This window comes from Streptomyces sp. NBC_01508 (assembly GCF_045040315.1).
GTDB lineage: Bacteria > Actinomycetota > Actinomycetes > Streptomycetales > Streptomycetaceae > Streptomyces.
This window is the reverse complement of the sequence record NZ_CP109419.1, coordinates 4347458-4403677: the sequence shown is the minus strand read 5'-3', so window position 1 is coordinate 4403677 and position 56220 is coordinate 4347458. Positions and strand designations below refer to the sequence as shown.

The 56220-nt window shown below is 68.8% G+C and carries 53 protein-coding genes, 3 tRNA genes and 4 pseudogenes (2 of these 60 only partly in view); 36 read left to right on the top strand and 24 right to left on the bottom strand.

The window, feature by feature from the left end:
* Positions 1 to 641, top strand: the 3' portion of a protein-coding gene (locus tag OG700_RS20400) for an IS110 family transposase (RefSeq protein ID WP_405610842.1). Its footprint begins 562 nt before the window's first position; the window shows 641 of its 1203 coding nt (coding positions 563-1203); its start codon lies off the left edge, out of view; its stop codon occupies positions 639 to 641.
* Between the two features lie 26 nt (positions 642 to 667).
* Here OG700_RS20400 and OG700_RS20395 read toward each other — a convergent pair whose 3' ends face one another.
* A complete protein-coding gene (locus OG700_RS20395; protein ID WP_405615599.1) occupies positions 668 to 1108 on the bottom strand; it encodes an ArsI/CadI family heavy metal resistance metalloenzyme in 441 nt (146 codons plus the stop codon).
* A gap of 78 nt (positions 1109 to 1186) precedes the next feature.
* On the opposite strand from OG700_RS20395, the gene OG700_RS20390 reads away from it, so the two are divergent.
* The 3 genes from OG700_RS20390 to OG700_RS20380 are packed head-to-tail and all read left to right on the top strand — an operon-like array spanning position 1187 to position 3070.
* A complete protein-coding gene (locus OG700_RS20390) occupies positions 1187 to 1564 on the top strand; it encodes an ArsR/SmtB family transcription factor (protein WP_405615597.1) in 378 nt (125 codons plus the stop codon).
* The gene (arsB, locus tag OG700_RS20385; RefSeq protein WP_405615595.1) at positions 1561 to 2652 is read left to right on the top strand and encodes an ACR3 family arsenite efflux transporter; all 1092 of its coding nucleotides are present in this window, start codon (positions 1561 to 1563) and stop codon (positions 2650 to 2652) included. Before OG700_RS20390 ends, arsB begins: the two co-directional genes overlap by 4 nt.
* The gene (locus OG700_RS20380; RefSeq protein WP_405615593.1) at positions 2645 to 3070 is read left to right on the top strand and encodes an arsenate reductase ArsC; all 426 of its coding nucleotides are present in this window, start codon (positions 2645 to 2647) and stop codon (positions 3068 to 3070) included. The genes arsB and OG700_RS20380 overlap by 8 nt, the downstream gene beginning before the upstream one ends.
* Before the next feature lie 691 nt (positions 3071 to 3761).
* On the opposite strand, the gene OG700_RS20375 is transcribed toward OG700_RS20380, so the two are convergent.
* Positions 3762 to 4490: a GntR family transcriptional regulator gene (locus OG700_RS20375; protein WP_405615591.1), complete on the bottom strand. Its 729-nt coding sequence runs from the start codon at positions 4488 to 4490 to the stop codon at positions 3762 to 3764.
* A 159-nt stretch (positions 4491 to 4649) separates the two neighbouring features.
* On the opposite strand from OG700_RS20375, the gene OG700_RS20370 reads away from it, so the two are divergent.
* The 5 genes from OG700_RS20370 to xerC are packed head-to-tail and all read left to right on the top strand — an operon-like array spanning position 4650 to position 8251.
* The gene (locus OG700_RS20370; protein WP_405615589.1) at positions 4650 to 5195 is read left to right on the top strand and encodes a hypothetical protein; all 546 of its coding nucleotides are present in this window, start codon (positions 4650 to 4652) and stop codon (positions 5193 to 5195) included.
* Entirely contained in the window at positions 5192 to 5404 is a 213-nt protein-coding gene (locus OG700_RS20365) for a hypothetical protein (protein WP_405615588.1), read from the top strand. Before OG700_RS20370 ends, OG700_RS20365 begins: the two co-directional genes overlap by 4 nt.
* Positions 5401 to 6825 (top strand): replication initiator protein RepSA, encoded by a 1425-nt coding sequence (gene repSA / locus OG700_RS20360; RefSeq protein ID WP_405615585.1) that lies wholly within the window; start codon positions 5401 to 5403, stop codon positions 6823 to 6825. The genes OG700_RS20365 and repSA overlap by 4 nt, the downstream gene beginning before the upstream one ends.
* Complete coding sequence (locus tag OG700_RS20355) at positions 6822 to 7028, top strand: excisionase family DNA-binding protein (protein WP_405615583.1); 207 nt, start codon at positions 6822 to 6824, stop codon at positions 7026 to 7028. The genes repSA and OG700_RS20355 overlap by 4 nt, the downstream gene beginning before the upstream one ends.
* Positions 7025 to 8251 (top strand): tyrosine recombinase XerC, encoded by a 1227-nt coding sequence (gene xerC / locus OG700_RS20350; RefSeq protein ID WP_405615581.1) that lies wholly within the window; start codon positions 7025 to 7027, stop codon positions 8249 to 8251. The genes OG700_RS20355 and xerC overlap by 4 nt, the downstream gene beginning before the upstream one ends.
* 88 nt (positions 8252 to 8339) lie before the next feature.
* Here xerC and OG700_RS20345 read toward each other — a convergent pair.
* Both OG700_RS20345 and OG700_RS20340 read right to left on the bottom strand, forming a co-directional pair.
* Positions 8340 to 8412 (bottom strand) — tRNA-Arg (locus OG700_RS20345).
* A 188-nt stretch (positions 8413 to 8600) separates the two neighbouring features.
* Positions 8601 to 8691 (bottom strand) — tRNA-Ser (locus OG700_RS20340).
* Between the two features lie 216 nt (positions 8692 to 8907).
* Here OG700_RS20340 and OG700_RS20335 point away from each other — a divergent pair.
* Positions 8908 to 9378, top strand: coding sequence for an SSI family serine proteinase inhibitor (locus OG700_RS20335; protein WP_405615579.1), 471 nt, complete (start codon positions 8908 to 8910; stop codon positions 9376 to 9378).
* Between the two features lie 181 nt (positions 9379 to 9559).
* Entirely contained in the window at positions 9560 to 13495 is a 3936-nt protein-coding gene (locus OG700_RS20330) for a PAS domain-containing protein (protein WP_405615577.1), read from the top strand.
* Between the two features lie 213 nt (positions 13496 to 13708).
* Here OG700_RS20330 and OG700_RS20325 read toward each other — a convergent pair whose 3' ends face one another.
* The 3 genes from OG700_RS20325 to OG700_RS20315 all read right to left on the bottom strand — a co-directional run bounded on the left by OG700_RS20325 (position 13709) and on the right by OG700_RS20315 (position 16971).
* On the bottom strand, positions 13709 to 15373 hold the full coding sequence (locus OG700_RS20325) for a long-chain fatty acid--CoA ligase (RefSeq protein ID WP_405615575.1): 1665 nt from the start codon (positions 15371 to 15373) through the stop codon (positions 13709 to 13711).
* Positions 15374 to 15550: 177 nt separating this feature from the next.
* Positions 15551 to 16189: a SigE family RNA polymerase sigma factor gene (locus tag OG700_RS20320; RefSeq protein WP_405615573.1), complete on the bottom strand. Its 639-nt coding sequence runs from the start codon at positions 16187 to 16189 to the stop codon at positions 15551 to 15553.
* 476 nt (positions 16190 to 16665) lie between these two features.
* Positions 16666 to 16971, bottom strand: coding sequence for a hypothetical protein (locus OG700_RS20315; RefSeq protein WP_354605740.1), 306 nt, complete (start codon positions 16969 to 16971; stop codon positions 16666 to 16668).
* A gap of 330 nt (positions 16972 to 17301) precedes the next feature.
* On the opposite strand from OG700_RS20315, the gene OG700_RS20310 reads away from it, so the two are divergent.
* Positions 17302 to 18267, top strand: a complete 966-nt coding sequence (locus OG700_RS20310; RefSeq protein WP_405615571.1) for a bifunctional DNA primase/polymerase — start codon at positions 17302 to 17304, stop codon at positions 18265 to 18267.
* A 224-nt stretch (positions 18268 to 18491) separates the two neighbouring features.
* Here the strand turns inward: OG700_RS20310 and OG700_RS20305 are convergent, their stop codons facing one another.
* On the bottom strand, positions 18492 to 18926 hold the full coding sequence (locus tag OG700_RS20305; protein WP_405615569.1) for an Imm21 family immunity protein: 435 nt from the start codon (positions 18924 to 18926) through the stop codon (positions 18492 to 18494).
* 175 nt (positions 18927 to 19101) lie between these two features.
* Here OG700_RS20305 and OG700_RS20300 point away from each other — a divergent pair, with 175 nt between their 5' ends.
* Together OG700_RS20300 and OG700_RS20295 are read left to right on the top strand one after the other, a co-directional pair.
* A complete protein-coding gene (locus OG700_RS20300) occupies positions 19102 to 20547 on the top strand; it encodes an MFS transporter (RefSeq protein WP_405615567.1) in 1446 nt (481 codons plus the stop codon).
* A 237-nt stretch (positions 20548 to 20784) separates the two neighbouring features.
* Positions 20785 to 21393: a DUF421 domain-containing protein gene (locus OG700_RS20295; RefSeq protein ID WP_405615565.1), complete on the top strand. Its 609-nt coding sequence runs from the start codon at positions 20785 to 20787 to the stop codon at positions 21391 to 21393.
* Between the two features lie 64 nt (positions 21394 to 21457).
* Here OG700_RS20295 and OG700_RS20290 read toward each other — a convergent pair whose 3' ends face one another.
* The gene (locus OG700_RS20290; RefSeq protein ID WP_405615563.1) at positions 21458 to 21823 is read right to left on the bottom strand and encodes a MerR family transcriptional regulator; all 366 of its coding nucleotides are present in this window, start codon (positions 21821 to 21823) and stop codon (positions 21458 to 21460) included.
* Positions 21824 to 21894: 71 nt separating this feature from the next.
* Between OG700_RS20290 and OG700_RS20285 the strand changes: the two genes are divergently transcribed.
* Positions 21895 to 22620 (top strand): SDR family oxidoreductase, encoded by a 726-nt coding sequence (locus OG700_RS20285; protein ID WP_405615561.1) that lies wholly within the window; start codon positions 21895 to 21897, stop codon positions 22618 to 22620.
* Positions 22621 to 22711: 91 nt separating this feature from the next.
* Here OG700_RS20285 and OG700_RS20280 read toward each other — a convergent pair whose 3' ends face one another.
* Positions 22712 to 23662: a helix-turn-helix domain-containing protein gene (locus OG700_RS20280; RefSeq protein ID WP_405615559.1), complete on the bottom strand. Its 951-nt coding sequence runs from the start codon at positions 23660 to 23662 to the stop codon at positions 22712 to 22714.
* A gap of 141 nt (positions 23663 to 23803) precedes the next feature.
* On the opposite strand from OG700_RS20280, the gene OG700_RS20275 reads away from it, so the two are divergent.
* Complete coding sequence (locus tag OG700_RS20275) at positions 23804 to 24721, top strand: MBL fold metallo-hydrolase (RefSeq protein ID WP_405615557.1); 918 nt, start codon at positions 23804 to 23806, stop codon at positions 24719 to 24721.
* Positions 24722 to 24813: 92 nt separating this feature from the next.
* Positions 24814 to 26253: a carboxylesterase/lipase family protein gene (locus OG700_RS20270; protein ID WP_405615554.1), complete on the top strand. Its 1440-nt coding sequence runs from the start codon at positions 24814 to 24816 to the stop codon at positions 26251 to 26253.
* A 120-nt stretch (positions 26254 to 26373) separates the two neighbouring features.
* Here the strand turns inward: OG700_RS20270 and OG700_RS20265 are convergent.
* Positions 26374 to 26769, bottom strand: a pseudogene (locus OG700_RS20265) (cation transporter); the annotation flags it as partial.
* A gap of 92 nt (positions 26770 to 26861) precedes the next feature.
* Between OG700_RS20265 and OG700_RS20260 the strand changes: the two are divergent.
* Positions 26862 to 26975, top strand: a pseudogene (locus tag OG700_RS20260) (BlaI/MecI/CopY family transcriptional regulator); the annotation flags it as partial.
* A gap of 180 nt (positions 26976 to 27155) precedes the next feature.
* Here OG700_RS20260 and OG700_RS20255 read toward each other — a convergent pair.
* Positions 27156 to 27404 (bottom strand): annotated as a pseudogene (locus OG700_RS20255) (UTRA domain-containing protein); the annotation flags it as partial.
* Between the two features lie 46 nt (positions 27405 to 27450).
* Here OG700_RS20255 and OG700_RS20250 point away from each other — a divergent pair.
* Positions 27451 to 27915, top strand: a complete 465-nt coding sequence (locus tag OG700_RS20250; protein ID WP_405615551.1) for an NUDIX hydrolase — start codon at positions 27451 to 27453, stop codon at positions 27913 to 27915.
* Between the two features lie 630 nt (positions 27916 to 28545).
* The gene (locus tag OG700_RS20245; RefSeq protein WP_405615549.1) at positions 28546 to 29931 is read left to right on the top strand and encodes a hypothetical protein; all 1386 of its coding nucleotides are present in this window, start codon (positions 28546 to 28548) and stop codon (positions 29929 to 29931) included.
* A gap of 57 nt (positions 29932 to 29988) precedes the next feature.
* On the opposite strand, the gene OG700_RS20240 is transcribed toward OG700_RS20245, so the two are convergent.
* The 4 genes from OG700_RS20240 to OG700_RS20225 form a co-directional block, all read right to left on the bottom strand.
* Entirely contained in the window at positions 29989 to 31665 is a 1677-nt protein-coding gene (locus OG700_RS20240; protein WP_405615547.1) for a DNA methyltransferase, read from the bottom strand.
* 338 nt (positions 31666 to 32003) lie between these two features.
* A complete protein-coding gene (locus OG700_RS20235) occupies positions 32004 to 32813 on the bottom strand; it encodes a GntR family transcriptional regulator (protein ID WP_405615545.1) in 810 nt (269 codons plus the stop codon).
* Positions 32810 to 33028 (bottom strand): hypothetical protein, encoded by a 219-nt coding sequence (locus OG700_RS20230; protein WP_405615543.1) that lies wholly within the window; start codon positions 33026 to 33028, stop codon positions 32810 to 32812. Before OG700_RS20230 ends, OG700_RS20235 begins: the two co-directional genes overlap by 4 nt.
* Positions 33029 to 33551: 523 nt before the next feature.
* A complete protein-coding gene (locus OG700_RS20225) occupies positions 33552 to 33830 on the bottom strand; it encodes a hypothetical protein (RefSeq protein WP_405615541.1) in 279 nt (92 codons plus the stop codon).
* A 78-nt stretch (positions 33831 to 33908) separates the two neighbouring features.
* Between OG700_RS20225 and OG700_RS20220 the strand changes: the two genes are divergently transcribed.
* Complete coding sequence (locus OG700_RS20220) at positions 33909 to 34664, top strand: GntR family transcriptional regulator (RefSeq protein WP_405615539.1); 756 nt, start codon at positions 33909 to 33911, stop codon at positions 34662 to 34664.
* 161 nt (positions 34665 to 34825) lie between these two features.
* On the opposite strand, the gene OG700_RS20215 is transcribed toward OG700_RS20220, so the two are convergent.
* A tRNA-Ser gene (locus OG700_RS20215) sits at positions 34826 to 34912 on the bottom strand.
* 213 nt (positions 34913 to 35125) lie between these two features.
* Here OG700_RS20215 and OG700_RS20210 point away from each other — a divergent pair.
* Both OG700_RS20210 and OG700_RS20205 read left to right on the top strand, forming a co-directional pair.
* A complete protein-coding gene (locus tag OG700_RS20210) occupies positions 35126 to 35782 on the top strand; it encodes a hypothetical protein (RefSeq protein ID WP_405615537.1) in 657 nt (218 codons plus the stop codon).
* 57 nt (positions 35783 to 35839) lie between these two features.
* Positions 35840 to 36496: an FkbM family methyltransferase gene (locus OG700_RS20205; protein ID WP_405615535.1), complete on the top strand. Its 657-nt coding sequence runs from the start codon at positions 35840 to 35842 to the stop codon at positions 36494 to 36496.
* Here the strand turns inward: OG700_RS20205 and OG700_RS20200 are convergent.
* Positions 36396 to 37067: a hypothetical protein gene (locus OG700_RS20200; protein ID WP_405615532.1), complete on the bottom strand. Its 672-nt coding sequence runs from the start codon at positions 37065 to 37067 to the stop codon at positions 36396 to 36398. The genes OG700_RS20205 and OG700_RS20200 overlap by 101 nt on opposite strands.
* Positions 37068 to 37364: 297 nt before the next feature.
* Between OG700_RS20200 and OG700_RS20195 the strand changes: the two genes are divergently transcribed.
* A complete protein-coding gene (locus tag OG700_RS20195; protein ID WP_405615530.1) occupies positions 37365 to 37565 on the top strand; it encodes a DUF1918 domain-containing protein in 201 nt (66 codons plus the stop codon).
* A 33-nt stretch (positions 37566 to 37598) separates the two neighbouring features.
* Here the strand turns inward: OG700_RS20195 and OG700_RS20190 are convergent.
* A pseudogene (locus OG700_RS20190) lies at positions 37599 to 37932 on the bottom strand (glycosyltransferase family 2 protein); the annotation flags it as partial.
* Positions 37933 to 38597: 665 nt separating this feature from the next.
* Complete coding sequence (locus tag OG700_RS20185) at positions 38598 to 38951, bottom strand: DUF4333 domain-containing protein (protein ID WP_405615528.1); 354 nt, start codon at positions 38949 to 38951, stop codon at positions 38598 to 38600.
* Between the two features lie 653 nt (positions 38952 to 39604).
* Between OG700_RS20185 and OG700_RS20180 the strand changes: the two genes are divergently transcribed.
* Both OG700_RS20180 and OG700_RS20175 read left to right on the top strand, forming a co-directional pair.
* Positions 39605 to 41335, top strand: coding sequence for a hydrogenase maturation protein (locus OG700_RS20180; protein WP_405615526.1), 1731 nt, complete (start codon positions 39605 to 39607; stop codon positions 41333 to 41335).
* 263 nt (positions 41336 to 41598) lie between these two features.
* The gene (locus OG700_RS20175) at positions 41599 to 42225 is read left to right on the top strand and encodes a dihydrofolate reductase family protein (RefSeq protein ID WP_405615523.1); all 627 of its coding nucleotides are present in this window, start codon (positions 41599 to 41601) and stop codon (positions 42223 to 42225) included.
* A 224-nt stretch (positions 42226 to 42449) separates the two neighbouring features.
* Here the strand turns inward: OG700_RS20175 and OG700_RS20170 are convergent, their stop codons facing one another.
* A complete protein-coding gene (locus OG700_RS20170; protein WP_405615521.1) occupies positions 42450 to 43949 on the bottom strand; it encodes a S1C family serine protease in 1500 nt (499 codons plus the stop codon).
* Between the two features lie 268 nt (positions 43950 to 44217).
* Between OG700_RS20170 and OG700_RS20165 the strand changes: the two genes are divergently transcribed.
* The 3 genes from OG700_RS20165 to OG700_RS20155 all read left to right on the top strand — a co-directional run bounded on the left by OG700_RS20165 (position 44218) and on the right by OG700_RS20155 (position 46956).
* Entirely contained in the window at positions 44218 to 45036 is an 819-nt protein-coding gene (locus OG700_RS20165; protein ID WP_405615519.1) for a glycerophosphodiester phosphodiesterase, read from the top strand.
* A gap of 75 nt (positions 45037 to 45111) precedes the next feature.
* Positions 45112 to 45720 (top strand): ATP-binding protein, encoded by a 609-nt coding sequence (locus OG700_RS20160; RefSeq protein WP_405615517.1) that lies wholly within the window; start codon positions 45112 to 45114, stop codon positions 45718 to 45720.
* A gap of 255 nt (positions 45721 to 45975) precedes the next feature.
* Complete coding sequence (locus OG700_RS20155; protein WP_405615515.1) at positions 45976 to 46956, top strand: DUF5926 family protein; 981 nt, start codon at positions 45976 to 45978, stop codon at positions 46954 to 46956.
* Positions 46957 to 47227: 271 nt separating this feature from the next.
* Here the strand turns inward: OG700_RS20155 and OG700_RS20150 are convergent, their stop codons facing one another.
* Both OG700_RS20150 and OG700_RS20145 read right to left on the bottom strand, forming a co-directional pair.
* Positions 47228 to 47758 carry a hypothetical protein gene (locus tag OG700_RS20150; RefSeq protein ID WP_405615513.1) on the bottom strand — a complete coding sequence of 177 codons (531 nt, stop codon included), beginning with the start codon at positions 47756 to 47758 and terminating at the stop codon, positions 47228 to 47230.
* A gap of 231 nt (positions 47759 to 47989) precedes the next feature.
* Positions 47990 to 48673: a bifunctional DNA primase/polymerase gene (locus OG700_RS20145; RefSeq protein ID WP_405615510.1), complete on the bottom strand. Its 684-nt coding sequence runs from the start codon at positions 48671 to 48673 to the stop codon at positions 47990 to 47992.
* Positions 48674 to 49120: 447 nt separating this feature from the next.
* Here OG700_RS20145 and OG700_RS20140 point away from each other — a divergent pair, with 447 nt between their 5' ends.
* Both OG700_RS20140 and OG700_RS20135 read left to right on the top strand, forming a co-directional pair.
* A complete protein-coding gene (locus tag OG700_RS20140; RefSeq protein ID WP_405615507.1) occupies positions 49121 to 50677 on the top strand; it encodes a PP2C family protein-serine/threonine phosphatase in 1557 nt (518 codons plus the stop codon).
* 155 nt (positions 50678 to 50832) lie between these two features.
* The gene (locus OG700_RS20135) at positions 50833 to 52353 is read left to right on the top strand and encodes an aminopeptidase P family protein (protein ID WP_405615505.1); all 1521 of its coding nucleotides are present in this window, start codon (positions 50833 to 50835) and stop codon (positions 52351 to 52353) included.
* A gap of 130 nt (positions 52354 to 52483) precedes the next feature.
* Here OG700_RS20135 and OG700_RS20130 read toward each other — a convergent pair whose 3' ends face one another.
* Positions 52484 to 52969 (bottom strand): ATP-binding protein, encoded by a 486-nt coding sequence (locus tag OG700_RS20130; protein WP_405615503.1) that lies wholly within the window; start codon positions 52967 to 52969, stop codon positions 52484 to 52486.
* 192 nt (positions 52970 to 53161) lie between these two features.
* Between OG700_RS20130 and OG700_RS20125 the strand changes: the two genes are divergently transcribed.
* The 5 genes from OG700_RS20125 to OG700_RS20105 all read left to right on the top strand — a co-directional run.
* Positions 53162 to 54028 (top strand): hypothetical protein, encoded by an 867-nt coding sequence (locus tag OG700_RS20125; RefSeq protein ID WP_405615501.1) that lies wholly within the window; start codon positions 53162 to 53164, stop codon positions 54026 to 54028.
* A gap of 107 nt (positions 54029 to 54135) precedes the next feature.
* Positions 54136 to 54996: a YcnI family protein gene (locus OG700_RS20120; RefSeq protein WP_405615499.1), complete on the top strand. Its 861-nt coding sequence runs from the start codon at positions 54136 to 54138 to the stop codon at positions 54994 to 54996.
* Between the two features lie 67 nt (positions 54997 to 55063).
* Positions 55064 to 55723 carry an SCO family protein gene (locus tag OG700_RS20115; RefSeq protein WP_405615497.1) on the top strand — a complete coding sequence of 220 codons (660 nt, stop codon included), beginning with the start codon at positions 55064 to 55066 and terminating at the stop codon, positions 55721 to 55723.
* Positions 55720 to 56175, top strand: a complete 456-nt coding sequence (locus tag OG700_RS20110) for a copper chaperone PCu(A)C (protein ID WP_405615495.1) — start codon at positions 55720 to 55722, stop codon at positions 56173 to 56175. The genes OG700_RS20115 and OG700_RS20110 overlap by 4 nt, the downstream gene beginning before the upstream one ends.
* A gap of 13 nt (positions 56176 to 56188) precedes the next feature.
* Positions 56189 to 56220: the beginning of a copper resistance CopC/CopD family protein gene (locus OG700_RS20105; protein ID WP_405615493.1), read on the top strand. The gene runs 1951 nt beyond the window's last position; the window shows 32 of its 1983 coding nt (coding positions 1-32); the start codon lies at positions 56189 to 56191; its stop codon lies beyond the right edge, outside the window.

Here is a 56220-nt window from a genome sequence, read left to right as displayed (position 1 = left end):
TCGGGTCACCGGCCCAGATCCGCAAGGCAGGCCGACGCCGGCTGGTCACGCTGCTGAGGCCGAAGGCACCGCGCATGGCCGAGCGACTGGCCGAGGACATATTCACCGCGCTGGACGAGCAGACCGTGGTGGTGCCCGGCACCGAGGCAGCCGCACTGATCGTCCCGAGCCTGGCCGCCTCCCTCACCGCCGTCCTCGACCAGCGCAAGCTCCTGGCCGGGCGGATCGAGGAACTGCTGGAGGCCCACCCTCTTTCCAAGGTCCTGATCTCGATGCCGGGAGTCGGGATCAGGACCGGAGCAAGGATCCTCATCGAAGTCGGCGACGGCAGCAGTTTCCCCTCCGCCGCCCACCTCGCCGCCTACGCCGGGCTCGCCCCGGCGACCCGCAACTCCGGCTCGTCGATCCGAGGCGAACAGCCCTCCCGGAGAGGGAACAAACAGCTCAAACGAGCCTTCTTCCTCTCCGCGTTCGCCGCCCTCGGCGACCCGGCCTCCCGGGCCTACTACGACAAGAAGATCGCCCAGGGCAAGCACCACACCCAGGCACTGCTCTGCCTCGCCCGACGCCGGGCCGACGTCCTCTTCGCCATGCTCCGCGACGGCACCTTCTACGAACCCCAGCCCGCCCGATCAGCTTGACCAAACCCATAGGGGCACCCCCCCGCTCACTCGCCGGTACAGCACGCGTCACCGCCGGCGTCACCGCCAGGGCCGGGGTCGGCGCTTCTGCCGAGGGTGTCGGCGTCGGCCTTGACGACGTAGACCTCCCACGGCTCCCTGCCTGGGCCGTGCACCCACACCTTGTCCTGGAGGGCGTAGCAGCACGAGGTGTCGTTCTCCTCGAACGTGGCCAGGCCCGCGTCCCGGAGCCGTGCCGTCGCCGCCGCCACCTGCTCGGTGGACCCGACCTCCACCCCGAGGTGGTCGAGGCGGGTTTCCTGGCCGGCCTCGCCCTGGATCAGGACGAGCTTGAGCGGCGGCTCGGTGATGGCGAAGTTGGCGTATCCCTCGCGTCGCTTGACCGGTTCGGTGCCGAACAGCTTCGAGTAGAAGGTGACCGACGCTTCAAGGTCGCTGACGCGCAGGGCGAGTTGGGCACGGGACATGGCGGTGCTCCGATCGACTGTATTGATGTTCGTCGATTCAAGGTTGCATCTTGGATCGATGAACGTCAACATAGAAGCATGTCGAAACAAGAGCGCGTGGTGCTCGGCCGAGCCGACGAGACGGACACCTGCTGCCCCGGACTGCTGACCGCTCCCCTCGACGGGGAACAGGCCCTGGAACTGGCGAAGGTGTTCAAGGCGCTGGGCGACCCCGTACGCCTGCGCCTGCTCTCGATGATCGCCTCGCGCGCCGGCGGCGAGATCTGCGTCTGCGACCTGACCCCCGCCTTCGACCTGTCGCAGCCGACGATCTCGCATCACCTCAAGCTGCTCCGGCAGGCCGGCCTCATCGACTGCGAGCGGCGCGGGACTTGGGTCTACTACTCGCTGCTGCCCGAGATGACCGACCGTCTCGCGGGCATCCTGACGCGCCCGTCCGTCGACGCGACCTCATGAGCGCCGCACCCGAGCGGGCGGTCACCGGCCGCCTGTCGTTCCTCGACCGCTACCTCGCCGTGTGGATTCTCGCCGCGATGGCGCTCGGTCTCGGACTCGGCCGCGTCGTGCCCGGCCTCGGGGACGCGCTCGCCGGGGTCACCGTGACCGGCGTATCGCTGCCGATCGCACTGGGCCTGCTCGTGATGATGTACCCGGTCCTCGCGAAGGTGCGTTACGACCGCCTCGACACCGTCACCCGCGACCGCCGCCTACTGTCGCTCTCGCTGGTGCTGAACTGGCTCGTCGGGCCGGCGCTCATGTTCGCGCTGGCGTGGCTCTTCCTGCCGGACCTCCCCGAGTACCGCACGGGCCTGATCATCGTGGGGTTGGCGCGCTGCATCGCCATGGTCATCATCTGGAACGACCTGGCCCGGGGTGACCGTGAGGCCGCCGCCGTCCTGGTGGCCCTGAACTCGGTGTTCCAGGTGATCGCGTTCTCGGCCCTCGGCTGGTTCTACCTGTCCGTGCTGCCCGGATGGCTCGGGCTTGAGCAGGCCGGACTCGACGTATCCGTATGGGAGATCGCCCGAAGCGTGCTGATCTTCCTCGGAATCCCGCTCGTCGCGGGCTACCTCACGCGCCGTATCGGCGAGAAGACCAAGGGCCGGGCCTGGTACGAGGCGAAACTGATCCCGCGCATCGGCCCGTTCGCCCTGTACGGACTGCTGTTCACCGTCGTCGTACTCTTCGCCCTCCAGGGCGGCGCCATCACCTCCCGACCGCTCGACGTCGTCCGCATCGCACTGCCGCTGCTGGTGTACTTCACCCTCATGTGGGCGGGCTCCATGGCGCTGGGACGCGCGGTCGGACTCGACCACCCGAAGGCCACCACCCTCGCGTTCACCGCCGCGGGCAACAACTTCGAACTCGCCATCGCCGTCACCATCGCCACCTTCGGCGCCACATCCGGGCAGGCCCTCGCCGGCGTGGTCGGACCACTGATCGAGGTCCCGGTCCTGATCGGCCTCGTCCACGTCGCGCTCCACGCCCGCCGCTTCTTCCCTTCCCCCAAACCCACCACCGAGAAAGCCCCCACCCATGCCTGACAACACCACCCGGCCGCCCTCCGTCCTCTTCGTCTGCGTCCACAACGCCGGCCGCTCCCAGATGGCCGCCGCCTTCCTCACCCACCTCGCGGCGGACCGCGTCCGGGTACGCTCCGCCGGATCCACCCCGGCCACCACGGTGAACCCGTCCGTCGTCGCGGCGATGGCCGAGGTGGGCATCGACGTCTCGACCGAGATACCGAAGGTGCTCACCACCGAGGCCGTGCGGGCATCCGACATCGTGATCACGATGGGCTGCGGCGACACCTGCCCCGCCTTCCCCGGCAAGCGCTACCTCGACTGGCAGTTGCCCGACCCCGCGGGACAGGGAATCGACGCCATCCGCCCCATCCGCGACGAGATCGAACAACGAATCCGCCGCCTGATCGACGAGATCGCCCCTGCGCAGGAGGCTTGAGCGGGAAGAGGCGCGGCAGCGTGGCGCGCCGGAACCGTTGCCGTCAATCACTGCCGTGAAGGCATTCGGGGCACACGCCAGAGGCCCCATCGATTCCTCGATGGGGCCTCTGGCCTGCGGTGCACTCGGCAGGATTCGAACCTGCAACCTTCTGATCCGTAGCTCTAGCCAGATCGGTCAACGACGTCCATACAGGCTGCTGCTGGGGTTCTGAGGGGCGCCGTGGGATGTGGTCGGTTGCTGTGGTTGCTGTACTTCGCTGCTGTACATCCCCCTCCCCTCCCCCATCTCTACCCCCACCACATCATCGCTGCGGGAGCTCCCGGACGGCTCAAGGTTGGTGGAGCGGCTTTGGGCGGGAGCTGCCATGGGGCGAGAGATCGGGGCCCGTACGCTTGCCGCGAATCGGGCAGTCCTTGGACCTGCCCGCAATAGCCCGATGGGGGTCCCGATCTTAGAGGCTCGCCCCATGGTGGCTGCCTAAAGCCGTGGAGCCGACCGCCCCGGAAGCCGTGCCGTACGTTTTCCTTCACTGGTGCTCGCTCTAGCCGCGCGACCGGCGTAGCCGGGGGGAGCGGGCCGGAGGCAGGAGCGTCCCCCGGCGGGCAGCCGGGGAGCGCGCGGCGAGCGGAGCGAGGCGCCTTGATGAGGTAGAGAAATCCGTAACGGCCCCCTCGGTTCGGGGCAGCTCTCATCCCGTCGATTCTTGCCAGAAGCCAGGCGTGTAGACGTCCTCCCAAAGCTCGATGGGTCCATCCTCGTCGTAAAACGTGGTGTGCAGGACGAGAACAGGCACGGCCGCATGAGCGGGAGTAGGCACTTCCAGGGCTTCAAGTTCGTAGTCCGCAGCGAGACGTGCGGTTCGTCGTTCAGGGGAGCGAGTGACCTCTTTGCCGGTTCGCTCCGTGTAGGTCTCCTGCCAGAACGGCCACAGGGGGCCACTTTGGGTAATCTCTGGCACATCCCGCAGCACGCGCTGATGGATGAACGACAGCCCCACGGCGTACGGCACATCGTTGCGCCGGAGGGTTCGTCGGCGAATGACGATCTCCTCATACGGCTCGATACGCAGTTGCTCGATGACGTCGTTGTCGTCGGTCCCTCGGATCATCGCCATGTGATCGGTGGACGCCTCCTCAGGTGCGAAGGGGCTACCGGTGGCGTTGAGGCGATCTAGCCTCGAAGCGCCAGCTACAGCCGTGCGGGGGCGCGCAGCAACGACCGTGCCCACTCCGGGTTTGGCGTAGGTGAGCCCCTCGGCCTTGAGCTGCTTGAAGGCGCGATTCGCGGTGGTGACGGTAACGCCGTATCGCGTCTGGATCTCTGTGAGCGAGGGGATCTTGTCTCCGGGATTGAGCATGCCGTTCTGCATCTGTTTCCGCAGATCAGCGGCGATTTCCGTGTACCCGATCTTCGCCATAGCGCTCTGGCCTCCCTCCGGGGTTGAGGTTTCCTAGTAGAGTACCTTGTGTAGTGCTACACATAGTGCTCTACTTGAGCTACCGAGACAAGCGGGAGCGGCGTCCCTACCGCCAAGCAGATACGCCGCTCCCTTGATCCCATAGAGGGAGCTTCCATCATGCCTGCAACGCTCGTTGCTCCGCACGCTGCGCCTGAGGTTTCGGCCGCGTCGCTGGTGTCGGTAGAGAACCTGTCGAACGGTGAGCGCATGGTCGCGCTCTACGCCTCCGACATGCCCGACCGCTTCCGCTACCAGCGCGGGGACACGGCCAAGCTCGTCGCCTGGGTCGTCCAGGGTGCTGCCCGTCTGGGCCTGGATGAGCTGTACCGGTCGGCCGCGTACGCACACAGCTACCGGCTGCTGTGGCTGACGAAGATGGCCACGGAAGAGCAGACCCGCGCGCACACCGACCGGTTCGCGAACGCCCGACGCCTGGACCGTGCGGAGTCCGCCGCCGCGACTCTGCTGTGCGGGCCGGACCGTATCGACGTCGCCCCGTCTGCTGTCGTCCGCAGCCGTCGGTCGATGGTCGAAGGGGCCTGCTACTGCGAGGGCGCCGGTTGGCTCCCCTACGACATGGGCGACGGCACCTACGCGCTGACGGCGTGCCCCGGCCACAACCCGGACGGCACCATGCCGACGCCTTCGGCGGTGATCTCGTGACGTACTTCCCCGACCCTCTGCACGCGCACGAAGCGGCCGACGAGGAGCGCTCGGAGCGGATCGCCGTATGGCTGGACCGCCACGACATCCGCCCGTACACGGCCTTTTACACCGTGGTGGATGACGCGCTGTACGCCGAAGACGACGCCAAGCTCCGGGGCCTCTACCCGCCCCTCGGGCACGGCTACCCGAGGGAGGACTACGCGTGAGCCTCCTCCCTGTCGCCCCGGCTGAGGTGGCCCCCGTGGCTGCCTCGGTCGGCCTTGACCCCCTGACCCTCGCCGACCTGTTGCGGGTGGCGAACGCACCCGGATTCGACCGGTGGCAGGAACAGGTACGCCGCACCGGTGGCTGCTCCGATCCGATCCGGTTGCAGGGCATAACCACCACCCGTGATGCCCGCACCGGCCAGGTCCTCTACTCCTACTCGACCGAGGGCGAGCCCGGCGGATCGTTGCGGGTGGCGTGCGGCAACCGGCGTGCCTCGCGCTGCCCCTCCTGCGCCTGGATGTACGCCGGGGACACCTTCCACCTGATCCGCGCCGGGCTGACCGGTGACCCGCGTAAGGGCACCCCGGTGACGGTGCGGGCGCATCCGAAGGTGTTCGCGACGCTCACGGCCCCGTCGTTCGGCCCGGTCCACAACCAGCCCGCCAACGGCCGGTGCCGGTGCGGGAGCTCCCACGCGGACGATGCCCCCGAGCTGGGCACTGCGCTGAACCCCTCGACGTACGACTACGCGGGGACGGTGCTGTGGAACAACCATGCCGGAGACCTGTGGCGGCGCTTCACCATCTACCTCTCGCGTGAGCTGGCCGCCCGCGCGGGCCTCACACAGGCGGCCCTCAGAGAGGTCTGCCGGGTGTCGTTCGGGAAGGTGGCTGAGTTCCAGAAGCGCGGCGCGGTCCACTTCCACGCCATCGTCCGCCTCGACGGACCCGAAGGCCCGGACGACGTCCCCCCGCCGTGGGCCAGCGTCGACCTGCTGACGGGTGCGATCCAGGCCGCTGCCGCCCGTGTCTCGGTCCCGGTCCCGCCGGCCGATTCGGAGCCTGCCCGCGAACTGCGCTGGGGGACTCAGGTCGACGTGCGCCCCATCGGCACCGACGACGGACAGGAGCTGACGGAAGAGGCCGTGGCCGCGTACGTGGCGAAGTACGCCACCAAGGCAGCGGAGACCACAGGCACGGTGGACCGCAGGATCGGAGAACTCTCCGAACTCGACAAGCCGACCCAACTCCCCACGCACGCACGGAAGTTGATCGAATCCTGCTACCGCCTGGACGAGGCGTACCCGGATCGCAAGCTCTGGCAGTGGGCCCACATGCTCGGCTTCCGGGGCCACTTCTCCACCAAGTCCCGCCGCTACTCCACCACGTTGGGCGCCCTGCGCCAGGTGCGGGCCGACTACCGCGCCCGCCAGGAACGCCAGACACGGGGCCTGCCCGACCCTGACGACGCTCCGGAGGGCTCCATGTTGGTCCTGGCCCACTGGACCTACGCCGGACACGGCCACACCCCCGGTGAGTCCTGGCTCGCCGCCAACATCCACCGCGACATCCGACAGGGCCGCGACACCGCCCGCGAAGCACTGCAAGACCAACTCGACTGGGAGGAAGACGCAGCGTGACCACCACTGTGATCCAACCGAAGTGGCACACCACGGCGGAAGTCGCGGCCATGCTCGGCTTCGGCCTGTCCAAGACCAAGATGCTCGTGCTCACCGGAGAGATCCGCTCCGTGAAGGTCGGGCGCAACCGTCGCATCCTTCCGGCCTGGGTCGATGAGTACATCCAGCGCGTCACCGCCGACGTTGAAGGGCTGGCGGTATGAGCGGCAAGCGAAGCAACGGCGAAGGCTCCATCTACCCCTACAAGAACAGCTACGCGGCCTACGTCTGGGTGACCAAACCGGACGGCAAGCGCGCCCGGAAGTACGTCTACGGCAAGACCCGCGACGAGGTGCACGACAAGTGGATCAAGCTCCACACGGAAGCCAAGAAAGGACCGGTGGCCACGCGGCACCGCACGCTCGTGGCCTTCCTGACGTACTGGCTCGACTCGATCGTGAAGCCCAACCTGGCCCCGTTGTCGTACGTCTCCTACGAGGGATACGTACGGCTCTACATCGCTCCCCACCTTGGCACCAAGCGGCTGGACAAGCTCACCGTGCGGGACGTGCGCGAGTGGCTGACCAGGCTGGCGACCATCTGCCAGTGCTGCGCCCAGGGCAAGGACACCAACAGGGCGCCCGGCCGTCGGAAGTGCTGCGCGGTCGGGGAGTGCTGCGAGTCGTATCCGTCCCGACGGGTGATCCAGGGCTCTCGCGACGCGCTTCGTGCTGCCCTCACCCACGCGGTGAGCGAAGAGGAGATCGGCAAGAACGTCGCGTCCCTCGTCAAGGTGCCCAAGCCGCGTCGTCGCCGGATCAGGCCGTGGTCTGTGGCCGATGCCGGCCGTTTCCTCACGGACGCGGCGGCCCGTAATGACCACCTCCTGGCGGCCTGGGTGCTGGTGCTGACCCTCGGGCTTCGCCGTGGCGAGGTGCTGGGCCTGACGTGGAAGTCCATCGACTTCGAGACGGGGGAGCTGTACGTAGATCACCAGATCCAGCGTGCCGGGCGCCAGATCCTCCACCGTGAGACCAAGACCGAGGAATCAGACGACTTCCTGCCGCTGCCCGAACTCTGTCTGAAAGCCCTTCGGATGCGCCGCGCACAGCAGACCAGCGACCGGAAGGCTGCTGGTGAACTCTGGCAGGACACGCACGGCCTGGTCTTCACCACGAAGTACGGAACTCCGATCGAGCCAGGGAACCTGACGCGCATGTTCGCGCTGCGGGCTCGTCGGGCCAGCCTCCGTGTCATCCCGCTGCGGAACACTCGGCACACGTGCAGCTCGCTCCTGGTCGCGCTCAAGGTGCACCCGAAGATCGCTCAACGCATCCTCCGGCACTCACAGATCGCTATGACGATGGAGGTCTACGCCGAGGCGAGCGAGGAAGAAGTGCGCGCCGCGATCGGCAAGCTGTCGGACGCCATGGGTAGTACCGGCTGACTGCGACCGATACGGTTGCTGTACTTCGCTGCTGTACAGCATGACAAAGCCCCCTCCGGAATCATCCTGAGGGGGCTTTGACCTGCGGTGCACTCGGCAGGATTCGAACCTGCAACCTTCTGATCCGTAGTCAGATGCTCTATCCGTTAAGCTACGAGTGCTTGGCTTGCTGGGCCTTTCGGGCGGCCCGTCCGCGTTGCGAGAACAACATTACATGACCTTCGGCGTCACGTGAAATCCATTAGCCGGACCGGGTCTGAGCTGCGGAAACGCCCCGAAATAGTGGTCCGCGGCGGCCTGGAACGGCCGAAGCCCCGGCCGGGTGGGCGGGGCTTCGGTGATCGTTGCGCGGAGGCGGAGGGATTTGAACCCTCGATGGGATTTAAGTCCCAAACCGCATTAGCAGTGCGGCGCCATAGACCGGACTAGGCGACGCCTCCAGCACACCCGCGCGAGCGCGGATGGTGCGTGTCAGATGATGGCACAGCCGAGCGCGGTGTCACCAATCGCCGCCTACGGTACTAGGCGGGAACCCCGCAGGGCAAAGCGCTTCTTCGCGCCCCGGGTCGGTGCGCAACGACTGGGGCTCACGCGCGTTAGTGATGGCGGGCGCGCACCGTCGGGCCCCTCGGAATCGTCTGCCGTCAGGAGCTCCCATGTCGCGTCGCTTCTCCCTCACCGCCACCGCCGCCTTCGCCGCCTCGCTCGCCGCCGTGGCCGCCCTCGCTCCCACCGCCGTCGCGGGGCCTCTCGATCTGGCGCCGCTGCCGCTGCCGCCGCTGCTCCAGGAGCAGGAGCAGGACCGGCTCACCGTGACCGTCGTGGACACCAACATCACCCGCGCCGACGGCACGTACGAGCTGAAGTGCGGGCCCGCCGGCGGTACGCACCCCGAGGCCAGGTCCGCGTGTGCGCGGCTGGACGAGATCGCCGGTGAGGGGAAGAACCCGTTCACGCCCGTGCCCAAGGGGCAGATGTGCACCATGCAGATGGGCGGGCCCGCCACCGCCCGGGTCACCGGGACGTGGCAGGGGCGGAGCGTCGACGCGACGTTCAGCCGTAAGAACGGCTGCGAGATCTCCCGCTGGCAGAACCTCGTGCCCGTGCTCCCCGCCGCCAGGGGCTGACCATCGCTGCGGGGTCCGTCGGTACGGGGTGTGCACACAACCTTGGTGAGAGCTCCCCCTCATCCGCCGTCCCGCCCCGCGCCCAGCCCTTAGACTCCCTCCAGTGACAGGCTGAGACTCAGAGGGGCAAGATGGGACCGGCCGTCCGCAAGGTGCAGTGGTTCAGGGAGGAAGCGTCGTCGTGAGCAGCAGGCCATCCCGAGGCGCTGCTCGCCTCGCGGCGATACTTGACGCACTTCCCGACGGTCTGGTGCTCGTCAACAGCAACGGCACCGTCGTCAACGCCAACACCATCGCCCTCGAAACCTTCGAAACCCCTGGTACGGCCCTGGTCGGGCGCGGTCTGCTCGATCTCCTGCCGGAGTTCGACCCGCACCTGATCCCCGGTTCGATGCGCCGGCCGGAGGCCAGTGACGAGCGGGGCCGTACGAAGCCGACCCGGATGATCGCGCGGCGTACGGACGGCAGCGAGTTCCCCGTCGAGGTGACCAGCGCCAATCTGGAGGACGGCCAGCAGGCCTACGACCTGCACAACTACACCGGCGACGAGCTGTTGATGCTCGTCGTCCGCGATCTCTCCGGGACCGTCGACACCGAGGCGGAGCTGGCGCGTTCGCAGCGGCAGACCGAGATGATCCTGCGGGCCGCCGCCGAGGGCGTGGTCGGTACGGACACGGAGGGCCGGGTCGTACTCGTCAATCCCGCCGCCGCGCAGATCCTCGGTTTCCGGGCCACCGATCTGGGCGGCCGGGAGCTGCACCCGCTGATCCTGCACTCGCGTGGTGACGGTGAGCCGTTCCCGTACGAGGACTCGCCCCTCGCCGACACCCTCAGGTCGGGCCGTAAGCACCGGGTGCGCGGGCAGGTGCTGTGGGCGAAGAACGGCAAGCAGGTGCCGGTCGACCTGACCACCGCGCCGGTACGGGACGGGGAGCAACTCGTCGGCGCGGTGATGACGTTCACCGACCGCCGTCCGTACGAGGAACTGGTCGAGGCGCACACCACCGAGGCCACCGAGACCGCCGAGCGGCACGCGGCGGAGCTGGCGGAGACGAACGAGCGCCATACGGCGGAACTCGCCGCCGCCGTCGAGCGGCACACCGCCGAACTCGCGGATCGCAGCGACCGGTACGCCGCCGAGATCGAGGAGTTGGCGGAGCGGTACGACAACACGGCGCGCCGGCATCACCAGTTGGCCGCCGTGCTGGGCGGCGCGCTGCGCGGCCCGCTGGAGGAGCTGCGCGGGGAGCTGACGACGCTCGCCGCCGACCCGGCGGGGCAGCTGTGGCCCGAGGCCAACCAGATGCTGCACCATCTGTCGGCCGGCTACGCCCGGATGACGACGCTGGTGGACAACGTCCTGGGCTACCAGCGGCTGGACGAGGGCCTGGAGCAGCTGACCAAGGTGAAGGTGCTGCTCGACGGGGTCGTGGCGGCCGGTGTCGAGGGCGCGGTCGAGCTGATCGGCCCCGGCCGGGCGCAGTTCGCCGTGCACGCGCCGCCGATCGAGGCGGAGGTCGACCCGGTACGGCTGGCGACGGCGCTCGCGCATCTCACCGCGGATGTGGCGGGGGTCGACTCGACGGGCCGGACGCGGACGGCACCGGACGGCGATTACGTCGACTCGACGATCGTGGTGGCGGCGGCGCAGCGCGGGGATGTCGTACGGATCGAGGTGCGCGGGCCGTTCGCCGGGGGCGATCCGGTGCACGAGCCGATCGTGCGGGGGATCGTACGGGCGCACGGCGGGGTGTTGCAGACGCACGAGATGCCGGGCATGGGCGGCAGCGCGTACGTACTCGAAGTGCCGTTGGGGGAGGGGTCGGGTACGTTCCACCCGGCCGCGCCCGAGGAGGGCCGGGCTCCGGAGGCGTCGGAAGGGGCGGCCCCCGGGCCGGGGTCGACAGGTGGAGGGCGACCGGGCGGCGGGCGGCGGCGGGCGCGGCGGGCGTCCACGGACGCGTTCCTCGGGGCTGCGGGCGAGGAGCCCGGCGAGCCCACGGGGCGGCGCAGGGCTCGTACGGAATCGGCCCCCGAGTCGGAGGCGCAGCCAGGCACACAGCAGGAACTCGTCCCCGCTCAGGACTCGGGCGGGAGCGAGAGCACCGGTGGCGGCGGCGGTGGCGGTGGTACGGGCCGCAGGCGCGGCCGGCCGAGCCCGGCGGAGAACGAGGCCGGGGTCGTACCCGGCGCCGAACTCGCGGTGTCGGCCCCTCCCGTGACCCCTGCGGCTTCCGGGGCTTCCGGGGCTTCCGAGGGGTCGGTCGTGACGGCCGCCGAGGGATCGCACCCGACCGGGCGCCCGGCCCTCGGCCAGGCCGTGCCGCCGCAGGGCGTACCGCAAGGGGCGCAGCAGGATGCCGCGGCAGCGGCCACGGGGCGCCGTGCCCGGCGCGGCGACGGCCAGAACGCCCTCCCGGCCCTGACCTCCGGCCCGTCACCCGTACCGCAACAGGCAACGCAACAGGCAGCGCAACAGGGAACCCAGCAGCCGGTCATCCGCCGGCCCCGGCGTGCGCTGGCGCCCGCCCAGCAGCGGCCCGCGCCCGCGCCCGCACCGGTGCCCGCCGACGACGCCGCGCCTGCCCGCGCGCAGTTCGCGCTCCCGCCGGCCGACGCCGACCGCGCGCCCGACGCGTCGTTGCCCGGGCGGCACGACTCCGCGCGGTCGGACGCGCGTGCGGACCACACGCCGCTGAAGCCGCACCCCGTCACGCCGCCGAGCGACCGGCCCGACGCGCCCGCGCCCGAACCCGTCGACGAGGACGCCAGGGCCGCGGTCCCCAACAGCTGGGCGCTGGCCATGCCCACCACCTCGGGCGTCGGCGTGATGCCCGGCCAGCAGCCCTCGTGGCCCGTCCCCGGAGCCGTACCGGCACCGGCACCCGTACCCGTACCGGCGGCCGAACACACGCACACGGACGACGACACCGGCACCGACACCGACGGCACGAACAACGGCAACAGCACCCCCGCCCAGCCGTTGCCCCCCGCCCAGCCCCTGCCCGAGGAAGAGCCGATGACGGCGGACTCCACGCAGGGACGGGCGTTCAGCGTCCGTACACTCGGCCAGGGCGTGCCCTTCGCGCAGCAGATCACCAAGCAGCAGAACCAGACCCTCGGCGCCGGCCGCCGCCGCAGGCTGTCCGCCCCTCAGGAACCCCAAGCGCCCCAGGAACCGCAGGAACAGCACGAGTCCCAGGAACCGCACGGCTCCGGCCCCTCCCACGGCGGCCAGGGCGGCCCCCTCGGCCACGGCCCCCACTCCGAGGGCCGCGCCTACGCCATAGGAGCCCCGGACGAGGGCGCCGAAGGCCCCCAGCCGCTGGACGGCCCCGGCGGCGCGGTCGAGGTCGCGAACCGCCCCCAGCCCCGGCCCGTCGACGACGAGTTGCCCCCCGAGCCGCTGGACAACCCGCGCCGGCTGCTGGTCTGGCCCGCCCCCGACGTCTCCACCCAGCAGGCCCTGAGCGACCGCGGCTACCGCCCGGTGATCGTGCACTCCCGCGAGGAGGTCGACGCGCAGATCGCCGCCTTCCCCGCGGCGCTGTTCGTGGACCCGCTGACCGGCCCGATCACCCGGACCGCGCTCCAGTCGCTGCGCCAGGCCGCCGTCGCGGCCGAGGTCCCGGTGCTGGTGACGGCCGGGCTCGGGCAGGCGACGCGCGAGGCGGCGTACGGCGCCGACCCCGCCGTACTGCTCAAGGCGCTGGCGCCGCGCGACAGCGAACAGCACCCGTCGCGCGTGCTGTTGATCGAGGAGAGCGAGGAGATCGCGCTCGCGCTGACGGCGACGCTGGAACGCCGCGGTATGCAGGTGGCGCGCGCCGGGACGGACAGCGACGCGGTCACGCTCGCGGGCCAGATGCGGCCGAATCTGGTGGTCATGGACCTGATGCAGGTACGGCGCAGGCGCGCGGGCATCATCGACTGGCTGCGCGCGAACGGCCAGTTGAACCGTACGCCGCTGGTCGTCTACACCTCCACCGGTATCGACCGCGCCGAACTGCCGCAGCTCACCGCCGGGGAGACCGTGCTCTTCCTCGCCGAGCGGTCCACGAGTGAGGACGTGCAGTCGCGGATCGTGGACCTGCTCGCGAAGATCGGCACCAACTGACCTGCGGAGAGGATTAGTTGGTCAGTCGGTGCCGACCTAGGGCGTGTTGCGAAAGTCCCGCCTGGCCGACGACGCCTGGCACGCGCACTCGCCGCGTTGTCGGAATCATCCAAGTACGTCCAGTACGAGAACGATCCTCCGCCTTGCGACCGCACGCACCAGACGCCGTCGGCCCCGCCCTTCGGGCGGACGGCGCTACTTTCGCAACACGCCCTAGAGCCGGGTGACGTCCAGCTCGCCGTCCGCGTAGCGCTTGCGGATCACCTTCTTGTCGAACTTGCCGACGCTCGTCTTCGGCACCGACTCCACCACCGACCAGCGCTCCGGCAGCTGCCACTTGGCGATCTTCCCGGCGAGGAAGGCCCTCAGCGACTCGTAGTCGGCACTCGCGCCTTCCTTCAACACCACCGTGGCGAGCGGCCGTTCACCCCACTTGTCGTCGGGCACGGCGACCACCGCCGCCTCGGCGACGTCCGGATGCGCCATGAGCGCGTTCTCCAGTTCCACACTGGAGATCCACTCACCGCCGGACTTGATGACGTCCTTCGCGCGGTCGGTGAGGGTGAGATAGCCGTCCGGGCTGATGACGCCGACGTCGCCCGTCTTGAGCCAGCCGTCCTCGCTGAACCTGTCCGCGGGCTTGAGCGGTTCGGCGTCGGCGCCGCCGTAGTACGAGGCGGCGATCCAGGGCCCGCGTACCTCCAGCTCACCGGCCGCCGCGTTGTCCCACGGCAGTGTGTCGCCACCGGGGCCGGTCAGCCGCGCCTCGACGCCGACGGGGAAGCGGCCCTGCGTGACGCGGTACGGCCACTCCTCCTCGGCGGTGAGACCGGCGGGCGGGTTGGACGTCGTGCCGATCGGCGAGGTCTCCGTCATGCCCCAGGCGTGGCAGAGCCGTACGCCGAGCTTGTCGTACGCCGCCATCAGCGCGGGCGGGCAGGCCGAGCCGCCGATCGTGACACGGGTCATGGAGGACAGATCGCGCGGCTCCGCGGTGACCTCGGCGAGGAGTCCCTGCCAGATCGTCGGCACGGCGGCGGCGTGCGTGGGCCGCTCGCGCTCGATCATGTCGGCCAGGGGCGCGGGCTGGAGGAAGCGGTCGGGCATCAGCATGCTCACGCCGGTCATGAAGGTGGCGTGCGGCAGGCCCCAGGCGTTCACATGGAACTGCGGTACGACGACGAGGGTCGTGTCCTTGTCGGTCAGCCCCATCGACTCGGCCGTGTTGACCTGCATGGAGTGCAGATAGATCGAACGGTGCGAGTAGACGACGCCCATGGGGTCGCCGGTGGTGCCGGAGGTGTAACACATGGCGGCTGCGGCGCGTTCGTCCAGCTCGGGCCAGTCGTACGTGACGGGGCGCCCGGCGATCAGGTCCTCGTACTCGTGCACCTGTACGCGGCCGTCGGTGCCGGCGGCGGCCTCGGCGAGCGGACCCCGGTCACCGGGACCGGAGACGACGACGTGTTCGACGGTCGACAGGTGGGGGAGGAGCGGCGCGAGGAGCGGCAGCAGTGAGCCGTTCGCGAGGACGACACGGTCGGCGGCGTGGGTGACGATCCAGACCAACTGCTCAGGCGGCAGGCGCAGGTTGAGCGTGTGGAGGACGGCCCCCATGGAGGGGATCGCGAAGTACGCCTCGACGTGCTCGGAGTTGTTCCACATGAAAGTGGCGACGCGCTCGTCGCGCGTGACCCCGAGTTCGTCGCGCAGGGCGTTGGCGAGCTGTGCCGCGCGTGCGCCGATCTCCGCGAAACTGCGTCGGTGCGGCTCACTCTCCCCGGTCCAGGTGGTGACCTGCGAGTTCGCGTGGATGGTCATCCCGTGGCGCAGGATGCGGGTCACTGTCAGCGGTACGTCCTGCATGGTGCTCAGCACGGCGTCCTCCCGGTGGGCGCTGGCGCTACGCGACAGAGGCGCGGCGTGGCAGAAAGGGTTTTGCGGAGATTCTGCTCACATACCAAGTGGTATGTCACTACCCGGGAGTAGAAATCACGGCTCGATGTCAGCGGCTGGGTGTGAGCGGCTGGCTGTCAGCGGATCAGTGGGCAGGCGTCAGCGGACAGGCATCAGCTCCGGGTCCTCGCGGAGCTTGCCGAGCGCACGTGACACCGCGCTCTTCACCGTGCCGACGGAGACCCCGAGCACCTCGGCGGTCTGCACCTCGCTCAGATCCTCGTAGTAGCGGAGCACGACCATCGCGCGCTGCCGGTCGGGCAGCTTCATCACCGCGCGCCACATCGCGTCGTGGAGCACCTGCTTCTCGGCGGGGTCGGGGGCGGGCAGGCCGGCCGGCTCGGGCAGCTCCTCGCAGGCGAACTCGTCCACCTTGCGCTTGCGCCACTGCGAGGTACGGGTGTTGAGGAGAGCCCGGCGGACGTATCCGTCGAGGGCCCGGTGGTCCTCGATCCGGTCCCAGGCGACGTACGTCTTGGTGAGAGCGGTCTGGAGAAGATCCTCGGCGTCGCTCGGATTCGCGGTGAGCGAGCGCGCGGTACGCAGCAGCACGGGCCCCCGCGCCCGTACGTACGACGAGAAGGACTTGTAAGGCACATGCGGGTGCGACGGCTGATGCGGTCGCGCCGGCGGGGGCGGGTGCGCGGGCGGGGGCGGGTGCGCGGGTGGATGCGAGTTCGGGTGGTACGGCGGATACGAGACGGCCTTGGAGGCGGTCGCGCAGACAGGCGTGGTCATGGCTTCCACGCTAGGAGCGGGGTCCTCCCGGGGGATCGGCCCCAGGTCCCGAAGCCGCGTCCGCCTCAGGGAGTACGACGGGCGCCGACTACACCTCCTGAAGGTGGAGGGGCGGTGGACGCTCGTCAGGGTCGGCCCCGGAGGCGGGAGACCGCTGTGGATCTTCGATCCCTCGTCGCGCACCGGGTGTCGGGCCCGGTGGGGACGGAATCCGCAGGTGGGAGCGGTGCGGGCCGCGCACGCGAGGGCGGGGGTGTCGGAGCCGTACACCTTGATGGGGAGGGCGGCGCAGTGCGGCGGGGTACAACCGTGGACGGGCGTGCGCGGGTACGGCGGGTACGGACGCAGGTACATACGCGGGCGCGTACGCGGGGACGGACGCGGGTACATACGAGGACGGTCCGCGCGACGACACCGAAGTGCCGTCGCGCGGACCGTCGCTCACCCCTCAGTCAGGTCCCCCGCCGGGCCGCGTCTCACCAGAGATTGACGAAGTTCACCGCGACGTTCTCGTTGGACTGGTCGATCACCGTGAAGCCGGAGCCGTTCACATTGGCGGTGTTGTTCTGGTTCGACGCGCCGGCGCCGGTCGCCACCTGCTGGGTGGTCGTCGAGTTACCGGAGTTGTCGTCGCCCACACCGCTGCCCACGATCGTGGCCACGCTGGCGTTCGATCCGTCGTCCGCGAAGTCGTCGGCGGACGCCGAGCCGGTGAAGAGCGCCGCGGCGAGGGGCAGGGCGGCGACGGCGGCGAAGACGCGGGCGGTACGGAAGCTTGCCATGTCAGTTCCTCCAGGAACGAGATCTTCTGAACGAGAAGTACGGCTTGTGTCCGGGCAGTTGGCCGACCGCCCCGACGTTGTGCTCGACGTCGCTGGAGCAACAATTGCCCACCGAATCCCTGGCGAACCAGCCTTCAGCGGGATGTTCCCTCGCAAGCGTGAGGACATGTCGATAAACCCCCTTCATGACATCAACCGGCCAGTTCGGTCGGTATACGCCCGTACGGACCGCGTCACGACCCAGCCCCCACAAGGGGTGAAGCGTTTCGGCACACTTTCGGCCAATCTTTCCCACTCCCGTTCTTCGAACAACAGTGCGAACATAGAGCCATGGCCACCACCGCCCAGCACACGACCACCCTGGCCCTCGCCCACGCCCTCTCCGCCGCCGAGAGCGGGTTCCCCGTCATCCCGCTGTCCCCCGGCAAGCTCCCCGCCCTGCGCTCACCACACCGGAACGAGCCCGGCGGGGACGTCCACCCCTGCCGGGGAGAGTGCGGCCTCCCCGGCCACGGCGTGCACGACGCCACGACCGACCCCGCCGCCGTACGGGCACTGTTCGCCGCCGCGCCCTGGGCGACGGGTTACGGCATCGCCTGCGGACGGGCACCGCACCAGCTGATCGGCATCGACCTGGACGTGACTCCGACGACGGCGGGGGCCACGGGGTCGGCGACGGAGGCGGGGGCGACGGGCGTCTCGACGGCGGCGGCGAGCACCGCGACGGACCCCACCCCGGATTCGGTGGTCGCGCTCCAACAGCTCGCCTTCCAGCACCTGTTCACGCTGCCGGAGACCGTGGTCGTGCTCACCCCGAGCGGCGGCCGGCACATCTGGCTGTCGGGTCCGGCCGGGGTCACCGTCCCCAACTCGGCGGGGCGCCTGGCGCCCGGCATCGACGTACGGGGCGCGGGCGGCTATCTCGTCGGCCCCGGCTCCGTCACCGCCCGTGGCGCGTACCGCCTCGCCCCCGGCTCGGCCGGACTCACCCCGGCGGCCTGCCCGCGCGCACTGCTGCGCCTGCTCACGCCCCCCGAGCGCGGTCGCCACGCCGGGCCGGGCGGGCACCGGGGCCGTCCGGCGCAGGGCCACGGCCTCGTCCAGTTCGTGCTCGCCGCGCACGCGGGGCAGCGCAACACCCGGCTGTTCTGGGCGGCCTGCCGGGCGTACGAGCACGGCTTCGGCGACTCCCTCGCACCGACGCTGGTCGACGCCGCCGTACGCACGGGCCTCACCGAACGCGAGGCACGCGCGACGATCGCCTCGGCGGCACGCCTGACGGCGGGGCCGGCGTGAAGGAGGGGGCGGCGTGAAGGAGGGGGCGGCGTGAAGGAGGGGCGTTCACCGGCCCCGTACCGGCGAACGCCCCTCCCGTTACCGCTGCCCCGGCGTCTACCGCACGCCGATGCTCAACGTCGCCTTCTTGTTCGCCTTGTTGGTGTCGTACACGGGCTCGATGTCGTAGTTCGACGTGGCCTTGACCTCGCCGGACATGTCGGCACGCCGGTTCGCGTTGATCTTCAGTACGTAGGCGAACGCCTCTTGGGCGCCGGCGCCTTCACGGCGGACCGCCGCACCGACCGGCCCGCAGACTGACGCCCGGTGCCACGGTGCCACGGCGCACCGTGGGGCGGCTCAACCGCGGCGGCGACGGCCGGCCTCTCCACCATGAACGACGCGTTCTCGGACGGGCTGATGACCGGCGACGGCACGCGGTATCGCCCCTGGGGGACATCCACCCGGATCACATCGGCTCCGCCGGCCTCGTCACCACGCGTCGCGGAGTCCAGCAGAACGTAGCGACCGCCGAGGGTGATGTCGAAGACGTCCTGCCAGGCATCGGACGCCACGCCCCGCTCCACCGCGCCCGCCAGCCTGGTGTCGTCGTCGGCCGCGTGCCATCGGATGAAGGTCGTCGTGCGGTCGAGATACGTGACCGCACGACGGCTCCCCACCCGAGGGTGAGCACCTCGCCGTGACCAGGCAGAGCGACCCGGCCGGCGTACTCGATCCCCACCGCATCCGCCTCGGTGCCGTCCCAGTGAGGGTGGACCGCTTGGCGTGAAATACCCCGGGGGGGTATGTTGTTCTTCCGATCGGAGATACCCCCCTCCCGTATAGGAGCGCATCATGTCATCGCCCACCGCCACAGCCGATCCACGCCGCTGGACAGCGCTCACACTGATAGCCCTCGCCCAGTTCATGGTGATCATGGACACCTCGATCATCGGAGTGGCGCTCCCCAAGATGCAGAGTGACCTGGGCTTCTCCCAGGAGAACCTGTCGTGGGTCTTCAACGCCTACGTCGTCGCCTTCGGCGGACTCCTGCTCCTCGGCGGACGCCTCTCCGACCTCTTCGGTGCCAAGCGGCTCTTCACCGCCGGCTGGGTCGTCCTCGCCGCCGGTTCCCTCACCGCCGGCCTGGCGGGCGAGGTCTGGGTCGAACTCACCGGCCGCGCGCTCCAGGGCGTCGGCGCGGCGCTGATCGCCCCGTCCGCCCTGACCCTGCTGATGATGCTCTTCGGCGGCAACCCGAAGGAGCTGACGAAGGCGCTGGCCCTGTACGGCGCCGCGGCCCCCGCGGGTGGCACCGCCGGCGTCTTCCTGGGCGGCGTCATCACCGAATACACCAGCTGGCCCTGGGTGTTCTACATCAACATCCCCATCGCGGTGGTCGTCCTGGCCCTCACCCCGCGCGTCATGCCGTCCGTCGCCGCGCGCCGCGGCTCGATCGACCTCGCGGGCGCCGTCACCGTCACGGCGGGTCTCGCCGTCGCCGTCTACGCCATCGTCCGCGCCCCGGAGACCGGTTGGGCCTCGGCCGAGACCTGGCTCGTACTCGCCGCGGGTGCCGCACTGATCGGCGCGTTCATCGCGATCCAGGCCAAGCGCCGGGAGCCGCTGATGCGCCTCGCCATCTGGCGCGCCCCCAACCTCGCGGGCGCCAACATCGCCCAACTCCTCATGGCCGGCGCGTGGATCCCCATGTGGTTCTTCCTGAACCTCTACCTCCAGCAGGTCCTGGGCCTGGGCGCGTTCGCCTCCGGATCCGCGCTGCTGCCCATGACGGTCGCCACCATGATCATGATGATCGTGCTGGCACCCCGGCTGATCGGCCGCTTCGGCCCCAAGCCGCTGATCGTGACGGGCCTGTTCGGCCTGGCCGCCGGCATGGTCTGGCTGTCCTTCGCCCGCCCCGACGGCAACTTCTGGGTCGACGTACTGCCCGCCTCGCTGCTCGCCGCCGCCGGCATGTCGCTGGCGTTCATACCCTCCCTGGGCACCGCGCTGTCGAGCGCCCGCCCCGAGGAAGGCGGCCTCGCCTCCGGCATCGTCAACACCAGCTACCAGGTGGGCTCGGCGCTCGGGCTCGCCGCGATGACCGCCGTCGCCGCCGCGTACGGGGCGAAGGAACTCGGCAACCCCGTCGCCCTGACGGACGGCTTCTCGGCGGCCTTCGTGGGCGCCGCCGCCATCGCCGCCGCCGGCGCGGTCATCGCGTGGCTCACCCTGCGCACCAACCCCGCCCCGGCGGACACCGATCAGACCAACTCTCCTGTCGGAAAGGCCGTCTGACGTCCCGCCAGTTAGCTGCCCCCTCCCCCGGGACGCCGCCGGACACGGACCCAGGTCCCGTCCGGCGGCTCACCACGTACGCGCCACCATTACCACTCGGGGACCGCCGCCGTTGGGTATGCGTGTCAGGCCACCGGGTGCCGAGCCATCGCGGGATGCCGGCACACGAGCCCCAGGCTCACACCCGTCCCGTACGCACGTCCTTCCGAGGAGTTCCCGCCCGTGTGGCATGACTTGATGACCGTTCAGACTCCGATCGTGGAGAAGATCGTCCGTACGGTCGCCGTCTACGCCATGATCGTGGTTCTGTTCCGACTGTCCGGGAAACGCGGTCTCGCGGGTGTGAACACCTTCGACGTCGTGGTGATCTTTCTGCTGTCGAACGTCGTACAGAACGCGGTCATCGGCCCGGACAACAGCTTCCTCGGCGGCGCGATCGGAGCCCTCACGCTGGTGGTCGTCAACGCCGCGCTGACCCGGTGGCTGGCCCGCGACCCACGGGCCGCGAGGCTGCTCGAAGGAACGCCCACCGTCATCGTGGCGAAGGGCAAACTGAAACACCGGGCTCTACGGCGCCTGGCCCTGCGCCCCTCCGAGATCGAGCAGGTGGTCCGGCTGCAGAACGGCGACGCCATCAGCGACATCGCCGAGGGCCGGCTCGAACCGGACGGGCATCTGGTCCTCTCCCTCAAGACCGACCAGCAGACCGCCACCCACGGCGACATCGAGGCGCTGCGGACGCGACTCGCCTCGATCGAGAACCTGCTACAGACCCTCACCGACGGCCTCACCGACCGCCGCACCCACGGCCGCACCGACGGCCGCACCGACGGCACAGGCTCGTAACGGAGAGCCCGCTCCCCGGCGCCACGCACGCGCCGTCCGCAACGAGGCGGCCTCGTCACCTCCCTCAACGAGCGCTGTGAGCCGCTCCGTCGTGGTCGTCGGCGGCGGTGATGAGCTGATCGAGCCGGCAAAGCGTGTGGGTCATTTCCTCGACCCGGGCCGCGAGACGGTCGCGTTCGGAGCGCAGCATGTGTCGCTGGGTGGCGGTGGTGCGGCCGTTGTTCACGCAGGGCAGCAGCGCCGCGATGGCACGGCTGCTGAGGCCGGCCGCGTAGAACTGCTGGAACAGGCGCACCACTTCGACGGTGTCCTCGGTGTAGAGGCGCTGTCCCGACGGTGTGCGCTCCGGGCTGAGCAAGCCTTGTTCCTCGTAGTAGCGCAACGCGCGCACGGTCACACCGGCTCGCCTCGCGAGCTCTCCGATCTTCATTCCCCCACTCCTCTCTTCCCCTCTCCTTGCGCTTGACCCTCACGTTGGCGTGAGGTTTTAGCGTAGCGGGCATGGACATACGAAACGAGATCGCGCTGGTCACAGGCGCGAACCGGGGTATCGGGCAAAGCTTCGTGACCGAGTTGCGGCGCAGGGGCGTCAAAAAGGTCTACGCGGCCGCTCGTCGGCCGGAGACCATCCCGAAGATGCCCGGTGTCGTCCCGCTGACGCTGGACGTCACCGATCACACATCCGTGGCCCGGGCCGCGGCCACGGCCGGCGACACGACACTGCTCATCAACAACGCCGGAGTGTCGACCTTCGCCCGGCTCACCGACGGCGCGGAGGACGACATCCGGCTGGAGATGGAGACCAACTTCTTCGGCACCCTGCGCATGGTGCGTGCCTTCGCGCCGATCCTGGGAGCCCATGGCGGCGGTGCCGTGCTGAACGTGCTGTCGGTCATGGCGTGGATGGCATACGAACACTCCAACAGCTACGGGGCGTCCAAGGCCGCGGCCTGGGCGCTGACCAACGGCGTTCGCTACGAACTCGCCGGTCAGGGCACCCAGGTCACGGCGCTGGCCATGGCAAGCGTCGACACCGACATGACGGCCGGCGTGGAGGACGAGAAGTCGGCCCCGGACGCGATCGCCAAGGCGGCACTGGACGGTCTTGAGGCCGGGTCCCTCGAAGTGCTGGCCGACGGGCGGACGGCCCAATGGAAGTCCCGGCTCGGCGAGGACCCGGCCCTGCTGTACCCGCAACTGTCCGCGCACAACGCCGCCAAGCCGTAGGCGCGGCCTGTCGCGGAGGGTTGCGCTCCGGTCCGGTCCGCTCCGGTCCCGTCCGGTTCGGTCCCGTCCGGTCTCGGCGCCGTGACCCGTCTCACCGCCGTGTCATTTCCTCACCCGCGACCTTCCCCGCCGCCCACACCGGTCGGGGTGGCGTCCCGGGAACACCGACGCCGTCCGTGTGCGGCGCCCTGCCGCCGCTCGCCTGCCGGAGGAGCGCGACGGCCTCCTCGGACGGGGAGCCGGCGGGGGTCGTGCACACGATGAGCGCCTGCTCCGGTGAACGGGCGATCGACAGTGTCTGCTGTGTCACCGTCACCGTACCGACGACGGGATGGCGCAGCTCGTAGACCGAGGCATCGCACGGCGTCACCCGGTGATCCCCCCACAGCGCGACGAACTCCGGGCTCTTCATCGTCAGTTCGCCGATCAGCTCCGCGAGCAGCGGGTCCTCCGGGTACCTGCCGACCGCGACGCGCAGGTTGCCGACCACAGCGCGCGCCTTGCGCTTCCAGTCCGCGTACAGCTCCCGGCAGTGCGGGTCCAGGAACAGCATCCGGCTCATGTTCGGGCGTCGCGCCGGGTCGTCCGGGCCACGGAAGTCCAGGTGACCGGCGAGCAGGGCGTGCCCGAGGGTGTTCCAGGCCAGTACGTCCGTACGGCGGCCGAGCACGACCGCCGGGACGCCGTCGACGGCGCGCAGGAGGTCGCGTGTCTCGCCGGCGAGCTTCTCGGGGCTCGGGCGGCGCGGTCGGGGCGCGTGGCGGGCGGCGCCGGCGAGCCGGTCGAGGTGCTCGCGCTCGTGGTCGTCGAGCAGCAGAGCGCGGGCGATCGCGTCGAGCACCTCGGCCGAGGCCCCGCGGGACTGGCCCTGTTCCAGCCGTGCGTAGTACGAGACGCTGACGCCCGCCAACTGGGCCAGTTCCTCGCGCCGGAGCCCCGCAACCCGCCTGCGGGGTCCGAGGTCGCGCAGGCCGACGTCCTCGGGGCGCAGCCGCGCCCGACGGGCTTGGAGGAAGGCGCCGAGCGGGCCGGGTCCGTTCATCACCCCAGTATTCGGTGCGCGGTCCGCTCGCAGCCACACCCTGTCGGGGGTGGGACAACCCGGGAGTGGTGCGTACGCGCCCATGTGTCCAGGCTCGGTCTCGTTCGGCGACGTACCCCAGACCTGACGAGGACGGACCACATGGATCAGAGCCCGGAGCAGATCACGCTCGGCGACGTCACCGTCAGCCGTGTCAAGGAGTTCTACGGCTCGTCGGAGATGTCGCCGGGCCAGTTCTTCCCGGACAGCCCCCACGGCTCTTGGGACGAGCACCGCGACCGGCTGGCACCCGACTTCTGGAACCCCGGGACGGACGAGTGCCGTACGGCGATCCAGTCCTGGCTGCTGCGCAGCGAGGGGCGCACGATCCTCGTCGACACCGGGGTGGGCAACCACAAGGACCGGCCGTACGCACCGGTGTGGAGCCGCCTGGACACGGACTACCTCGGCCGGCTCGCCGCCGCCGGGCTGCGGCCCGAGGACATCGACATCGTGGTCAACACCCACCTGCACATTGATCACGTCGGCTGGAACACCCGCCTCGAAGGCCGGAGTTGGGTACCGACCTTCCCGAACGCCACGTATCTGATGACCCGCCGGGACTTCGACTTCTGGGACCCCGCCAACGAGAACAGGACCGTGCTCGGCCGCGGCAACCAGAACGTCTTCGAGGACAGCGTCACACCGGTCCACCGGGCGGGACTCACCCACCTGTGGGAGGGGACGTACCGGATCGACAAGAACCTGCGTCTCGATCTCGCCCCCGGGCACACTCCCGGCTCGTCCGTGCTCACCCTGGAATCCGGCGGCGACCGGGCCTTGTTCGTCGGGGACCTGGTGCACACCGCGCTGCAGATCGCGGAGCCGGACACCAACTCCTGCTTCTGCGAGGACCCGGCGGAGTCCCGCGCCACCCGGCACAAGCTGCTCGGCCGCGCCGCCGAGGACAACGCGCTCGTCTTCCCGGCGCACTTCGGCGGTCAGGGCGCCGCGGAGATCGCGCGCAGCGGCTCGAAGTTCGCGATCAAGGAGTGGGCGGGCTTCTCTCGTATCTCCTGATATCTCCCGATGCCTCCCAACGCCTCCTGACGCCTCCTGACGCCTCTTGATGTCCCTCTCCAGCTCCAGCTCCAGGAAGGAAGCGCGTCCCCGTGCCCCGACAGGCAGATCCGGTCGCCGAAACCCCGGCGGGCGCCGTACGCGGCCTCCGTGACGAATCCGGCGAGCGCTACCGCGCCCTCCCCTACGCGGCGGCCCCGGCCGGCGTCGGCCGTTTCGCCCCGCCCGTACCGCACCCGGGCTGGTCCGGTGTCCGCGACGGCACGCGGCCCTCGCCCACGGCTCCCCAGCCGGCCCGCGACTTCGGCCGACTCGACATGGCCCCCTACTTCGGGCCGGGCTGGGTGCCCGGCGACGAGTACCTGACCGTCGATGTCCACACGCCCGCCGCCGACGACGGCAGGCGGCCCGTCATGGTCTTCGTGCACGGCGGCGGGTTCGTCACCGGCTCGAACCGCGCCGCGCTCTACGACGGCGGCGCGTTCGCCCGCGACGGCGTCGTCCTCGTGACGGTGAACTACCGCCTCGGCATCCCCGGCTTCCTCGATCTGCCGGGCGCCCCGGCCAACCGCGGCCTGCTGGACGTGCTCGCCGCGCTCCGATGGGTACGCGACACCGTCGCGACATTCGGCGGCGACCCCGAGAACGTCACGGTCTTCGGCCAGTCCGCGGGCGCCACGCTCACGGGCGCGCTGCTCGCGACACCGCAGGCGGGCGGCCTGTTCCGGCGGGCCATCGTCCAGAGCGGCAGCGGCACTGGCGCGCTCACCCCTGAGCAGGCGCGACGGGTCACCGCCACGGCCGCCGCCGCGCTGGGTGTCGAGCCGACCGCCGAGGCGTTCGCCCCGATCCCGGACGAGCGCTTCCTGGCGATCCTGCCCGTACTGGCCGGGCTCGACCTGCGCACCAGGACCGCCACGGATCCGCTGGCCGGGCTCAGCCCGTTCAGCCTGGTCCTGCCGGCCCAGCCCGCCGACGCCCTCGCCGACGGCCCGGCCGGCGACGTCGACCTGCTGATCGGCACCAACACCGAGGAGGGGCACCTCTACCTCGTACCGCAGGGCGGCCTGGAGTCCACCACCGAAGCCGACGTACTCGCCCTCGCCACCCGGGCGTACGCGTACCCGGAGACCCCCCTGGCCGCACACCGCGCGGCACGGCCGGACGCGACACCGGGCGAGCTGCGCTCCGCCGTACTCGGGCAGGTCCTGTTCGGGGCCGGTACGGCGCGCCTGGCGCGGGCCCACGCGCGGATCTCGGGCGGGCGTACGCATGTCTACTCGTTCGGGTACCGCTCGACGGCCCTGAACGGCCGCCTCGGCGCCGCCCACACCGTCGAACTGCCCTTCGTGTTCGACATCGCCGACAGACCCTGGCTGCACGGGGACACCGGCCTCCTCGGCCCCGCCCCCGCCCCGGCGGGACTCGCAGCCCGGATACACGGCTCCTGGGTCGCGTTCGCCAACACCGGGAACCCTGGCTGGACTCCCTACGACCCGCAGCGCCCCGCGGTGAGAATCCTCGGCGGATGAAGAGACAGGCGGCCCAGCCGGACGGTGGACAGCGGGCTCTCCCCACGGGTGCGCCCGGTCACGTGTACCGGCCGGGACAGCAAGACACGTACCGGCCGCGACAACGTGGTCGTCCACGGGTCAGTCGCAGCAGGCGCACCCCGGGGCACACCCGCACACGTCATCAGCCTCCGCCGGCGGTGCGGTGTCCTCCTTCTGGGTGCTCGGAGCGGCCGGTGCGCAGCAGTTGTCGCCGCTCCATGCCTCGCGGCCTTCCTTGACCGCGATCGCGGCTATGACGAGTGCGGCGACCGGATCCGCCCAGGACCAGCCGAGGGTGGCGTTGGCCACCAGGCCCACCAGCAGTACGGCCGACAGATACGTGCACAGCAGCGTCTGCTTCGAGTCCGCGACCGCCGACGCCGACCCCAACTCCCGGCCTGCCCGCCTCTGCGCGGCGGACAGGAACGGCATGATCGCCAGCGACAGGGCGGCCAGCACGATGCCCGGGATCGACGCCTGCGCCTCACCGCCGCCGTGCCCGCGCCGCTCTGTTCAGCGGCCTCCGGCGCGTGCCTGCGATAGTCGCGTAGGCGAGGTCGCGGAAGATGGCGGAAGGAACTCCGGAAGTGCGGTGGCTGGGGAACCTGGAGGCAGAGATCCTGGACTGTCCGTGGAAGTGGGGAAGGCCCGCCACCGTTCGTGAGGTGGTCGACGACATCAACACGCGTCGGCCCGCCGCACGACTGTCACAAGGATGGTGAGTGGGCTTTGCCTGACCACCTGCCGGACAGCCCGCCTATAGATGCTGAACTCCGTCACTCATGTATATGAGTGACATGAAGAAGAGTGCCCGACTCCTGTACATGAGCCACCCGCCGCGAAGAAGAACTCACGACGGGTTGCGGGAAGTTGAGCGGACGTCAGTCGTCGGCAGGGATCCGATACTCGAAAACGAACTGGTCAGCGGCCATGAGCCTGTCGCACACCTCGACCACGCGACCCGCGGTGGTACGAGCCTCCCGGATCAGGTGAACCACCGGCGCACCAGGGCTGAGCACCAGTTCCGACGCTTCCGACTTCGAGGCTGGGCGCGCTTGCAGCGTCTCGACGAACTCTGCGAACTCATGCCCGTGGTCTTCGAGTCGGGCGTAGATGCCACCGAGGACCGGAACCGGCCCCTCCCGCCGCAGTTCCCATAGTCCTTCCCTGCCTCCTATGCTCCTCTACATGAGTCAACCACAGGAAGCGACACCCACTCCCCTGCACTCCGTGTCCGTCGCCGGAGTAGTGGTGCGCGAGGACGGCCGCCTCCTGGCAATCCGCCGAGCCGACAACGGCACCTGGGAGCTCCCCGGCGGCATCCTCGAACTCAACGAGACACCCGAGGCCGGCGTTGCCCGCGAGGTCTGGGAAGAGACAGGCATCCACGTCGAGGTGGACCAGCTCACCGGCGTCTACAAGAACACGACCCGAGGCATCGTCGCCCTGGTCTTCCGCTGCAAGCCCTCCGGCGGCACCGAGCGCACATCAAGCGAGTCGACAGCCGTCTCCTGGCTCACACCCGACGAGGTCAGCGAGCGCATGGCCGAGGTCTACGCGGTCCGTCTCCTGGACGCCCTGGACGACAACGGCCCTCACGTGCGGAGCCACGACGGCAAGCAGCTCATCACAGCGGGATAAGACTTTCTCTACTTCATCAAGGCCCGCGCACGGCGCGGGCGCGCGCCGCCTCTGCGGCGCGGCCCGCCTCCTGTCTCCGCCCCGGCTGGCCGCGCCCGGCAGCGCGCTCGGCGGCTGCGGGCTTGAAGCGTGGAGACACCCTCTGCGGCTGGGGCACCGGCCGAGCTTGCAGTTGAGCGATCGTCAGTCGCAGCGGCACTCTCTGCAGGCTGAGTCTGACCTCATCATGGAACACACGAAATAGCATCTCAGGAGACCGCGCGCTTAGGGGACTTAGCGATGATTGAGAAGAAGCGCCCTAAATATCCGACCTGCCTCAAACGAGGCGCTTCAGGCGTGCCCGATGACGGCCGGTTTCACATCGTGGTGGAAACACGCATCACGGTTTCCACGAAGGTCGAATCGTACGCACACCTCGCTTACGAAGAGGCGATCGAGGAGTACCGCCAAGCGCACGGGCATCCTAGCGCCGCGGAAATTCTCGCCAAAGAGTCGGCACGGCGGGATGCTCGCGCGTTGCGAGCTGAAGGAGTTTCCTTTCGAGCGCGAAGAAATCACGGAGGAGGCCCGGGGGGACGCGGCGGCGCGTGAGCTGGATCAAGACACATTGACACCTCAAAGGGGACGAAAATGCAAATGACCCTTCCACTAGCCAAGAACACAACACCCTGCGAAAATTGCTCCAAACGTCCCGACTGTTCGGCATTTCTAGTCCTAAATGATCTCATCTACCAAAAGTCGAACTTCAAGCGGGCAACCAGCCCTACTTCCTTTCTGCAAAACGCAGGCAGCGAAGAACTCTACGCCTCGCTTCAACGTACGATTAAATATTGGATGGAGAGCGTAAAAGGACTCCACGCCCCCCAAGGAGAAGAATACAGCCTTTCTGCGCTTTTCGATTTTCTCGCCTCTGGCCTCTATGCCTATCTCCTGCATTCCGAAGCCACTCCAGGACTGCTAACAAAGCCCGCATATCTACACAGCGATAACACACAGACCCTTGCTTTCTTTCCATACGTGTGGATGTGTCCAGGTTGCATCACTGAAGGTAGAGACCCGCGCGAAGCGTACCTTGCAGAGTCGGAACTTCGCAGCGGCAAGAGATACGCAGTGTCAAATAGGTTGAGTCGTCCAAATGGAAGGATGATTGGCGATCTAGGGGCACTTGTCATCCGCGCATTGGTGAGCGAACTCGCGGAGGGAGCGTACGTAACGACTGGAGGTGGCCACAGAGGGGAGTTCGATCTCGTAATCGCGACCGCAGAGCGTCTCATCCTGGGCGAGATCAAGGCAAGCCCGTTGGTGGCTTTTCCTCTTGTAGCTAGCCAACCATTCAGAGAAGGTGCCCATCACTCATGGGCTACTAAGACTATTGAGTCAGATGATTGGGCATTTTTCGTCGGGGCGGCAAATCCTGGAGAGCGTAAACTTCCGATCTCACCTCCTTCTGACAAAATTTGGCCCTTGAAGGATCTGGAAGCGATCGCTCAGAACCCCGAGCGAGTAAGGATCGTCCTCGACGCGTGGCAACGTCACCTTGTCGGGTACAGACTCTTTAACGATGAAGATCAGGCAACGAGATGGCTGCGCTTCGGTTGTGGAAACATTGAGTCCCGTGACCCTCAATCGGGGCAACGAGAACAGCTCCGAGTTGACAACACAAAAAGTCTACCCGGAATCGACAGGACCGACGACATAAAAAAGGGCATCGCACAAGTCATGCTCTTTGGGCGGTTGAAGAGAGGCTGCTCTCAGCAAGCAATCAAGACCGCTCTATTCGGCAATCTTTACGCTGAAACCCACCATGAACACTACATGAAACCGTTGGCCTCATTGCAGCTCCTATGGCCAAATGCAGATCCGGTCTACCTGTTCGACGCCATTCTCGGGTTGAGCCGGAATATCATCAACGATGATGGTATTTCTGAACTCTTTGGGCTCCCCAACACACCCTATGAGGCGGATACAGTAGACGCCGCTGCACTGGTGCAGGGTTTGGAAGAAATAAGCGAGTAATACGCTCGAAGGGCGCGACGGTGGGCCCTATCCTACGTCGCGCCCGATCGCCGCAAACTAGACCTTAGTTGCGATTACTACGGCTTCAGCATAGTCACCCTTAGAAGCCGGCCTTGCCACGTAGTCCATCTTGGGAAGCTGGATCTTGACTACGTCATCCATTTTCAGTGGAATCTCGTTGCGAGGTTCTGAAATAATTTCCGCGATAGAATTTGGCATACTGATGCGCCTCACAACCTCGCGGGACACCAAGCCATAGAAGACATGCTCCGAACTCACAACCATAGCGATCTTTCCACCGGGCTTTGTAACCCTAGCCATTTCACGTAGTGACTGCGCGATATCGAGAAAGTACGCCGAGGTAGCCAGGGCCTTGGGCTTCCTGGCCCGCTGGGGCTCCATCCACTCGACGAGTTCACTAATGCTTTGGGGGAGCCCTGCTGAGCGCGCTGGAGCAGTTCGAATGATACTGCCGACCATCTCCGTTTCTCTCTCCATAATTTCCGCCTCCGACATTAGCCCGAGCGCGGTGAGTGAGCACGCACGGCTTCTTAGATACGTCTCACGCCCTGACGAAGCTGGTAGGTACGGCGGGCTGGTTACAATCCCGTCAATAGTGTTGTCCGCATACGGAAGACTTCGCACATCTCCTCGTTGCATGTTGACGGACCCCAGAGCGTTGATGTCGAGGAATCCATCATTGATTAGCATGTCACGCTGCTCAAGAGATCCAACCATTTTTGACAGATGATTATTCATCACCCGAAGAAGCGGACGCACCCCCATCGAAAGGGCGAAACGGTTGTCTCCAGTCCCCATCCAGCGCAAGCCGACTTTGGTGGCCAATGCATGGCTGAGCGCAACTCTAAGAAACTTCCTTCCTTCTTCCTCGGGATATGAGGACAATACCGAGAGTGCAATGCCGCTCTCCTCTTCGATCTCATCTCGAAGCGATTCGGGCTTGATCTTCTTACGAATAAACTGAGGCAACTCATATGACGAATCCAGTTCTGGAGCATTACCCCACAAAAAATCCTGCTTTCTACTGACGGCCAGGAAAGTCTGGAAATGCTCGTAGGCTTTCCGCGCCTCACTAGTAGGAATCTTCAGTGCGTTTACCTTAAGGTTCGCCATCTCAACCGAAAGTGGATCCACGTCGATTCCCTCGGCTTGAATCCCCATCAGCGCGGCTTCCACTCCAAGAGTTCCGCTACCCATGAAGGGATCCAGAACCCGACCACCGTCAGGAACTACATAGTTAGTGAGTGCCCGAGCCATACGCGGAAAGAACTTAGCCTTGTACTTATGGAAAGAATGAGTCAAATATTCATTTTTCTTACGACTTAGCCCGCTCAGGCTTTCTGCCTTAATTCCCGTGGCGCCAGCCGACCTTTCATAGTGGGTCTGAAATGCTTCGACCGTACTAACCTCTTCTGGGCCACCTTGAAGTAGGTGAGAGTAAAATCCGGCCCGCCACTGGAATTTGTCTCGGCTTAGCGACGGAAACCTGCCCACTAGGATATGGTCGTCGTCACGAGCGAGCCCCTGAGCCGCCCTCAACAGGGAAGGATCAATGGCGCCATTCCATTCCTTGAGGCTCGTGAAGGTGTCATTTCCGGAGATTCCACGCGCTTCAAGAAGCGCAAGCTTCAAGTCATCTTGCGTTTCAATGTCTTCCTTTAGGATCAGAATCGAAGAGTCCAGGTTTGCCTGATCACCGAGAGAGGAAGACATTTAGTGCCTTTCGTTTACAGCTCCTCTAGGAGCGTCGGGCTGACCGCACACCGAGTGGCCATGAATTGACTGGGAGGTGATTATGGTAGCACGCCAAGAGGGCAAATTTGACTTTCTACATTCAGCTGAATAAGCACACAGAATTATGTCTGACGAAGCCCTTCTGTTCCAGAAGTGAAACTGTTGCACAGCGTTTGAACATCCACCGACCCCGTGTCTGAAATCGGTGGCACTTTGAACCCACAATTAATCTCCATCAGCATCGGAACCTAGAATTTTCGCACAGAATAGGTTTCTTCGTCGCCCGTTATCCCTCAAGTTACTTCGAAGCGAAGAGGTCATACAACCAACGGAAGACGGCGAAGTGTTGTACTAGATGAGCCCCGAAATGGGCGGTTCACGTGAGGTAACGGCCAGTGATTCTCAAGCTCATGGAACCCATGGTGACTTACTGACCGGCTGAAGATATTTCTCGGATCGACGGCACCAGTACAAGAGGATTGCCCACTGAACCAGTTCGCGTCGCAGATCAGTTCGGGCACAGCGCGACGGGGAGAGGTGCCCCGGTTCTGTGCTCGGGCCACCCTCCCCGCGTAGAAGGAGGCCGTCTCTCGGATGGTGGCCGGCGACGGGCCGAGGACGGCGAATCTCGTGGCTGCCTCCCGGCACACGGAGTCGTCGTCGAGGACTCCGGCCGGGGTCAGGTCGCGCGGGATGTAGATGCGGGCCAGTCCGTGCGGCGATCCTTGTTCAAGGCTGAGGCAGGAGTACTCCGCGAGGGGGCTGCCCGTTGGCACCTTCAGCAACGTCGTCAGGGGTACGGAGGCCGGAACCGTGGTGCTGCGAACCGTGACGCGCAACGTTGGCTCAGCGGCGGTCCAGGGGTCCAGCGTGCCCCAGCCACCGACGTACATGATCTTGCGGCGTGGGCGACGGACGTAGTTGCCCTTGCCGTGGATCTTCTCGATGAGCCCTTCGCCCTGGAGTACGGCGAGGGCGCGTCGCAGTGTCACTGTGCTGACCTTGTAGCGGTCGGCCAGGCCGACTTCGGACGGTAGGCGCTCGCCAGGTTTTTTGCTGCCCGTCGTGATCTGGTGGCGGAGATCGTCCGCGATGTCGTGGTGACGAGAGGGCACGGGGCCGGTCACCGCCTTCTCAGCAGTCGCACGGCGGCGAGCCGGGTACGTGTGTGTATGGCCAGCAGCGACTCGAAGACCAGTTGTTTGGCCCCCTGAGGGAGTTGAAAGAGGTCTCTCACCCGGCATGCGTGGCCGCCCAGTTGGATGATGTCGCCGCGCTGCACGGTGGCCGCGGTGACTTCGATGTGGGAAACCAGTGCGCTGCCGGGGACTTGAGGCCTCACAGCGTCACATCCACGGGCGCGGACCGGTCGGGCGTCGAGTGGCACGGGCAGTCACACGCCTCATAGATCACCGGGACGTCGGCGGGTGCCAAGAACGGGGAGGACTCAACGCAGGAGGGGTGGGTGCCGATCCGGCACGCGATCGAGCGGTAGGGGACGGAAGTGGTGTCCGCACTGCTCGGCTGTCGACGAGGGGGCATCAGCGAACCCCCGCGAGGGCCGACCAGGCATCGGCCGGCAGACGAGGCGCGACGACCACCGCTCGCGTCCGTGCACGCTCTTCCCATGCCAGCAGGTACGGACGGACGAGCGCGACGTCCTCACCCCTCAGGGGGCGATGGTGGACCATGCCAGCCGAAGCTTGGCCCAGGACGACGGTCGATGCGTCAGCAGGCACGGCGGGGGTGGGAGCGGCCGGCGGCCGGGGCGGCGCTAAGGGGCGGCGACGGCGTCCCTTGGAGAAGTACCGCTTCCTGGTGAGAGAGGCGGCACGGCGGATACGGTTGAGCATGCTGGTCAGCTCCTATCGCTGATAGCCCGGTCCCCCGACATCGCCCGTCGTGGGGACCGTCTTGCGTACGACCGCCCATAAGGTGCGGCCGTTCAAGCTGGTGGCCAGGAGCCCGAATCGATCGGCCTCAGCCACCACTTCCAGAACCTCTCGCCATGTCTCGACGGAGAGCGTTTTCGGCACCTCCGCCTCGACCGACGTGAACCGGGCGTGCTCTTCTACTCGTGCGGGGAGACCGACGGCGGACAGCCGGGCGGCGATGGCCGCCGCGCTAACTCCCGAACCGGGCACAGGGCAGCCTCCGTCACCAGCAATCACTTTCAGTAACGCTAGTTAACTAGATTAGACCTAGTGGACTAGATTTTCCATATGCCTGAGCAGCCGCCCTATCTCCGCATCGCCGATGAACTCCGGCGGCGCATCGCGGAGCACGTCTGGGGACCGGGGGACCGTCTCCCCTCCCGCGCCCAGATCGGCCAGGAGTGTGGCGTGGGCGAGAACGTGGTTCGCCGGGCACAGGAGTTGCTGATCTCCCAGGGCGTGCTGGAAGGCCGTGCCGGATCGGGTACGTACGTCGCCGAGACCCGGCAACGAGTACGGGTCGTCCGGTCAACGGCGCGCGAGCAGCCCGGCGGAGCTCCGTTCCGCCAGGACATGAAGGCGCTCGGCAGACAAGGCGACTGGGAGAGCCGGACCGACGCGAAGGTGCCGGCTCCGGCGGAGATCGCGGCGCGGCTCGGGGTGGCAGAGGGCGAGCTGTGCGTAAAGACGATGTACGAGTTCCTGGCGGACGGCAGGCCGGTGCAGTTGTCGACGAGTTGGGAGCCCTACGACCTCACCGCCGGCACACTCGTCGTCCTCCCCGAAGGAGGACCGCACGCCGGGGCAGGTGTCGTGAACCGCATGGCCGTGATCGGAGTGACCGTCAGCCATGCGGTGGAGCAGCCGGAGCCGCGGCAGGCGACCGCCGAGGAGGCGTCGCTACTCGGCATCCAGAAGGCCGCACTCGTGACGCACATCCGGCGGACCTACTACAGCGACGAAGGCCAGCCCGTCGAGACGGCGGACATCGTGGTGCCCGCAGCGCACTGCGAGATCGTCTACGAGATTCCGATCAGCCACTAACGAGCAGACCGGCAGCTCCAAAGCTGTGCCCAGCCGTGCCCCCCGGCGTGCCCCTTCCGTGCCCGATAGAGCGGGAAACCAGGGGGAACAGCGGTGACAGGCAGGGAGCGGGCATGGCAACGGCCCCCGACCATACGTACTGGTCAGGGGCCGTTCACCTGCGGTGGGTGTGGGATTTGAACCCACGGTGACATCGCTGCCACGACGGTTTTCAAGACCGTTCCCTTAGGCCGCTCGGGCAACCCACCCACGCCCCGCCCGACCAGCGACGGAGCGGCTACAGCCTACCGGCTGTCTGATCGAGAGACGCAGTCCTGGCCAGAGGTTGGCCACACGACGGCTCGCCCACCGACCAGAACCCTGACCTTACGGGGCCGCCTCACCTTCACGGCGAGCGGCCGGCAGCGGCAAATCCCGCTCCGGGTGCCGGTCGCCTGCCAGTCGATCGCGCGGATCACGCTGTGCAGATCGTGCGCGGCCTCAACGACGTCGGCGCCACCGAGCAGCATGACTTGCTCGAACGACTGCCCCCGGAAACGCTCGGCCTCGGCCAGATCCGCAACGTCTCCGCCTCCGGCGGCGCGTACGTATCCCTTCGCGATGCTCGTACAGCCGCCCCCTGCGGCCTGCGGCGTGGCGCATGGAAGCCTGGCGGCGTGGATACGTTCGAGGGTCGGCTCCAAGGGGGCTCGGAGTGGTGGTCCGCCGCCGTCGGCGAAGCGCAGGACGGCGGCTGGGTGCGTGATGCCGTGGAACGGCAGGTGATGCGGGACATCAAGGTCGCCACGAATCCCCTGCATGGTGGACGGCCGGCCCCGTTCACCGAGGACTCGGGGCACGTGCGTATCGGGCGGATCGCTAACTGGGCAGGGGTTCTGCGACTCGCCGCGCGGGCAGGCGGGTGGGTGCTCCAACCGGTCGCTGGACGCCGCCCGCCGCATTCTGCGGGTATAGCTGAGCTACTGTCCGGCATCTACGCCGTCGGCGAGCAGGGAGAGATCTGGATGGAGCGGTTCCTGAGAGGTGAACTGCCACCGGAAGACCAACTTGCCATGGCCGAGCGCTTCATGACCGGGCCAGGGTCCGTCGAGGATCTTGATCTCTTCTTCTACGACTGACGGCCATCCCCTCTTGCGCAAACCCACTGGTCGCTCTTGGCCGTGGGTACGTGTGTCATGCTCCAGGTTCTTTCGGTAAGTCCCCGGTTGCGTGAGTGCCCGCGTCAGCGAGTCGTACGGTCGCGATTCGGGGCACGGTTCGCCGTTGACACTCAGGATCTGATCCAGCGCCACCTCTACATGTTTCGGCGTCTGGGAACCACATTGACACGGTGGATGCAGGGCCGTCTGCGGCCCGGGGACACGTTCGTCGACGTCGGCGCGAACATCGGGTACTACAGCGTGCTCGCCGCGCAACTCGTAGAAGCACGGGGCCGGGTGGTGGCCATCGAGGCGTCGCCCGGCTTTCGTCAGAAGCTTCAGCAGCAGGTACGGCTCAACGGCTGCGGCAACGTACGTGCTGGCCGGTTCGGCGAACATGGGGCCAACAGCATCGTCCCGTACGAGGGGCCGGCGGAGTCGTCGTTCGAGATCGAGGCGCTTCCGCTGCCCGAGATCCTGACGGCGGAGGAAATCGCCAGTGCGCGCGTCATCAGGATTGATTCAGCCGCCATGCGAACCATTCCCGCCCGAGTGAGGAGTGCCTTCCAACTCTCCAAGGGAGAGGGGCCGTTCAAATGCCAGGGGCTTGTTTCTTCGGGTGCCAGTCCCCCTCGGGCCAGTCGTACGGCGAAAAGTCGTCGGGGACCTGCCCGCAGGGGGCGTAGACGCTGATGAACAGAGTCGTGGTCGAGTCGTTCCACTGAACGTCGACCAGGTCGCCGCCTTTCGGATCCTCGAATCGGAAGCCCAGCTCACTGAAGGTCGCCCCTGCGCGGTCGCCTTCTTCGCTGGTGAGTCTCCAACCCTGTTTCACCAACTGCTGACGTACGCGCTGCTGCGCGTCTCGTGCGGTTGCTTCGGGGACGTCGGGCACGCTCCAACGCAGTCCGAAACTGACAACATCGCTACGTGCCTCGTCGATGTGGGTGAAGCTCTTCATCCCCTGGTGGTAGCAGGCGCCGGTCTCGACGCTGCCCGAGTCCGCGGGGTACTTCTCGGGGAGGGCGAAGCCCTCGTACACCGCGTCGGACCGGTCCTTGAGTCGTTGAGCAACCGTGTCGGGGTCGGCCGAAGGGTAGGGCGGGCCGTTCCACATCTCCGACGCGAGGTTGCCCGCCGCGGCGGCGGCGACCGACAGCGGGATCACTGCGAGCCCCGCGGCGGCAATCAGGACGGACAGCCCGAAGGCCCGGACTCTACGCACAGGCAACTTGAACATGCGTGCGACGTTAGGCGTCAGCATTCCGTGACGCATGAGTAGCAGTACTCAGGGGAGCTCTGGAGCGTCTACGGATGTCGCCCAGGCGCGGCGGCGCTGCGACGGCAGGGCGCGCGACAGGCATTACGGGAAGCTGCCGCCGCCGGACGGCGTGGACGATCACCCAGTCCAGGCAGGTCGGGGAATCGAGTCCGCAGAGCGTGAATGGGTGACTGCATCTCAGCTGATCGTGTCTGGCGACTTCATTTCGCCGCTATGGGCGATGCGCTCTGATTAGGTCGGTGAGGTCAGTTCTGTTACCCAGCGAAAGGAATCGGTGAGATGAACGCCAGTAAGGGAGACCGCCTTGTGGTCCACGGCCGTGTCGTGGGCGAGAACGATCACGTGGTGGAGATCATCGAGGTTCTGGGCCCCAATGGCACGCCCCCTTACCGCGTGCGGGCGGAGAACGGACACGAGACGATCATGTCCCCCGGCCCCGACTCCGTCGTGGAGCACCGACGCGCTGCCGAAGGGGGCTGAGCCCCGACTGCCACGCCGGACGGGACATCCCGCTCAGTGAGTGGTCGGGTCATGCCACCCGAAGTGCGCCAGCGCCCGCGCCCGCGCCTCCACCACTGCCACCCGGGCGTCGCGCTCGCCCGCGTCGGTGTGGGCTGACTGGCTCGTGGCCTGGCCCGGCCACTTGCGGTGGAGCAGACCGACCTCACTGCTGAACCAGCCGTGCGCCGTCACGTTCAGGGCGGGCAACAACTCCGTGTCCTCCGAGGCCGGCAGGGCCGTCCAACCGCCCAGCGCCAAGAGCAGGTCGCGGCGGACGAAGAGGGTCGCGGGGGGCCTGCGCGCGGTAGTCGTGGGCCGACCAGTGGTCGACGTGAACGCCCCTCTCGCTGAAGTCCCCTACCTACTCGGGCACGCTGGCATCTCCCTGTCGATCAAGCCAGGCGTCGGCCTGGTAGAAGTGGCTCACCCGCGCGGGCCACAGCGACCGTCGGCCACCGCGCCAACTGGCGGGTATCCGGTGCCGGCTGGAAGGTCAGGGCCAGTCCTCCGTCAGCCCCTCGCAATCGAGTCGGCCGCGCCAAGGTCGCGACGCATGACACTGCGGAGTTCGGCCACCGCCGTATCGAATCTGTTCTCCAGCTCGGTGTAGCCATCGCTGTCGATCTCCGGGCTCCGGGCTCCGGGCTCCGCAGGAGCAGGTCTCGTGTATCCCTCAGGACACGGATGTTCGTCTGGGCGCACTCGTTCAGTGCGGTTCGCATCCGCGACAGTGCGGCGGTGTAGTCGCCGTAAAGCCGGCGCCGTGCGTCGAGGCTCTGGCCGGCGCGGTCCCTGCGCCAACTGAGTCGGTCGGCCGGCAGCTCGAACCAACGCCGATCAGCGCCCCGAGTGCGGTAGTGCGGTAGTGCGGTACTGACAGGTGCTACCCAATCCATGCTCACGGAGCCTGGAGCCCCATGACCGACCGGTTCGCTGACTTGGGCCTTCGCCGTGGGGCAGGGGGCGTAGATCGTGGCGCGTGGGTTTGGCTCGGGACTGGTTCCTGGGTACTCAGTTCGGGGCCGGGGAAGACGTCTCGTCGGCCTTGATGTCGAAGTTGATCTCGTCTCCATCGACTGAGGTCACCTTGACCGTTACGCCCAGGGTGCTGCCGTCGTCCGCCGTGAGCGTGCACCGGGTGGTGGTGTCGACCTTGCCGACGAGGGCCTCGGGGCAGGTGATGTCCGGCTTGGGCTGACCCGTTGTGGCGGCGAGCTTCTCGGCGACCGTGGTTGCCAGCTTGTCCGCGGACAGTTTCGGCGTGGACTTTCCGACATCGACCGAGGCCGAGCAGCCGACGAGGAGCACACTGGCGGCTACGGCCGAGAGTATCGACGTCGCCGCGGACAACCGGGTTGTGGTCATGGTGGACTCCGGGGAATCTTGGCAGGAAGAGGCCCGAAGCATACGTGGCGGGGGACGGGGTCCGCTCTCGTGGTGGGGCGGATCATGGCCGGTGAGCGCGCGGTTGTCCGCCTGGAGCGTGTGCCCTTCGCCGTTCCCCCTCGCGAACGTCCAGTTCTGGCAGAGCCCTTGAGAGCCTTGTCCCGGTCCGACCTGCTCCCGACTTCGTACGTACGGTCCGCCCGGACACCAGCACGGTCTCGCAGGGCGTCACGCGGAGGCGGCGGACCTCGCACCGGCAAACAAACGCCTCACAGGTTGAATTCATGGGACTCTTCGACAAGCTGACCGGAACCAAGCGCCCCGCCGACCTGGTCGCCGAGTGGCGCCTCCTGGAGCCGGCCTGGCAGACCTTCTTCGCCCGGACACAGGTGAGTCGGGTGTTCCAGACACCGTCCTTGGCGCGGGATGGACTTGGCGCGGAGTCGTCACCGGCAAGCTGTGAGACCGGCGAGCTCCTGACGCCTCGGCCTCAACCCAGGCCTTGGCTCGGTCTTGGCTCCGGTCTTGGCCCTCGGACCGGCGGGGCTTCCAAGGTGTCGGGCGGGGGTGGGCCATGATCGGCGGTGGCCTGCGTTCGGCCGGCCCCGGGGGGCGGCTCAAGGGAGATTGCCGTGGACATCCTGCTGGTCACGAGTGCCTTCAACAGCCTGACCCAGCGCGTCTTCGCCGAACTCGGCGACCGCGGGCACTCCGTCCGTGTGGAACTGGCCCTGGGTGACGAGCCGTTGCGGGAGGCCGTACGCCGTACCTCGCCGGATCTGGTCGTCGCCCCCATGCTCAAGACCGCGATCCCGGCCGACATCTGGTCGAGCCGCGTCTGTCTGATCGTCCATCCGGGGCCGGTCGGCGACCGCGGGCCGTCCTCGTTGGACTGGGCCATCCACCTGGGCGCCGCCGAGTGGGGGGTGACCGTCCTGCAAGCCGCCGGGGAGATGGACGGCGGGGACGTGTGGGCGTCGGCCCGGTGTCCGGTACCGGCCGACGTCGGGAAGAGCGACCTCTACCGCAACGAGGTCTCCGACGCCGCACTCGAAGCGGTGCTGCTCGCCGTGGAGCGCTTCGCGTCCGGGACGTACGTTCCCGAGCCGCAGGACCCCACCGGTTCGGGCGCGGGGGTGTGCGGCCGGCCGTACTTCGCGCAGAGCCTGCGGCGTATCGACTGGGCGTCCGACCCGACCGAGACCGTGGTGCGCAAGCTGCGCGGGGCGAATTCGCAGCCGGGGGTCCTGGACGTACTCCTCGAAGAGGAGTGGTACTTGCACGGCGGCCACGCCGAGGACACCTTGCGCGGGCGGCCCGGAGAGCTGGTGGCCACCAGGTCCGGTGCCGTCTGCCGGGCGACGGTGGACGGCGCGGTGTGGATTCCGGAACTGCGCCCCCGCCGTAAGGCGGATGGCCCGGCCACGTTCAAGCTGCCGGCGGTTGCGGCCCTCGGAGACCGGGTGGCGGCGCTGCCCGAGATCGCCGCCCCCATCGCCTGGGAACCGCCCGCGGAGCGCCGGACATGGAGTGACATCCGCTACCGGGAGGACGGCCAGGCCGGCTTCCTGTCGTTCACCTTCGCCGGTGGTGCGATGAGTACGGCGCAGTGCCGACGCCTGCTCACGGCGTACCGCTTCGCGTGTACGCGGCCGACCACCGTGCTGGTACTCGGCGGCAGCCGTGACTTCTTCTCCAACGGCATCCACCTGAACGTCATCGAGGCGGCCGACGACCCCGCGCGGGAGTCCTGGGAGAACATCAACGCCATGGACGACCTCGTGGAGGCTCTGCTGACCACGACGGACCGGCTGGTCGTGAGCGCCCTCGGCGGCAACGCGGCGGCGGGCGGCGCCATGCTGGCCCTGGCCGCGGACGAGGTCTGGTGCCGGAGCGGAGCCGTACTCAACCCGCATTACCGGCTGATGGGGCTGTACGGGTCGGAGTACTGGACGTACACGCTGCCCCGCAGGGTGGGAAACGAGGAGGCGCAGCGCCTGACGCGCCGCGCCCTCCCGGTGACGGCCGCCCGCGCGTACGGGATCGGGCTGGTGGACGTCGTCATCGAGAGCACGCCGCAGGACTTCGGCTCCGTCGTCGCACACCACGCCTCGCGGCTCGCGTCGGCGCCGGGGACGCAGCGGCGCGTCGGCGAGAAGAAGGCGGCGCGCGAACGGGACGAGGCCGTCGCGCCGCTGAGCGCGTACCGGGAGGCCGAACTGGCACGGATGCGGGCCACGTTCTTCGATCCCGGCGCGCCGTACCACGCGCTGCGGGCCGCCTTCGTACGGAAGGTGCGGCCGTCGTCCACGCCGGACCAACTGCGGGCGGGGACGTCGCCCGTGGCCGGCCACGGCGACTGAGGACGTACGGGAGTACGGGAGTACGGGAGTACGGGAGTACGGGAGTACGGGAGTACGGGAGTACGGGAGTACGGGAGTACGGGAGTACGGGAGTACGGGAGTGGCCGTACGTCCTCGCCGTACGGCCACGACCACCCCCACGCACACGAACTTCGTTGCTCTCGTGTTGTCGATCGTGGGCGATCCCGTTCGCCGTTGTTGGTAAGGCCGCCGGTCGGCGCGGTATGAACAGATGAACGAGCGTACGAGCGAAGGAAACCCGCATGCGAAATCTGATGGTGACCACATTCGTCTCCCTCGACGGGGTGATGCAGGGCCCGGGCGGCAGCGACGAGGACCGGGACGGCGGGTTCGAGCACGGTGGCTGGTCCGTGCCGCACATGGGGGCGGATCTCATCGAGCGGATGACCACCGTGGTCCGCCGCGCCGACGCGCTGCTCGTCGGGCGCAGGACGTACGACATCTTCGCCGCCACCTGGCCGCTCGCCGAGGCCGACGACCCGATCGGGTCGAAGATGAACAGCGTGCGGAAGTACGTCGCGTCGCGGACACTGGACTCCGTGTCGTGGCAGAACTCGACGCTGCTGACGGGCGACGTCGCCGAGGCGGTCCGCACGCTCAAGGAGAGCGACGGCGGCGAGATCCAGGTGCACGGCAGTGGTGAGCTGATCCAGACGCTGATCGAGCACGACCTCGTGGACGAGTTCCACGTCCTGGTCTTCCCGGTGCTCATCGGCTCCGGCAAGCGGCTCTTCGGGAGGGGCACCGTCCCGGCGGGGCTGAGGCTCGTCGACACCACGCGGTCCGACAGCGGTGTCGTCGTCAGCACGTACGCGCGGGCGGGCAAGGTCGAATACGGGGCCATGGGCCCCGAGACCGGCAATTGGTGAGCGGGGAAAAGACGGATGGCGAGCGGCATGCCGCAGTACGCGATTCTGGTCTACGAGAAGGAAACCCCCCGGGCGGCGTCGCCGACATCCCGCCCGACGTCATGGAGGCCAACCTGCGCGTCGGGGAGCAGATCACCGCGATGGGCGCATGTCCCACGGACACGTACACCGACGGGGCGGGGCGCCAAGTTCGGCGCCCCGCCCCGTCGGTGTACGTCAGCCCTCTACTGCGTATCGCCCTTGCGCTCGCCCAAGGTGACCTCGACCTGCGACTCCTTGCCGTCGCGCGTGTAGGTGATCTTGATCTTGTCGCCCGGCTTGTGCGTCCAGATCTCGCTGATCAGCGTCGGGCCGCTGTCGATCGGCACATCGTTGAACTTCGTGATCACGTCACCCGACTTGAGCCCCGCCTTCGCGGCCGGCCCGTCCGGCGTCACCGCCGCGCCGCCGCCCGCGCCGTCGCCCGAGATCGTCGCGCCGTCGCCGCCGTCCGACATGGAGACCGTCGCGCCGATGACCGGGTAGACGGGCTGGCCGGTCTTGATGAGCTGCTCGGCAACGTTCTTCGCCTGGTTGATCGGGATGGCGAAACCGAGGCCGACCGAGCCCGCCTGGGTCCCGCCGCCACCGCCACCGCCACCGCCACCGCCCGAGGGCTGGATGGCCGAGTTCATGCCGATGACCGCGCCCCGCGCGTCCAGCAGCGGACCGCCGGAGTTGCCGGGGTTGATGGAGGCGTCCGTCTGGAGGGCGCTCATGTACGAGTTCTTGTCGCTGGAGCCGTCACCGGAGGCCACGGGGCGGTTCTTGGCGCTGATGATGCCCGTCGTGACGGTGTTGGAGAGCCCGAACGGCGCGCCGATCGCGATCGTCGAGTCACCGACCGCCACCTGGTCCGAATTGCCCAGGGCCAGCGGCTTCAGCCCGGCCGGCGGGTCCTTCAGCTTCACCACGGCGACGTCGTAGCCCTCGGCGCGGCCGACGACCTCGGCCGCGTACTCCTTGCCGTTGGAGAAGGTCGCCGTCAGGTCCCCGCCGTCGGCGGCCGACGCCACCACGTGGTTGTTCGTGAGGATGTGACCCTGCTTGTCGTAGATGAAGCCCGTGCCCGTGCCGCCGTCGCCGCCCTGGGCCTGCGCCGTGATGGTCACCACGCTCGGCAGCGCCTTGCCGGCCACCGCCGCCGTGCTGCCCGCCTCCCGCTTCAGAGCGGGGGCGTCGGCCGCGGAGACCGTGGTCGAGCCACCGCTGACGCTGCCGTCGCTGTTACGGTCCGCCGCCCAGTAACCGACCCCGCCGCCGACCACACCGGCGACCAGCGCCGCCGCGAGCACCGCCGCGATCAGCCCGCCGGGACGCTTGCGGGAGGGCTGCGGGCCGGACGCGGGCGGCTCACCCCATCCGCCGCCACCGCCGATGTCGCCACTGCCACCGCCGCCTCCGTAATGAGGCTGGACCGACGGGGGCGAGGGCGGCGGCCATCCCGCGTCGGGGGCCGATCCGACCGAGGGCGGCTGCGACGGCGGCTGCGACGACGCCTGGACCGGCGCGCCGAACCCGCCCGCCCCGCCGGGCTCACTGGACCGGCCGGGCTGCTCGGGGTAGCGCTGATCGTGGCTGAACTCCCCCGGAGCGGACGCGGGTGTGCCCTCAGGAGCGGCAACCGGCACGGGAGGTACGGACGGGGCGGACGGGACCGCTGTGCCCTCGTTCTCGGTGCTCACAGTCTTTTACTCCTCGGTTCCACATCAGTCTTCGGCAAGAGTTCCGCTGTTTTCCGTCGGTTCGGTTGACCGCGCATGCCTCTTCGACATGTACTCGTTGTCGTACGTCTCTGCCCTCAGCTTTTCCCACAGCACGTCAGACCACGGTAAGCAGGACCTGTGTGTCTCCCCGCCATCCTTTATTACGGGACAAACAGGACGCATCCGCAGTGCGCCCCCGGAGGGACGCCGCCCCACGCTTACCCCGTCTCGGTGACACCATGGCGGGGTGACTCAAGCACGGCAGCACAGCATCCAGGTCGTCGCCCACCGAGGAGCCTCCGAGGACGCCCCCGAACACACTCTGGCCGCGTACAAGAAGGCCATCGAGGACGGCGCCGACGCACTGGAATGCGATGTACGACTCACCGCCGACGGGCACCTGGTGTGTGTACACGACCGCCGCGTGAACCGCACCTCCAACGGACGCGGCGCCGTCTCCGCCCTGGAACTCGCCGATCTGGCCACCCTCGACTTCGGTTCGTGGATGGAGACCGTGGAGAACATGGACAGCGAGGAGAGCCCCGACTGGAAGGACCGCTCCCTCACCTCCGTACTGACGCTTGAGCGGCTGCTCACACTGGTCGCCGACACCGACCGGCGCATCGAGCTGGCCATCGAGACCAAACATCCGACCCGCTGGGCCGGACAGGTGGAGGAGCGGCTGCTCCACATGCTGGCGCGCTTCGGGCTCGACGGTCCGGCGCCCGGTGAGTCGCCCGTACGCATCATGAGCTTCTCGGCCCGGTCGCTGCACCGCATCGCCGACGCGGCGCCGCAACTGCCCACCGTCTATCTGATGCAGTTCGTCTCCCCCCGGCTGCGCGACGGACGGCTGCCGGCGGGGGCCCGGATCGCGGGACCCGGCATCCGGATCGTGCGCAACCAGCCGGGCTATGTGGAACGGCTCCACAGGGCGGGCCACCGCGTCCATGTCTGGACGGTGAACGAACCGGAGGACGTCGAACTCTGCGTGAGCCTCGGGGTGGAGGCAATCATCACCAACCGTCCCAAACAGGTGCTGTCCCAACTGGGGCGCCTTGACTGACTTGTCGGGGATTCGGACACACGGGGAGTGACGGGGAGTACACCGGCGCGTTCGGTGTGTGTTCGACCGTGTTGAGTGCGTCACTGGCCCTCGCTTGGCCGGTTTCCGGTCCAGGCCGTTGGGGCATTCACACCGTGGCGTGGGGCAAAGGAGGTCTCGGGGGTGGCGTTTGTGGTGGCGCAAGAAGTGCCCACGTCGTCGAGCATGGCCGTTCCCCATGGCCCTGCGGGCGTGGGACAGGCACGGCGTCGGATGCGCGATCAGCTGCGCGACCGAGGAATGTCCGACGCGGTCGTCGACGATGCCGTACTGATCCTTTCCGAACTGCTCAGCAATGCCTGCCGGCACGGCAGACCGCTGGGCCGGGCGGAGATCGGCGACGGGGACGTACGGGCGGCCTGGGAGGTCGACGGAGCGGGCCGGCTGACCGTCGAAGTGACGGACGGTGGCGGCCCGACCCGACCGGCGCCGGCCACCCCATCGGTCACCGCGCGTGGCGGTCGCGGGCTGAACATCATCACGTCGCTCGCCCAGGACTGGGGCGTACGGGACAGCTCGTCCGGCGAGGTCACGGTGTGGGTGATCGTCACCGAAGGACACCGCCACGAGGATTTCGCTACGCGCGTCGCCGTCCCGGAGCTGGACTTCGCCGACACCTTCGACGCGGTCGACGACCTCGGCTGACCGAGCGACGGGCCACCGCACCGGCCGTACGCGCCGGCCGTACGCACCACACGCACTCGCCACACCTACGCGGCGCGTGCGTACGGGGCGCGTACGTACGGGGCGCGTACGTACGCGGTGTACGTACGCGGTGTACGTACGCGAACCTCACCACCCCACCCGCCCTGCCCCGATGGGGCGTTGCGCCCACGGTCATACGCGGTACGACTAGGCTCGCGCCCGACACCGCACTGCCGCTATCGGGAGAAGCCCACCATGGCCAAGAAGCGCCCCCAGACCAAGGCCGCGAAGGCTCGGTCCGCGAAAGCTCAGCTCACGGACGGGCCGATTCCGGTCGTGGGGGCCCGCGAGCCCTGCCCGTGCGGCTCGGGCCGCCGCTACAAGGCCTGTCACGGCCGGGCCGCCGCACAGGCCGTCACCGAGCTGGTCCAGCGTCCCTTCGACGGGCTCGCCGGTGAGTGCGACTGGATCGCGCTGCGCGAGCTGGTGCCCGCAGCGACCGCCGAACTCGCCCTCAAGGGCGGCCTGCCGGAGGGCGTACCGTCCGTGACGCTCGCGACCGTCCTGCCGATGGCCTGGCCCGCGCTGCGCCGCGACGACGGCTCCGTCCTGCTCGCGCTCCAGAACGACACCTCCTCCGGCGACCTCAGCCGCGATCTCGCCGACACGCTGCGGCGGGCGCTGACCGCCGAGCCCGGCAACCCGGTCGCCGCGCAGCGCGTGCCGGCCGACGGGCCGCGCCTTCAGGATCTGCTCGACCCGGAGGCCGGCTTCGCGCCGGTCGTCCACCCCGGTTTCGAGTTCTGGGTGCCGGACGCAGACAACGCGACCCCGGAGGTGACCGCGTCGCTGGAGCGCGCCAACGCCGCCGCGATCCCGACGGTGAGGCTCTCCGGCACGGACGCCGCGTACTGGTGCGAGACGCCCGACAAGAACCACCTGCGGTGGGTCATGCCGCACCCCGAGGAGAAGCTGCTCGACGCGCTCGCCCGGCTGCACGCCGCCGGCACGTCGAGCCTCGGCGAGGGGACGCGGCTGGTCGGCTCCTTCCGGGCACACGGGCTGACGGTGCCGGTCTGGGACCTGCCGAGCGCGATGCGCGCGGAGGACTGCGAGAAGCCTGCGGCGGAGCTCCAGGAGCGGCTGACGGCCGCCCTGGCGGTGGACGAGCCGCTGACCGGGGACGAGCGCCGGGCGCGCGGCGGGCTCACCAACCGCCAGGTGACCCTCAGCTGAGGGTCGTGGCGTTCGTCGCCCACGGTGACGATCGTCACAACTGCCCGTACCGGCAAGTAATTTCTTGTCCGAATACATCGGATCGAATTTGCTAACCGCCGATCTCTTGTTACCGTTCTAGAAGCCCGGTCGCTGGTGCATCCCCCGTCGCCAGCGACCGGGCGTCGCCGTTCCCCGGCACAGTTCTGCAATTTCCGGAGTGAACACTGCAGAGTCGCCGCGCCCGTCGCCACGCCTCTCGGCCGTCACTTCCGCGAACCGCCCGGGGCTCTCAACTGGCCGACGGAGCAGCCGAGTTGCTGCCCGACCTGAGCAACAGCGGCCCGGTCCCGTCGGCGCTTCCCGCGAACTCCGCCACCGCCCAGTACCGCGCGGGTTTTCCCGCTGTGCGTTCACGCGGAGTTTCACAAGAACCCGGCTCGTCGCCGCCATCCACCGCACAGTGGGACTGCGTGGTCCGCCCGCCGGGCCCCATCAGACTGAGCACGGAAGTCAATTCATCACCCGACACATTCCGGTAGTACGTACGGCCCCAGGTGTCTCCGCTCTCGGTGAGTACACAGGTCTGGGCCTCGATCCCGTCACGCGACGTGAGCGCCGGGCCGCAGCGCTCCACGGCCGCCACGGCACCGTTCCCCGACTCCGGGAGCGTGGCCGGGGCCTCGGCCGGGGGCGCGGCCCGGGGTACGACTCCGAGCCGGGGCGGGACCATGGGGCCGCCCGCGGAGCCCGCCGACGCGGCCAGGGGCAGCAGGGCGGCGCACACCACCGCGGTGGCGAGCCCGATCACGCGAAGATTCATGGGGCCCACCTGCCACTGCCGGGGAGATCTTGACGGTCGGCCGAAGATATCGGCGGAATCGGACCACCTGGAGCACCGCGCGGCCATTTCCCGTACAACTCGGGCCACGGCGCACCCGTACGAGTGACAGTGAAGACAGAAACCGGGCCGCACCGGAAGGTGCGGCCCGTGCTCCGTATGCGAGGCCCTGGAGGTCCGGCTCTCAGCGCATGAGGCCTCGGCGCACGAGGCTCAGTACGCGAGCCTGCTGCCGCCGTCCGGAGCGCTCGTGCTCGCCTCGACCAGCGCGTCCACGACCGCCTCCACGTCCGGCAGCCACGGCGCCGCCGAGCCCGGCAACGGCGCCCGCTCCCAGCGGACCTGACCGCCGGTCGCCTCGGACGGCGGGAGCACCAGATAGCCGCCCTCGCCGTGGAAGCGGAGCGAGCTGGGCACCCAGTCCTTGGCGAAGAGCAGTTCGCCGAGCCGTTCCAGGGTGTACGGGGCCACCAGCAGCGACCAGCGGGTGGGTGTCGCCACGACCGGGCCGAGGCGCATACCCATCTCGTCCAGTGCCACCAGCGCACGCTCCCCGGCGGCGGCCGGCAGACTCAGCGCGCACGGCGCGGCGCCTCCGGTGGCCATCACGATCGGGGCCGTGGGCCGGTTGGCCCACCACCAGCGCACCATGCGCTCGTCGGTCGTCGCGGCCAGCAGGCCGGGGTCGAAGGGGTGCGCGCCGGGTACGGCGCACTCGGGGTCCGGGCAGGCGCAGCCGAGGCCGCGGTCGCCCCGGCCGCCGGACGTCTTCAGGCCGGCTCCGGGAAGTACGGGCCACTGCCATGCCGTGGCGCAGGTGAGCGCCGCTTCGAGTGGGGCAGGCATCCCCTTGCGCCTGAGCCGGAGCCTGCGTCGCCTTCCGAGGATCTCGCGCATGAGCGCTCGTTCCTTTCCGTTGAACGCCGAGGTCCACATGCCACACCGGAAAATCTGTGTGCATGGCTTCACTGTGCGTATCGCTGTGCGTACAGTCGACGCATGTCGTCGACGCTCCGCCGCCCCTTTGGACGGGGCACAGTCGGACTCCGCCAACCTGCGGCTGGGCTCACCGCTCCTGGGCCGAACGCAGTCTTTCTTCGTTAACGCGTGGCGCTGGGTGGCGCATTCAATGGTCTGTCGTCTCGCTGTGACAGCCCAGCCACTCCGGGATGGCGCGCGGGCTACGGCGGTTAAGACGCCGAAGCCGTCCGTCAGGTTCCGCAGGTTCCGGGGCCGTCCCAACTGCCCCTGCCGAGCCCCCTCAGTCGATCGCAGACTACCGCGCTGGGAGCATTTTCTCGCCAAGTTGAGCGTCGCACAGACACCAGTGGTTCCGCCAGGACAATGCTGGACATCGCCTCAGTTGTGCGTGTACATGTGGATGCACTGATAGTGGCGCAGAATCACCCGGTGGTTTGCGGTGCTATTGCGCGAAACGCACCAGTCAGAAAGCCGGTTGCCATGAGCGCTCCGCACATGCCGAAAGTGGCTGGAATCGATTCAGCAGTTCCGGCTCCCGCGCACACTGCCGCGCCCCTCGACGAATCCCCCGGCGCGCCCGTGGTCCTGGTCCAGGACCGGCTGGCCGGCTGGGTCTCCGACCTGACCACCCTCCACGAACTCACCGAACGCCTGGCCAGGACCGGTTCGGTGGACGCGGCGCTCAACGAGGTCGTCCGGGCGGGCGCCGCCCTCGTCGGCTCCTCGCGCGGTCTGGTCGTCCTCGAACCGGCGCCCCACGCGGACGGGCACATCGCCGGCACCACCGTCGGACTCGGCCTCAGCCACGCGGACCTGGGCCAGTTGGAGACCGTACCGCGCGACGCGACCTCCTACGGAAGACTCCTCGACGACACCAGGGAGCCCGCCACCGCCGCCGAGTCGGTCGGCGACCTGCTCGGCGACCCGGACCTCGACCCGCTGCACCGCGCGGTGGCCCTGCGGCTCGGCTACCGCGCCACGTACGCGCTCTCCCTCGCGACCGACACGGCGGGCCGGATCGGCGTCGCGGTCTGGTTCTACGACGAACCCGCCGAACCGGTGGAAAGACAGCGCCATCTGGTGGGCCTCTACGCCCGGTACGCCGCCGAGCATCTGGCGCGCCTCCTGGAGCTGGAGACCGCCCGCGCCCGCGAGGCCACGATCGCCGACGAGTTGCTGCCCAGCAGGCTGCCCCGCGTGCCCGGGGTACGGCTCGCCGTACGGCACCGCACGAGCGGGCACGGCGGCGACTGGTACGACGCGCTGCCGCTGCCCGAGGGTGCGCTGGGGCTGGCCGTCGGCTCGGTGAGCGGATCGGGACCGAGCGCCCTGGCGGCCATGGGACGGCTGCGCGCCTCCCTGCGGGCGTACGCGGTGATGGAGGGTGAGGATCCCGTCGCCGTGCTGTCCGACCTCGAACTGCTGCTGCGGCTGACCGAACCGGCGCGTACCGCCACCGCGCTCTTCGCCTACGCCGAACCGGCGCTGGGCAGGATCGTGCTCGCCGGGGCGGGGCACGCGCCGCCGCTGATCGTGGGGGAGCGGCGCACCGAGTTCGTCGAGACGACCCTGTCGGCGCCGCTGGGGATGCTGTCGTGCTGGGAGGCGCCGAGCGTGCGGCTGTCGCCCGCGCCGGGAGAAACGGTGCTGCTGTACACGGACGGCCTGCTGCGGCGCACCGGCGACCCGATGGACCGGGCCTTCGCGCGGCTGCACGCGGCGGCGGCGAGCGTCCCCAGGAGCCTCAGGGACGATCCGGGGGCGATCGCCGACCATGTGCTGCGACTGGTGCTGCCGGACGGGCTCGACGCTCCCGTCCCCGTCCCCGCCGTCCCCCCCAACGCCTACGGCGTGAGAGGTGGGAGAGGTGCGAACGGGAGCGCGGAGGACGTCGTGATCCTGGCCGCCCGCTTCGAGTGAACCGGTTCGACTGAACCGGACGGATCCCCTCCGGTCCGTCCGGTCCGTCCGGTCCGTCCGTCACATTGTCCACAGGCCCCCTGGCTTGTTCCCCGTACACACATACGATGGAGCCGGGACCCGACCGGTCCGATGTCGTACAGAGGAGGCAGACAGTGGCCGAGGATCTCACCCCGGAAACCCCGGAAGCCCTGGGAAGTCCGGACACCGTGCTCGATGGCGCCGACGCCGACGAGGCGTCGGCCGAGAAGCCCGCCAAGCGGCGCAAGAACGGCCTTTACGCGAGCGTGTCCGACGAGCTGGCCGAGAACATGAAGTCGGGCTGGGCCGACACGGAGCTGCGCGACCTGGCGCCCCTCGCGCAGGCGCCGTACGCCGCGGCCCGCCGTGCCGCGCTGTCCGCGCGATTCCCGGGCGACCGCCTGGTGATCCCCGCGGGCACCGGAAAGACCCGGTCGAACGACACGGAGTACGCCTTCCGCGCCTCCACGGAGTACGCGTATCTCACCGGCGACCAGACGGAGGACGGCGTCCTCGTGCTGGAGCCGAGGTCCGGCGGCGACGGCCACCTGGCGACGATCTATCTCACCCCCCGCTCCAACCGGGAGAACGGCGAATTCTGGCTCGACGGCCGCCAGGGCGAGCTGTGGGTCGGCCGCCGGCACTCGCTCGCCGAGGCCGAGCAGCTGCTCGGCATGCCCGCGAAGGACGTACGGGAGCTGGCCGGGGCGCTGCGCGAGGCCACGGGCCCGGTGCGGACCGTCCGCGGGCACGACGCGACCGTCGAGGCCGCGCTGGCCGACAAGGTCACGGCGGAGCGCGACGCCGAGCTGCGCGTCCATCTGTCCGAGGCGCGGGCGGTGAAGGACGAATTCGAGATCGGCGAGCTCCAGAACGCCGTCGACGCGACCGTCCGCGGTTTCGAGGACGTCGTACGGATCCTCGACAAGGCGGAGGCGACCAGCGAGCGCTACATCGAGGGAACGTTCTTCCTGCGCGCCCGCGTGGAGGGCAACGACATCGGCTACGGCTCGATCTGCGCCGCGGGACCGCACGCGACCACCCTGCACTGGGTGCGCAACGACGGGGACGTGCGCCCCGGCGATCTGCTGCTGCTCGACGCGGGCGTGGAGACCCACACCCTCTACACGGCCGACGTCACGCGCACCCTGCCGATCAACGGCCGGTTCGACGCGCTGCAGCGCAAGATCTACGACGCGGTGTACGAGTCGCAGGAGGCCGGTATCGCCGCGGTGAAGCCGGGCGCGAAGTACCGGGACTTCCACGACGCGTCACAGCGGGTGCTCGCCGAGCGGCTCGTCGAGTGGGGCCTGGTCGACGGGCCGGTCGAGCGGGTCCTGGAGCTGGGTCTCCAGCGCCGGTGGACGCTGCACGGCACGGGACACATGCTCGGTCTGGACGTCCACGACTGCGCGGCGGCGCGCACGGAGGCGTACGTGGACGGGACGCTGGAGCCCGGGATGTGCCTCACCGTCGAGCCGGGGCTGTACTTCCAGGCGGACGACCTCACGGTGCCGCGGGAGTACCGGGGCATCGGTGTCCGGATCGAGGACGACATCCTGGTCACGGAGGACGGCAACCGGAATCTGTCGGCCGGGCTGCCGCGTACGTCCGACGACGTGGAGGCGTGGATGGCGGCCACCAAGCAGGGCTGAGTCCGGACGGCCGGACAGTGTGCGGCCCGGCCGCGCGGGGAACGCGCGGCCGGGCCGTATCGGTCATCGACTACCGGCCACCGGCCACCAGGCAACTGCCGCCGGCCGGGAATTCGGACAACGACGGGGGTCAGACCCCGGCGGTCGTACCGCCCAGTGCCACCATCGGGGTCTCCTCGCGCCACTTCAGGATCTTGTCGAAGCTGATCACCGCGCCCCGCCCCGGCCGGTTCCGGCAGTGCACATGGTCGGCCAGCTGCTCGATCAGCGAGAGCCCCCGCCCGCCCTCGGCGGTGCGGGCGGCAAGGGCGGTGGGCCGTCGCACGGCCCGGCGGGAGGGGAATCCCGGCCCGGAGTCGGACACTTCGATACGGCACTTCTCGCCGTCCAGATACGCGGTCACCCGGTATGCCTCCGACGCGCGGGACCGCTCACCGGGGCGGTCGTCGCCGCCGTGCTCGACGGCGTTCGCACAGGCCTCGCTCAGGGCGACGGACAGATCGAAGGAAATGTCGGGGTCGACGCCCGCGGTCTCCATCGTGCCGATCAGAAGACGGCGTGCGAGCGGGACGCTCGCGGCTTCGCGCCGCAAATGGAGGGACCACCAGATGCTCATGCTCCAGCCTCCTGGCCACAGCTCGACATACCGATACGTATTGCCCCTGTAAGCGACTCGTAAGCACATCGCCTCCGGAAAACAACTCTTTCGGCGGATGCGCATGACCCGTCCGCCACTGTAAGGGACAGAGGGTGATCTTCCGGACCTGCCGTACGAAGCCGCCGACCTCAGTGCGATGATGACCCGGCCATGCCTGATCGTGTCGCACACGCCGGAGCCGGTCTGCGGCTCCTGAGGGCCGCGGTGTTCACCGCGGTCTGTGTCGTGCTGTCCGCGACAGGACATGTGCTCGCGGCCTGTCAGGCCGTCCCCTGGTGGACGCTCGTCGTCGGTTTCGCCGGGGTGTTCGCCGTGGCCGCGCCGCTCGCGGGACGCGCCCGTTCCCTGCCCGCCATCGCACTCGCGCTGACGGGCGGCCAGCTCGCGCTGCACGTCCTGTTCGGGATGAGCCAGCACCATCTCACGATGCGCGGCAGCGCCGACGACGTACTGATACGCATGGCGGCGAAGCTGATCTGCGGGGCCGGTCCGGCGTCGCTGAGCCCCGGGGACGCGCACCGCATCGTGAGCGGCGCCGGGATCGACCCCGCCACGGTCTCCGGGGTCTCCGGCGGGCTCGCGCAGGGCGGTCACCCGCACGGTGCGTCCGCCGAAACGGCCGCCCAGGTGACGGCCGGTGGTACTGGCGGGGCCGCCGGGCTGCTGCCCGAGCTGCCCAACCTGCCCATGTTCCTCGCGCATCTGCTGGCCGCCCTCGCGACCGGCTGGCTGATGCGCCGCGGCGACCTCGCGCTCGGCCGGCTCGCCGCGCTCTCGGCCCACGGCCTCGGCGACGGCTTCGGTGAAGCCGTCGCCGACAACGCGCGGCTGCGGGCGCTGCGGGCCGCACTCGGTCTCGTACGGGCCCTGCGCTCGGGCCTGCCGGTCACGCCCGCCCCCGGGCACCTCGACCAGCCTGCCCCGCGCCCCGACGCTCCGCCGTCGCGCACGGGGGAGACGCTCCAGCATTCGGTGATCAGGCGCGGCCCGCCGGCCGTATTCGCTCTCGCCGCCTGACGCGACGACACTCCCCGTACGTAGTACGGAAGGCAGTGGCGTCGCGATGCCGTCGCGTATCCGCGTGCGGCTCACCGTCTCCCCCACCTCGTGGAGTGTCTCCTGTCATGAACGCCTCTCGTACGAACACGTCTCGTCGCGGCGTCTCGCGGCCGTCCACCACCGGTCGTAACCGCACCGCGCGACGCGTGGCGGTCGTCGGCGGCGTCGCCGCGTCCGCCGTCGTGCTGTTCGCCGGTCCCGCCCTCGCGCACGTCGGCGTGCAGCCGGTCGGCGAAGCCGCCAAGGGCGGTTACGCGACGGTCAACTTCAAGGTGCCGAACGAGCGCGACGACGCGTCGACCGTCAAGCTCGAAGTGAACTTCCCGGCCGAACACCCGCTGGCGTCGGTGTCGCCGCAGGCCGTGCCCGGCTGGAAGATCGTCGTCACCAAGAGCAAGCTCGACAAGCCGATCGAGATGCACGGCAAGCAGATCACCGAGGCCGTCTCGAAGGTCACCTGGACGGCCACGGGTGACGCATCGGTCGCGCCCGGCTACTTCCAGCAGTTCCCGCTCTCCATCGGCCAACTGCCCGAGGACGCGGACCAGTTGGTGTTCAAGACCCTCCAGACGTACGACGACAAGGACGTCGTGCGCTGGATCGACGCGCCGACCGGGGGCGCCGAGCCCGAGAGCCCGGCGCCGGTGCTGGCGCTGACCGCCGCCACCGCGGACGGCCACGGCGCGGCGGCCGGTGCCAAGGACGACGACGCCAAGGACGGGGCCGCCCACCACGCCTCGGACGAGGGCGAGAGCGGCGGCACCGGGAGCGCCGCCTCGTCCGGCGGCAGCGACGGCACGGCGCGAGGCCTGGGCATCGCCGGCATCGTCATCGGCGCCGCCGGTGTGGCCTTCGGCGTCCTGGCCGGCCGCCGCCGTACCTCGTCCACCAGCACTCCGGCCACCCCGGCCACCCCGGCCGCCTGATCATCGGGCGCGGGTCCGCCGCCGGACCCGCGCCCCCGCCCGTACTCCACCAATGGGAACTACCTCCATGCGCAAGAAGACCGTCCTCACCGCCGCCGCACTCACGGCCGTGGCGGCACTCACCCTGTCCGCCTGCGGAAGTGGCGACGACAACGCGGCGAAGCCCGTGGCCGACGTCTCCACGCAGCCGATGACCAAGGCCGCGACCGTGCTCGACAAGCCCTTCGAGAAGCCGGACCTCGTCCTCAAGGACACCGAGGGCAAGACGTACGACTTCCGTGAGGAGACCAAGGGCAAGCCGACGCTGGTCTACTTCGGCTACACGCACTGCCCCGACGTCTGCCCGCTGACGATGAGCAACATCGCCATCGCCCGCAAGGCGCTCCCCAAGGCCGACCAGGACAGACTCCAGGTCGTGTTCATCACCACCGACCCCGAGCGGGACACCTCCGCCGAGCTCGCCAAGTGGCTGCCGAGCGCGGGCGACCCGTCCTTCGTCGGCCTCACCGGCGACTTCCCGACCATTCAGGCCGGCGCGCGCCAGGTCGGCATCGGCATCGAGCCGGCGACGAAGGAGAAGGACGGCAGCGTCGTCTCCATGCACGGGGCCCAGGTCATCGCGTTCTCGCCGAAGACGGACGGCGGTTACGTCCTGTACGGCGAGGACACGACGGCCGACGACTACACGAAGGACCTGCCGAAGCTCATCAAGGGCGAGACCCCGTGAGGGGGCGCGGCGGCCGGCTCACGGTCGCCGGGGCGACGGCGGCGGCGCTGCTGGCGGCGCTGGCCGGGTGCGCGGCCACGGACGAGCCTCAGTTGAAGGTCAGCGGGGCTTTCATCCCGCGGCCCGTCGGCGACATGGCGTCCGGCTTCTTCACCGTCACCAACAGCGGCGACACGGCGGACAAGCTCACGTCCGTCACCAGCGACATCTCGGACGACATCACGATCCACGAGACCAAGGACCAGAAGATGCGGCAGGTGGACTCCTTCGACATCCCGGCCGAAGGCGAGCTGACCCTGGACCGGGGCGGCAATCACCTGATGTTCATGGGGCTGAAGAAAGAGCTCGAAGAAGGCCAGCGGGTCACCGTGGAACTGCGCTTCGACAAGACGGGCCCGATGAAGGTCGACCTTCCTGTGAAGGCGGCCTCCTACAACCCCACGCGGCACTGAGGGACTGACCCATATGACGGCCACCGCCCCCCGTATACGGCAGTC

Excerpts from the sequence above, each read along its gene's own strand:
- OG700_RS20395 (WP_405615599.1), bottom strand. The coding sequence starts at position 1,108 with ATGTCCCGTGCCCAACTCGCCCTGCGCGTCAGCGACCTTGAAGCGTCG.
- OG700_RS20390 (WP_405615597.1), top strand. The coding sequence starts at position 1,187 with ATGTCGAAACAAGAGCGCGTGGTGCTCGGCCGAGCCGACGAGACGGAC.
- arsB (WP_405615595.1), top strand. The coding sequence starts at position 1,561 with ATGAGCGCCGCACCCGAGCGGGCGGTCACCGGCCGCCTGTCGTTCCTC.
- OG700_RS20380 (WP_405615593.1), top strand. The coding sequence starts at position 2,645 with ATGCCTGACAACACCACCCGGCCGCCCTCCGTCCTCTTCGTCTGCGTC.
- OG700_RS20375 (WP_405615591.1), bottom strand. The coding sequence starts at position 4,490 with ATGGCGAAGATCGGGTACACGGAAATCGCCGCTGATCTGCGGAAACAG.
- OG700_RS20370 (WP_405615589.1), top strand. The coding sequence starts at position 4,650 with ATGCCTGCAACGCTCGTTGCTCCGCACGCTGCGCCTGAGGTTTCGGCC.
- xerC (WP_405615581.1), top strand. The coding sequence starts at position 7,025 with ATGAGCGGCAAGCGAAGCAACGGCGAAGGCTCCATCTACCCCTACAAG.
- OG700_RS20335 (WP_405615579.1), top strand. The coding sequence starts at position 8,908 with ATGTCGCGTCGCTTCTCCCTCACCGCCACCGCCGCCTTCGCCGCCTCG.
- OG700_RS20320 (WP_405615573.1), bottom strand. The coding sequence starts at position 16,189 with ATGACCACGCCTGTCTGCGCGACCGCCTCCAAGGCCGTCTCGTATCCG.
- OG700_RS20315 (WP_354605740.1), bottom strand. The coding sequence starts at position 16,971 with ATGGCAAGCTTCCGTACCGCCCGCGTCTTCGCCGCCGTCGCCGCCCTG.
- OG700_RS20310 (WP_405615571.1), top strand. The coding sequence starts at position 17,302 with ATGGCCACCACCGCCCAGCACACGACCACCCTGGCCCTCGCCCACGCC.
- OG700_RS20300 (WP_405615567.1), top strand. The coding sequence starts at position 19,102 with ATGTCATCGCCCACCGCCACAGCCGATCCACGCCGCTGGACAGCGCTC.
- OG700_RS20295 (WP_405615565.1), top strand. The coding sequence starts at position 20,785 with ATGACCGTTCAGACTCCGATCGTGGAGAAGATCGTCCGTACGGTCGCC.
- OG700_RS20290 (WP_405615563.1), bottom strand. The coding sequence starts at position 21,823 with ATGAAGATCGGAGAGCTCGCGAGGCGAGCCGGTGTGACCGTGCGCGCG.
- OG700_RS20285 (WP_405615561.1), top strand. The coding sequence starts at position 21,895 with ATGGACATACGAAACGAGATCGCGCTGGTCACAGGCGCGAACCGGGGT.
- OG700_RS20280 (WP_405615559.1), bottom strand. The coding sequence starts at position 23,662 with ATGAACGGACCCGGCCCGCTCGGCGCCTTCCTCCAAGCCCGTCGGGCG.
- OG700_RS20275 (WP_405615557.1), top strand. The coding sequence starts at position 23,804 with ATGGATCAGAGCCCGGAGCAGATCACGCTCGGCGACGTCACCGTCAGC.
- OG700_RS20250 (WP_405615551.1), top strand. The coding sequence starts at position 27,451 with ATGCTCCTCTACATGAGTCAACCACAGGAAGCGACACCCACTCCCCTG.
- OG700_RS20245 (WP_405615549.1), top strand. The coding sequence starts at position 28,546 with ATGCAAATGACCCTTCCACTAGCCAAGAACACAACACCCTGCGAAAAT.
- OG700_RS20240 (WP_405615547.1), bottom strand. The coding sequence starts at position 31,665 with ATGTCTTCCTCTCTCGGTGATCAGGCAAACCTGGACTCTTCGATTCTG.
- OG700_RS20220 (WP_405615539.1), top strand. The coding sequence starts at position 33,909 with ATGCCTGAGCAGCCGCCCTATCTCCGCATCGCCGATGAACTCCGGCGG.
- OG700_RS20205 (WP_405615535.1), top strand. The coding sequence starts at position 35,840 with ATGCTCCAGGTTCTTTCGGTAAGTCCCCGGTTGCGTGAGTGCCCGCGT.
- OG700_RS20200 (WP_405615532.1), bottom strand. The coding sequence starts at position 37,067 with ATGCTGACGCCTAACGTCGCACGCATGTTCAAGTTGCCTGTGCGTAGA.
- OG700_RS20195 (WP_405615530.1), top strand. The coding sequence starts at position 37,365 with ATGAACGCCAGTAAGGGAGACCGCCTTGTGGTCCACGGCCGTGTCGTG.
- OG700_RS20185 (WP_405615528.1), bottom strand. The coding sequence starts at position 38,951 with ATGACCACAACCCGGTTGTCCGCGGCGACGTCGATACTCTCGGCCGTA.
- OG700_RS20175 (WP_405615523.1), top strand. The coding sequence starts at position 41,599 with ATGCGAAATCTGATGGTGACCACATTCGTCTCCCTCGACGGGGTGATG.
- OG700_RS20155 (WP_405615515.1), top strand. The coding sequence starts at position 45,976 with ATGGCCAAGAAGCGCCCCCAGACCAAGGCCGCGAAGGCTCGGTCCGCG.
- OG700_RS20150 (WP_405615513.1), bottom strand. The coding sequence starts at position 47,758 with ATGAATCTTCGCGTGATCGGGCTCGCCACCGCGGTGGTGTGCGCCGCC.
- OG700_RS20145 (WP_405615510.1), bottom strand. The coding sequence starts at position 48,673 with ATGCGCGAGATCCTCGGAAGGCGACGCAGGCTCCGGCTCAGGCGCAAG.
- OG700_RS20140 (WP_405615507.1), top strand. The coding sequence starts at position 49,121 with ATGCTGGACATCGCCTCAGTTGTGCGTGTACATGTGGATGCACTGATA.
- OG700_RS20130 (WP_405615503.1), bottom strand. The coding sequence starts at position 52,969 with ATGAGCATCTGGTGGTCCCTCCATTTGCGGCGCGAAGCCGCGAGCGTC.
- OG700_RS20125 (WP_405615501.1), top strand. The coding sequence starts at position 53,162 with ATGCCTGATCGTGTCGCACACGCCGGAGCCGGTCTGCGGCTCCTGAGG.
- OG700_RS20120 (WP_405615499.1), top strand. The coding sequence starts at position 54,136 with ATGAACGCCTCTCGTACGAACACGTCTCGTCGCGGCGTCTCGCGGCCG.
- OG700_RS20115 (WP_405615497.1), top strand. The coding sequence starts at position 55,064 with ATGCGCAAGAAGACCGTCCTCACCGCCGCCGCACTCACGGCCGTGGCG.